This window comes from Micromonospora sp. 067-2 (assembly GCF_046549295.1).
GTDB lineage: Bacteria > Actinomycetota > Actinomycetes > Mycobacteriales > Micromonosporaceae > Micromonospora.
Genome location: NZ_JAJPWB010000002.1, coordinates 112,351 through 169,207, shown reverse-complemented (window position 1 = coordinate 169,207; position 56,857 = coordinate 112,351). Strand labels below are relative to the sequence as shown.

Genomic DNA, 56,857 nt, shown 5'->3' with positions numbered 1-56,857 from the left:
CAGCCTGGGGGCGATCTTCTCGTCGTGCGCGCCCGAGTTCGGCACCCGCAGTGTCACCGACCGTTGGCAACAGATCGCGCCGACCGTGCTGGTCGCCGTGGACGGCTACCGGTACGGCGACAAGCCGGTGGATCGACGCGCCGAGGTCACCGCCATCCGGGCGGCTCTGCCGTCGTTGCGCCATACCGTCGGCATCGGCTACCTGGACCCCGCGGGGGTCGCACCTGCGGGCACGCTGAGCTGGGACGAGTTGGCCGCACCCACCGACGAGCCGCTGGCGTTCACGCCGGTGCCGTTCGACCATCCGCTGTACGTGCTCTACTCCTCGGGCACCACCGGGCTGCCCAAGCCGATCGTGCACGGCCACGGTGGCATCCTGCTGGAGCACCTGAAGATGCTCGCCCTGCACCACGACCTGGGTCCGGCCGACCGGTTCTTCTGGTTCACCACCACCGGCTGGATGATGTGGAACTTCCTGGTCTCCGGGCCGGCGGTGGGCGCCACCATCGTGCTGTTCGACGGCAACCCGGCGGTCCGGGCGGAGCCGGGCCGGCCGGCCGAGCCCGACCTGGGCGAGCTGTGGCGGCTGGCGGCGCAGACCCGCAGCACGTACTTCGGCACCTCGGCTCCGTTCCTGCTGGCCTGCCGCAAGGCCGGTCTGGTGCCCAGCGAGGTCGCCGACCTGTCCGCGCTGCGCGGTGTCGGCTCCACCGGTGCGCCGCTGCCCGCCGAGGGCTTCACCTGGGTGTACGAGACCGTCGGCACGGACCTGCAGCTCCAGTCGCTCTCCGGTGGCACCGACGTGTGCACCGGCTTCGTCGGCGGGGTGCCGCTGCTGCCGGTGTACGCCGGTGAGATCGCCTGCCGGGCGTTGGGCGCCAAGGTGGAGGCCCGCTCGGCCGACGGCACTCCGGTGATCGGCGAGCTGGGTGAGCTGGTGATCACCGAACCGATGCCGAGCATGCCGGTGGGCTTCTGGAACGACCCGGACGGCGTCCGCTACCGAGAGGCGTACTTCGACGTCTACCCGGGTGTCTGGCGGCACGGCGACTGGATCACCATCAACGCCCGGGGCGGCTGTGTGATCACCGGACGCTCGGACGCGACCCTCAACCGCGGCGGGGTACGGCTGGGCACCGCCGAGTTCTACTCGGTGGTGGAGGGGCTGGACGAGGTGGCCGACTCGGTCGTCGTGCACCTGGAGGACGACGAGGGCGGCGCCGGTGAGCTGCTGCTCTTCGTGGTGCTCGCTCAGGGCCTGGAGCTGGACGACCCGCTGCGCGCGACGATCTGCCGGGAGCTGCGGACGGCGCTCTCACCCCGGCACGTGCCCGACGAGATCCACCAGGTACGCGCGGTGCCCCGCACCCTCTCGGCGAAGAAGCTCGAGGTGCCGGTGAAGAAGATCCTCACCGGCACTCCGGTGGACCAGGCCGCGGCCAAGGGCGCCCTGGCCAACCCCGAGTCCCTGACGGCCTTCGCCACCTTCGCCCAAAACCGCGCCCCCGCCTGAACCCCCCCACCCCCGTGATCGGGTGATTATGAAGTTATTTGCCCGGACACGCCGATGCGAGTGGCAATAACTTCATGATCGGCGGGGTGGGGGATGGGGGTTACGGGAGGGGGTTGGTGACCTTTTCCGTGGTTTGTCGGTGCGGGAGGCGGGCGGGGTCGAGGTTGGCGCAGAGGACCACTGTGGCGCTCTGGGTCAGTGGGGCCAGCAGCCAGTCGACCGGGTCGGGATAGCGGGCGGCGTCGACCAGGACGCGGGCACCGGGCGTGATGCCCAGCTCCGTGGCGCGGGCCCGTGCACGAGCCAGCAGGCGTCCGTCGGCGGTGCCGGGCCCCGGCTGCGGGGTGAAGTGGTCGCCGTGTCGGCGTACCTCGACGACATAGTCGGCGAACCCGGGTGGCACCTGCCGCAGCGGGGCGGCGAGCGGTAACAGTCCCAGGGCGTACCGCTCGTCGGCGGACCAGGACTGTGCCTCGTCGATCCGGTCGGCGGCGGCGAAGAGCACGTCCACCTCACCGGGCGTGTCGACCACCGTCAGTGTGGCCGACCAGCAACCCAGCAGGACCGCAGCGGTCTGCCAGTGCGCCGGCAGCAGCACACCGGCCGTGGCGCCCGGTGCGAGGCCGACCTCGTCGACGAGGAGGTTGGCGGTCTTCGCCACCCAGTTCGCCAGTGTGGCGCCGGAAAGCTCGGTGCGGTCGCCGCTGGCATCGTCGTACCAGGTCAGCAGGGGTCGGGTCGGGTCGGTCGCGATCGCGTCGGCGAACACCCGGGCAATGTTGTCGGCCATCGGCGCGAACGATACGCCCCGGTGGGCCGTACTCGAAGACGATGACAAGTCGGCGTACCGTCGGGTCGCAGTCAGCGTCGGCCCCGTGCTCCGGCGTAGGCTTGGACCCCGGAGTGTTGTTCCCCACAGACCCGCCAGTGCAAGGAGTCGCCCCGTGACCGCCGGTCGCCCGCCCCGCGTGCTCATCGACGCCACGAGTGTCCCCGCCGACCGTGGTGGAGTCGGTCGCTACGTCGACGGTCTGCTCGGCGCCCTCGGCAAGGTGTGCGGGTCGGGGGTGGAGCTGGCGGTGGTCAGCCTCCGCACCGACCTGGAGCGTTACAGCCGGATGCTGCCCGGGGCGGAGGTCATCCCCGCCCCGGCCGCCGTGGCGCACCGGCCCGCGCGGCTCGCCTGGGAGCAGACCGGGCTGCCGCTGCTCGCCCAGCAGGTGGGCGCGCACGTGCTGCACTCCCCCTTCTACACCTGCCCGCTGCGGGCCGGATGCCCGGTGACGGTGACCGTGCACGACGCGACGTTCTTCACCGAACCGGAGCACTACGACAAGTCCCGCCGGACGTTCTTCCGCAGCGCCATCAAGACCTCGCTGCGCCGCGCCGACCGGGTGATCGTGCCCAGCAAGGCCACGCGCGACGAGCTGATCCGGCTCCTCGACGCCGACCCGACCCGGATCGACGTGGCCTACCACGGCGTCGACCACGCCGCCTTCCACGCGCCGAGCGAGGAGGAGAAGGCCCGCGTGCGTGCCCGGCTGGGTCTGGGCAACAGCAGCTACGTGGCCTTCCTCGGTGCCAAGGAGCCCCGCAAGAACGTGCCCAACCTGATCCGTGGCTGGGCCCAGGCGGTTGCCGACCGGAGCGACCCACCCGCGCTGGTGATCGCCGGCGGGCAGGGGCACGACGAGGACATCGACCGCGCGGTGGCCGAGGTTCCCTCCCACCTGCGGCTGCTGCGCCCCGGCTACCTGCGCTACGCCGACCTGCCCGGCTTCCTCGGTGGCGCGCTGGTTGCGGCCTACCCCTCCTACGGCGAGGGGTTCGGGCTGCCGATCCTGGAGGCGATGGCCTGTGCCGCCCCGGTGCTGACCACGCCCCGGCTCTCGCTGCCCGAGGTGGGCGGCGACGCGGTGGCGTACACCTCGGAGGACCCGGAGCAGATCGGCACCGACCTGGCAGCCCTGCTGGACGACGAGCAGCGCCGGTTGACGTTGGCGAAGGCCGGTTTCGACCGGGCGAAGGAGTTCACCTGGGAGTCCAGCGCCGAGGTGCACATCGCGGCCTGGAGTCGCGCCCGCTCCTGATCGGCCGGCCGACCTGCCCACCGGGCCACGCTCCCGTCGGGCATGATGTGCGGATGCTCTATGCGGTCATCCCGGCAGGTGGTAGCGGCACGAGGTTGTGGCCGTTGTCGCGCGCCGGTCATCCCAAGTTCCTCCATCCACTGACCGGCTCCAACGCCTCGCTGCTCCAGGCGACCGTGGAGCGGCTCGCGCCGCTGGCCACACCGGATCGCACCCTTGTGGTCACCGGTGCGGCGCACGTCGCGGCGGTGGCCCGGCAGCTCACCGGGCTGCCGGAGGAGAACATCCTGGTCGAGCCATCGCCCCGGGACTCCTGCGCGGCCATCGCGCTGGCCGCTGCGGTGATCTCGTTGCGCGACCCGGAGGCGGTGATGGGCAGCTTCGCCGCCGACCACCTGATCGGCGACCCGGACAGCTGGGTGCGCACGGTCCAGGAGGCGGTCCGCGGGGCGGAGCACGGCCTGTTGATGACCGTCGGGATCACCCCGACGCGGCCGGAGACCGGCTACGGCTACCTGGAGACCGGCGACGAGACCGAGGACGCCCCGTGGCGTCCGGTGGCCGAGTTCAAGGAGAAGCCGGCCGCCGAGGTCGCCGAGGCGTACGTCCGGTCCGGTCGGCACCTGTGGAACGCGAGCATGTTCGTCTGGCGGGTGGACGTGTTTCTCGCCGAGTTGGCCCGCCAGCAGCCGGCCCTGCACGCCGGGGTCACCGCGATCGCCGCCGCCTGGGGCACCCCGGAGCAGGACGACGTGCTCGGCACGGTCTGGCCGACCCTGCCGAAGATCTCCGTCGACTACGCGGTGATGGAGGGCGCGGCCACCGCCGGTCGGGTGGCGACCGTACCGGGCGACTTCGGCTGGAACGACGTCGGCGACTTCCACACCCTCGGCGAGGTGCTGCCGGCCGACGACGCGGGAAACGTGGTGCTCGGCGTCGGCGGCAAGCCGGGTGTGCTGCTGCGGGACACGGCCAACCTGGTGGTGGTGCCGCAGTCCGGCCGGCTGGTGGCCGTCCTCGGGGTGCGTGACCTGATCGTGGTGGACACTCCGGACGCGGTGCTGGTCTGCCCGCGCGACCGGGCCCAGGACGTCAAGGCCCTCGTCGACGAGCTCAAGGAGCGGGGCGAAGAGGGCTACGTCTGAGGGCGGCGAGGGCCGGCGCGACCAGTTGCACGGTCCCGCCGGCGAGAGGCTCGGGCAGCCCGTCCGGTGGGAACCACCCCAGCGCCTCGGCCTCGTCGCTGACCTGCTCCAAGGCGCCGGGCGGGGCGAGCACGGCGAAGCGAACGTCGTAGTGCAGCGAGCCGCCCTGGCAGGCCACCGGGTGGATGTCCACGTCGATCGGCACCGGATCGATGCGCAGGCCGGCGATTCCGGACTCCTCGGTCGCCTCGCGCAGGGCGGCGCCGACCAGGGTTCGGTCGGTGGGCTCGCAGTGCCCGCCGAGTTGCACCCAGCGGCCCATCTTGCCGTGCAGGCAGAGCAGCACCCGCGACCCGGTGTCGTCCAGCACCAGCGCGCTGGCGGTGAGGTGACCGGGCCGGTGCGACCGGCCCATCACGACCGGCCCGTCCGCGAGGAGGGCGAGGGTCCGGTCCCGGGCCTCGGCGGCGGCCGGGCCGGTGGGACGCCAGCCGTCGAGCAGCGCGCTGGCGTCGGAGTGCAGTGCCGCGTAGGCGGCGGGGTCGGTGGGGTGGGCGGCGGGGCCGGTGAGCACGGTGTCGGGCACCCCGTCACTGTACGAGCGTCCGATCCGTACGCTGGCGCGGTGACCCTGGAACTCGTCGAATTCGTGGTGGGCGGCAACGAGGCCAGCGATCTGCTGCCGGTGCGGTCGGCGGCGCTGCTGCGCGTACACGGTGCCCGGCGGGGTTTCTGGACCGTGTTGGACGAGGGGCCGGTGGAGCAGTGCCTGGCCCTGCTCCTGGAGTTGGACGACGGCGGGTGGACGGCCCGGCACGTCGCGCCGGACGCGGGTGTGGAGAACGGCCGGACCGAGGATGGCGAGGCGCTGGCCCACCACGACGGCTGGGTGTACGTCTTCGGCTCCCACTTCGGTTCCAAGGCCGGCCCGCTGCGACCCCGGCGCGCCTTCGTGGCCCGGTTCCGGGAGGACGACGCGGCGACGGGGCCGTTGCCGGTGCACGTGGTGCGCAACCGGTTCCGGCTGCACCGGGTGATGAACGACGCGTTGGTCGGCTCTCCGCTGACGCCGTTGCCGCCGGGGCAGCGGGTGCGTGACCGGTTCATCGTGGAGACCGTGGCCCGGGGGACCGCCCGGGCGAAGAGTTGGGTGAGTCGGCTGGCCGCGGACGACCTGCCGTTGAATGTGGAGGCGGCGGCTTTCACGCCGGCCGGCACGGTGCTGCTCGGGCTGCGCTTCCCGGTCACCGCGGCCGGTGAGCCGATCCTGGTGGAGGTGGCTGACGTGCCGGGCATGTTCGCGGTCCAGCCGGTCTGGCCCCGTGCGCTGCGGGCGTACGCGGTGACCGGCGTGACGCCGCCGGGCGAGCTGACCGGGTTCCGGGCGATCACCCCGACGGCCGACGGCGGGTACGCCGCGGTGATCGGCTCGATCGACGCGTTGGGCAAGGGCTCGGTGCTGCTGGACGACCATCCGGGCGGGGGTGCGGTCACCTCGCGGCACGTCCGGTTCCGCCTGGCGGCGGGCGAGGCGGGCGTTGCGGCCCCGGACCGGCACCTGCTCGCCGGCGATCTGGTGGCGGACCTGGCGCCGTTCCACCATGTCGAGGGGTTGGCCGAGGTGGACGGGCGGGCCTTCTACGTCACCGACGAGGACCATCGCGTCGCGCTCTGGGTCGGCTGAGCGGGGGAGGCATCGGAATGCGACGACGGGATGACCGGACGGCACCTCTGCGGAGCAAGGGCCGCAGACCCTCGTGGTGCCGCCCGATCACCGGTGCTCCCCGGCCCCGGTGCCCCGGCACCGGGTGCGTACGCGACGCGTCGGTGCCGTGTTCGGGCAATGGAAGCATGCCGAACGGTCCCGGGAGACGTCGAGGTTTTTCAGCTCAGGCTTAAAGATGGAGATAAGTGCCGGCCGGGTAGAGTCGAACGGTCACCCGGCATCCCCCTGCCGGCGACTCGGGAGCGCTCCATGTTGAAGATCCACTTTTCGGACGAGGACATCCTCCGGACCCGGGTGGCGCCGGCGGCGGACCCGGTCTGGGAGTTGGTCCTCAGCCTGCACGTGTTGCAGGGCCGCAACCGCGACCCGTTGCTGTTGAACTGGCGGCGCACCGTGTCCCGGGAGCTGCGCCAGGACGCCGCGTCCGACGAGCTCCGGTTGCTCTTCGCGCTGAACCCCCCGCGCGGCTACTTCCCCGACTTCCTCACCCCGTACGCGAGCGTCGACGGTTTCCAGGCCGGGCTGGAGGCGGTCCGCAGCACCCCCACGCAGCTGCTGCACCGGGACCTCAGCCTGCTGGCCGCCGAGACCCCGCTGCCGCCCTCGGCCTCGGCGCTGGCCCGGGGTGACATGGCAACGCTGCGTCGCCTCGCCGAGTCGATGGAGCAGTACCGGTCGCTGGCGATCGGCCCGTACTGGGGTCGGATCCAGTCCGCGGTGGAGGCGGACCGGAACCGCCGAGCCCGGGCACTGCTCGACGGCGGCGTCGAGGGGCTGCTCACCAGCCTCCGACCGGCAATGCGCTGGGAGGGCGGGGTGCTCGAGGTCCGTCAGTACCCGCACAATCGGGAGCTGCGCCTGGACGGCCGAGGGCTGCTGCTGGTGCCGTCGTTCTTCTGCGCGAGCACCCCGGTCGCCCTGCTCGACCCGGCGTTGCCGCCGGTGCTGGTCTACCCGGTGGACCGGTTGGGCGGGCTGGTGCCGGCCAACGGCACCGGACCGGCCAGCTCGGGCGCCGTGCGCGACTCCCTCGCCGCGCTGCTCGGCCGCACCAGGGCGGCGGTGCTGCAGGCCAGCGACGACGGCTGCACCACCGGTGAGGTGGCACGCCGGCTCAACATCTCACCGGCGGCGGCCAGCCAGCACGCCACCGTGCTGCGAAACGCCGGCCTGCTCGTCAGTCACCGGGACCGCAACACCGTGCTGCACACGTTGACTCCGCTCGGCAGGGCGATGCTGGACGCCTGAGGGGGCAGGCGCCTACAGGGCGAGCGCGGCGCTGGCGGGGCTGCCGGCGGGCGGGGGCAGCAGTGCCGACCCGATGCCCTCGGCGGCCAGGGCGACCCGCAGCCGGTGCAGGTCGGCGCCGAGGCGGACCAGGTCCATCGGGTCGACCGGGGCCGGTGCCGAGCCGAGCACCAGGGCGGTGGCGTCGGCCGGCCAACCGGGCACCTCGGCGATCAGACCGGCGCGTACCTCGGTGTCCTCGACCAGGGTGAAGACCGTGCCGGGGGCGACCGCCCCGGCGACCGCGTCGATCGCCCTGCGGGCGGCCGCCAGGTCGGCCGGCGTCGGGCCGGGAGCGTCGGCCAGCGTGACGGCGTCGGCCAACCCGGCGGCCCGCGCCTCGGCCGTGCCGAGCGAGAAGAGGTCCTGGGCGGCATCGCGGACCAGCGCCCGCGCGCCGCCGGAATCGTCCGGGCGGGTTGTGGAGAGATAACCCCGCACCACCGCCACCGGTACCTGGTCGCACTTGCCCTTGATCAGCTCGCCGGCGCCGGCCAGCTCGTCCACCACGGCCATCTCGGTCAACTGCAGCTCGTTGCCGTACGGATCCACCTCGCCCCGGTGGTCGCGGATGGCCGGCATTCCGGCCACCCCGAGCGCCACGTCGGTGAGCCCGTTGCGCCACGGCCGACCCATGGTGTCGCTGACGATCACCGCGACGTCCAGCTCGAAGCGCTCCTTCAGCGCGGTGCGCAACGCCCGGGCCGAGGCGTCCGGGTCCACCGGCAGCAGCACCATCCTGGTCTTGTCCACGTTCGACGCGTCGATCCCGGCGGAGGCCATCACGAAACCGTGGTGGGTCTGCACGATCCGGGTCGCCCCCCGGCTGGCCACCACCCGAGCGGTCTCCGTGGCCAGCACCTCGTCCCGCGCGGTGAGTCGATCGGGCCCGTCCGCCGGGACGTCGACCAGCCGCCCCTCCGCCTTCGAGACGATCTTGCTGGTGACCACCAGCACGTCGCCGTCCCGCAGCCAGGGCGCGGCGTTGGCGATCAACGCCGCCAGGTCGTCGCCCTCGGTGACATGACCGATGCCCAGCACCGGCAGGATCTCCAACCTCACGTCAACTCCACCGCGGCGCGGACCATCGCCGCCGTCGCCGCCTCGTCGGTCATCCGTAACGGCACCGCGCGGACCGTCACCCCCGGCACCAGCGTGCCCGCGTCCTCCTCGTCCACGAGCCAGCCGTCCAACAGCCCGCCGTCCGCCCGGCCCCCGTAGAGCCGGCCCACGCCGGCCGCGCTGCACTCGACCCCGAGCACGGCCAGGCAGCGGTCGGCCATGCCGCGGACCGGGGCACCGCCGATGATCGGCGAGACGCCCACCACCGGCGCCGGCCCGTCCACCACCGCCTCCCGCAGGCCCGGCACGGCCAGCACCGGCGCGACGCTCACCACCGGGTTGCTCGGCGCGACCAGCACCAGGTCCGCCGCGCCGATCGCGTCCAGCACCCCCGGTGCCGGCTTCGCCGACTCCGCCCCGACGAAGACGAAACGGTGGGTGGGGATGTCCGCCCGGTACCGCACCCACCACTCCTGGAAGTGGATCGCCCGCTGACCCTGGTCGTCCTCGACAGAGCCAGCGCTGTTCCCGACTGCGGGGCTCGCAGGATCAGCGCTCACGACCGCGTGGGTCTCCAGGCGGTCGTCGGTCGCCGGCAGCAGGTGTACGCCGGGCTGCCAGCGGGTCGCCAGCGCCTCGGTGACCGCGTGCAGCGGGTAGCCGGCGTTGAGCATGGTGCTGCGCACCAGGTGCGTGGCGATGTCCTTGTCGCCGAGACCGAACCAGGTCGGTTCCGCCCCGTACGCGGCCAACTCGCCCTTGATCGTCCAGCTCTCGCCGGCCCGGCCCCAGCCCCGCTCGCTGTCGGCGCCGCCGCCGAGTGTGTACATCACGCTGTCCAGGTCGGGACAGATCTTCAACCCGTGCAGCCACAGGTCGTCGCCGACGTTGACCACGGCGGTCACCTCGGCGCCGACCTCACGGGCGTACGCCCGGACGCCGAGCAGGAACCGGGCACCACCGATGCCGCCGGCCAGAACCACGATGCGCATGTCGACCATCCTCGCGCACGTGACGCCTCCGGTCCGCCGGTGACCGGGGAGACTAGGCTCACGTGCGCCCTGTCCGTCCACGCCCCGAGGGGGAGCTCGTGACCAGCCCCGCCGAGCCCACGTCCACCGACGCGGCGCAGGCCCGCCAGCTGACCAAGCCTCTACGCGAACTGGTGGCGCTCGCGCTGCTCGGCGCCAACGCCGTGTTCCTCTTCGTAGGCCTGCTGCGGCTGCTCAGCCCGAGCGACTACGTCGACTTCACCAACCGTGCGGGCACTGCCTTCTCCACGTTCATCGGGGTGGAGGCGGTGGTTCTGCCGCTGCTGGCGGTGCTCCTGGCCACGCACATCTCGCCGGTGCTGCCGAAGGCGAAGCTGATCACGCAGGTGGCGCTCGGCGAGTACGCCGTGAGCGCGCTGCTCGGCACGCTGACCATGCTGATCTGGACGGTGGGTCGGCTGGCCAGGGCCGAGGTGCTCGACGCGCTGCTCGGCGTGCTCACCTCGTTCGCCTGGCTGATGATCTTCGCGGTTGCCGCCTGGGTCGTCTACACGATCTGGCGTGCCCACTACTACGTACCCAGACCCAAGCCCCAGCCCGGCGTCTACGGCCAGGCGCAGCCGGGTTGGCCGCAGCAGCAGGGTGGCTGGCCGGCTCCCGGTCAGCCCGGTGGTCAGCCGCAGGGCGGATGGCCGGCCCCCGGTCAGCCCGGTGGCTACCCGCCGGCGCAGTACCCGGGCCAGTACGCCCAGCCCTCCCCGCCGTTCCAACCGACCCCGCAGTCGGCCCCGCCGTTCTCGCAGCCAGCATCCCCGACCCCGCAGTCGGCCCCGCCGGCACCGCCGTTCGGCCAGCCGCCGTCGGCCGACCCGACCCAGGCCATCCCACGCCAGTCCGCCGACCCGGCCGAGGCGGTCTTCCGCCCCGGCGACGCGGACGACGACCGCACCCAACAGATCGACCCGAACCAACCCCGCTGATCTCCCTCACCACCTGACCCACGCTGTCGATCATGAAGTTGACGACGCCGGCATCGGCGTGTCGGGACAACAACTTCATGATCGACAGCGTGGGGCTGGGGACCGGACCGCCGGGGCCGGCAGGGGCAGCGCATAGGCTGGGTGGATGGTTGATCGCACTCACACCGGTCCGAGCGAGGCGAGTGTGCGGCGTGCCCTGGGCCGGGCCGCGACCGGGCGGGCGCTGGACGTCGACGAGGCGACCGCGCTGCTGTCCGCCCGCGGTGACGCCCTCGACGAGCTGCTCCGGGTCGCCGGCGGGATCCGAGACGCCGGGCTGCGCGACGCTGGCCGGCCGGGTGTGGTCACGTACTCGAAGAAGGTCTTCATTCCTTTGACCCGGCTCTGCCGGGACCGCTGTCACTACTGCACGTTCGCCACCGTGCCGCATCGGCTACCGGCGCCGTTCCTGGACCGCGACGAGGTGCTGGCCGTCGCGCGGGCGGGTGCGGAGCAGGGCTGCAAGGAGGCCCTGTTCACCCTCGGTGACCGGCCGGAGGAGCGGTGGCCGGCGGCCCGGAGCTGGCTGGACGAGCGCGGCTACGACTCCACCCTGGACTACCTGCGCGCCTGCGCGGTCGCCGTGCTGGAGGAGACCGGGCTGCTGCCGCACCTCAACCCCGGCGTGCTGTCCTGGTCGGAGCTGCAACGGCTCAAGCCGGTGGCGCCGAGCATGGGCATGATGCTGGAGACCACCGCGACACGGCTCTGGTCCGAGCCGGGCGGCCCGCACTACGGCTCGCCCGACAAGGAGCCGGCGGTGCGGCTCCGGGTGCTCGAGGACGCCGGCCGGGTCGGGGTGCCGTTCACCACCGGCATCCTGATCGGCATCGGGGAGACCCCCGCCGAGCGGGTGGACGCCCTCTTCGCGATCCGCCGCGCCAGCCGGGAGTACGGCCACCTCCAGGAGGTGATCGTGCAGAACTTCCGCGCCAAGCCGGACACGGCCATGCGCGGCATGCCCGACGCGGAGCTGCACGACCTGGCCGCCACGGTGGCCGTGGCCCGGCTGCTGCTCGGCCCGGGAGCCCGGATCCAGGCCCCGCCGAACCTGATCGCGGGGGAGTACGCCCTGCTGCTGCGCGCCGGCATCGACGACTGGGGAGGCGTCTCCCCGCTCACCCCGGACCACGTCAACCCGGAACGCCCCTGGCCGCAGATCGAGGAGCTGGCCCGGCACACCGAGCTGGCCGGGTTCACCCTGCGCGAGCGGCTGACCATCTACCCCGAGTACGTGCGCGCCGGTGACCCGTGGCTCGACCCGCGGCTGCTGCCGCACGTGAGCGCCCTCGCAGACCCTTCGACCGGGCTGGCGGACGAGTCGGCCCGCCCGCAGGGCCGCGGGTGGCAGGAGCCGGAGGAGGTGTTCGGCGGGCGGACCGACCTGCACGCCACCATCGACACCACCGGTCGGACCGACGACCGGCGGGGCGACTTCGACAGCGTCTACGGGAACTGGGCGGAGGTCGCCACGAAGGTGACCGCCGGGCCGACCGCCGTCGCCGGCGACCACGACCTGCGGGCCGGGCTGCGGCTGGCGGCCGACGACCCGGCGGCGCTGCTCGAACCCCGGCACACCGACGCCGCGCTGGCACTGTTCGGCGCGGACGGGCCGGCGCTGGACGAGTTGTGCCGGCTAGCCGACGACGTGCGCCGCGCCGCGGTCGGCGACGACGTCACCTACGTGGTCAACCGCAACATCAACTTCAGCAACGTCTGCTATGTGGGCTGCCGGTTCTGTGCCTTCGCGCAGCGTGAGCGGGACGCCGACGCGTACCGGCTCTCCGTCGACCAGGTGGCCGACCGTGCCGAGGAGGCATGGGCGGCCGGTGCCAGCGAGGTGTGCCTCCAGGGCGGCATCGACCCGAAGATGCCGGTCACCGGGTACGCCGACATCGTGCGCGCCATCAAGGCCCGGGTGCCGGACATGCACGTGCACGCGTTCTCCCCGATGGAGATCGTCACCGCGGCGGCCAAGGCGGGCGTGCCGGTGCGGGAGTGGCTGACCCAGCTCCGCGAGGCCGGGCTGGACACCATCCCGGGCACCGCCGCGGAGATCCTCGACGACGACGTGCGCTGGGTGCTGACCAAGGGCAAACTGCCGGCCGCCGCCTGGGTCGACGTGGTCAGCACGGCCCATCAGCTGGGCATCCGGTCCAGCTCCACCATGATGTACGGGCATGTCGACCATCCCGGGCAGTGGCTGGCGCACTTCCGGGTGCTGGGCGACGTGCAGGCCCGTACCGGCGGCTTCACCGAGTTCGTTGCGCTGCCGTTCGTGCACACCAACGCCCCGATCTACCTGGCCGGCATCGCCCGGCCCGGCCCGACCTGGCGGGAGAACCGGGTGGTGCACGCGATGTCCCGACTGCTGCTGCACGGCCGGATCGACAACATCCAGTGCTCCTGGGTGAAGCTGGGCGACGAGGGCAGCGTGGCGATGCTCCAGGGTGGCTGCAACGACCTGGGCGGCACGCTGATGGAGGAGACCATCTCCCGGATGGCCGGCTCCGGGAACGGGTCGGCGCGTACCGAGGAGCAGTTGCGGGCCATCGCCACGGCGGCCGGGCGTCCGGCGCGCAAGCGGACGACCTCGTACGGTCACGCCCGACCCTGACGTCGAACTTTTTCCCGCCGCCGGCCGTACCTGTCGATGCCGGCGGCGGTCGCGGCGAGGGCCGCCGCCGGTGCTCCCAGGGGCCCGGCGGCGTCGTGCGGCGGCGCCGGACCCGTCCGTCCCCACGGGCGCGCCCGCGCCGCCGAAAGGTTGCCCATGACCAGTGATCAGCGGAAGCGGCCCTGGCCGCGACTGACCCGCCGGCAGACGTTGACCGCCGCGGCCAGCGCCACCCTCGGCGCCGCCGCCCTCGCCGTGCCGGGCCTGTCGGCCGCGCAGAACGCCCCCGGCGCGGCCGCTCGGGCCGACGAACCGATCGTCGTGCACCTGCGGGACGCCGCCTCCGGAACGATGGACGTCTTCGTCGGCGAGTCCCGGATCGAGGTACGCGACCGCGGCCTGGCGGACCGGCTGCGGCGCGCCGCCCGGCGCTGACCCGACGCCCGCCCCGCTCGTCACCCCTGTCCCCGCCCAGTGAGGTTGGTCCGTCATGTCTTCCCACCGCGAGGCTCCGGAGATAGCCAAGGATCCGGTCGCCGACAGCTCCGACCTGTACGCGTTCGTCAGCCCCGACAAGCCCGACTCGATCACGCTCATCGCCAACTACGTGCCGTTGCAGCTCCCCTCCGGGGGGCCGAACTTCTTCGAGTTCGGCGACGACGTGCGCTACGAGATCCATATCGACAACGACGGCGACGGCCACCCGGATGTCACCTACCGGTTCGAATTCACCACCGAGATCACCAATCCGAACAGTTTTCTCTACAACACCGGCCCGATCGACTCGTTGGACAGCAGGAACTGGAACCGGCGGCAGTTCTACAGCCTGACCCGGGTGGCCGACGGCCGGGAGCACCGGCTGGCGCACAAGCTGCCCTGCCCGCCCTGCAACGTCGGCCCGCTCTCCACCCCGAAGTACGCCGACCTCGTTCGGCAGGCCACCTACTCGCTCTCCACGGGGGAGCGGGTCTTCGCCGGGCAACGCGCCGACGGCTTCTTCGTCGACCTGGGGGCGATCTTCGACCTCGGCACGCTGCGGCCGTTCCAGCAGCTGCACGTGGCCGGCAAGAAGATCTTCAAGGCCGAGGGGGAGCCGGTCAACGCGACCGACCGGATGAACGTGCACAGCATCGCGGTGCAGGTGCCGTTGAGCCGGGTTCGTCGGCGCGCCAACCGCTACGGCGCGGCCGACCGGGCGTCCGTGATCGGGGTCTGGACGACGGCGTCCCGCCGTCAGGTCCGGGTGCTCGGTGACCGGGCTGCCGCCGACACCGCCACCGGCCCGTTCATCCAGGTATCGCGGCTGGGCAATCCGCTGTTCAACGAGGTCATCGTGCCGATGTCCAAGAAGGACCTGTGGAACTCGCTGCCGCCCACCGAGGACAAGCGGTTCGCCCGGTTCGTCGAGCAGCCGGAGTTGGCGGCACTGCTGCCGGCGCTCTATCCGGACGTCTTTCCCAACCTGGACGCGCTCAACAAGTCCAAGAAGGCCCGCGCCGACCTGGTGGCGATCCTGCTCACCGGCGTCCCGGCCGGGCTGATCGACGGCTTCACCAACACCACCGGGGACGTGCAGGCCGACATGCTGCGGCTGAACACCGCGATCCCACCGACGAGGCGTCCCGACCGGTTCGGTGTGCTCGGTGGGGACCTGGCCGGCTTCCCTAACGGGCGGCGGGTCGCCGACGACGTGGTGAGCATCGCGCTGCGGGCGATCGCCGGGTTGACCGTGCCGCTGGTGGACAAGGCGTTCCGCCCGGACGCGGCGGCCGCCGCGCTCACGCCGGGGCTGAGCGCCGCCGATGTGACCGCCCCGTTCCTCGGGAACTTCCCCTACCTGGGTACGCCGTACGACGGGTTCAACAACCCGCCGGTGGCGGCCTGACCGGCGAGGGGGAGCAGCGGATGCACGAGCACGCGTACGGCCCGTCCGAGACCGGGAGTGTCGTTCTCGATCTGGGTGGCGAGACCGGAGCCCTCATCGTCTACACGGGTCGGGATCTGCACGGCAAGGAAATCGAGATCAGCCGGGGCGCTGACCGGCGGACCCACTCGGCGGTGCGGGAACGTCGGGTGCGGGACGGGTCGTTCCACACTGCGGTCTACCCCGATCTGCCCGCCGGCACGTATACCGTCTGGTGGGACGCGGAGACGTCGGTCGGAACGATTTCCGTCCATGGTGGAGCGATAGCCGAGTTCGCGTGGCCGAGCAGGGGTTGTTCGACTGTCGGCTGACCCGGTGAGGTGTTCCTGACCGCGCGCCCCGTCCACATTGTGGGCGGGGCGCGAGTGGTGCCGGCTACTCGGTGGGCGGTCCGGGCCGTACCGCGTTAACCTGTGCCCCACCAAGATCAGCTTTGTGGAGGGGGGCGACCGGCGGCTGTGGCAGCGCCGTGGCGAGGGGTTGCCGCGGGAGCGCCACGGCAGAAAAGTCGGGCAACTCGCCGGAGAGGGCGTTACTCGGCCGGGGTCTGAATCGATAGGGCAGGTTGCGAGGCTGGACGGCCCCAGTGGCCGCCCGGGGGTGTCGGGAGAGCGACTCCATTATCAAGTTTGGCTTGACGGCGCACGCATTACACGCGTGTAATTTGAATGGGGTTGTTCGCACGGAACGCAACAAAACGGGACCGGACGGACAAGCACGCCTTTCGCGTGGGGGGTTGCAGCGGCGATGACGCCGGTGCGCGACAAGGAGGCATTTGATGGACGGCCAGCTTGAGGTGGCCGACCTGCTCGGAAACGCGCCGGAGTGGCAGGAGCGGGCGCTGTGCTCGCAGACCGACCCCGAGGCGTTCTTTCCCGAGAAGGGCGGCTCGACCCGCGAGGCGAAGCGGATCTGCTCGCGGTGCGAGGTCAAGACCGAGTGTCTCGAATACGCTCTCGGTCACGACGAGCGGTTCGGCATCTGGGGTGGGCTCTCCGAGCGGGAGCGGCGCAAGTTGAAGCGGCGGGCCGCCTGAGCGGTGTCGGGTCGGGGCGGTGGGGGCCGCCCGGCTCGCCCGCACGGGCTCGGCTCAGGCCAGCTCGTCGGGGTCGACCCCGAGCAGGTTCGCCACCTGTTCGATGATCACGTCATGCACCAGGTCGGCGAGGTCCTCGCGATCCATCGCCCGGAATTCCAGGGGCCGTCGGTACAACACGATCCGCGGCGGCACCTCCTGTCGGCCGGGCCGGCCCGGCAGCAGCCGCGCCAACGGGACCTCGCCGTCCTCCAGCACGTCGGAGTCGTAGACGTTCAGATCTGGTGGGACGTCCTCGACCGCGAACTCGACGCCGGCCAACTCCTTGGCGAAGCGACGTTCCAGCGTCTCGACGGTGTCCAGGACAAGGTCGTCGAAGACCTCCGCCTTGGTCCGCGCCAACGGCACCGTGGCCGGCACCAACCGCCCGCGCAGGCCGCGTCCGTGCCGGTCGCGGTGCGCACGCCGGCCGGAGCCGGGGCGGCGGTGTTCCGGGCTCGTCATGAGGCAAAGGGTAGCGCCCGCGTCGGCCTGGCCAGCAGCAGCGCCGATCCAATGGCGCGGCGCGGCGGCACCGACGGAGTGTGATCACCACAACGGGCGTGTCGCAACGCGAAGCAGTGCGCCGGACCCGGTAATGGAGATACCCTGCCGCCGTGAGGTCACCACGGCGCTGCTCCCGTAACGCCTGCCCCCGGCAAGCGGTCGCCACATTGACCTATGTCTACAACGAGTCGACAGCGGTGGTGGGTCCGCTGGCGGCGTTCGCCGAGCCGCACACGTACGACCTCTGCGAGCAGCACGCCCGCAGCCTGACCGCGCCGCGGGGCTGGGACGTGGTGCGGCACGAGGGCGAGTTCGAGCCGCCGCCGCCCACCACCGACGACCTTGTCGCACTGGCCGAGGCGGTCCGCGAGGCCGCCCGCCCGGCGCCTCGCCCCCCGACGGACGACCAGCACCACGAGAACCCTCACCAGACCGGCCGTCGTGGTCACCTCCGCGTGATCCCCCCCAACCACTGAGCCGTCCCCGGGCACCCGTTCCGCCCTGTCGACCAAGAGCCTCAGGTGCGGCTCAGAGTCGAGCCCATGCCTCGGTGAGCACCGTGCGCAGGATCTGCTCGATCTCGTCGAAGTGCTGCTGCTCGGCGATCAGCGGCGGGGCGAGCTGCACGACGGGGTCGCCCCGGTCGTCGGCCCGGCAGTAGAGCCCGGCCTGGAACAGCGCCGTGGACAGGAAACCGCGCAGCAGGCGCTCCGACTCGGCCTCGTCGAACGTCTCCCGGGTCGTCTTGTCCTTGACCAGTTCGATGCCGTAGAAGTAGCCGTCGCCTCGCACGTCGCCGACGATCGGCAGGTCGTACAGCTTCTCCAGGGTCGCCCGGAAGGCGTCCTCGTTGGCCCGTACGTGCCCGACCAGGTCCTCGCGGGCGAAGACCTCCAGGTTGGCCAGCGCCACCGCGCAGGACACCGGGTGACCACCGAAGGTCACCCCGTGCGCGAACATGCCGGTCTCGGTGAGGAAGGGCTCCATCAACCGGTCGCTGGCGATCATCGCGCCGAGCGGGGCGTACCCGGAGGTGATGCCCTTGGCGGTGGTGATGATGTCCGGCTGGTAGCCGTAGCGCACGGCGCCGAAGTATTCGCCGAGCCGTCCCCACGAGCAGATGACCTCGTCGGAGACCAGCAGCACGTCGTACGCGTCGCAGATCTCCCGCACCCGCTCGAAGTAGCCGGGCGGGGGTGGGAAGCACCCGCCGGAGTTCTGCACCGGCTCCAGGAAGACCGCGGCGACCGTGTCCGGCCCCTCCCGCTCGATGGCCCGACCGATCTCGTCGGCTGCCCAGCGGCCGAACGCCTCGGCGTCGTCGCCGTGCTCCGGCGCTCGGTAGAAGTTGGTGTTCGGCACCTTGATCGCGCCGGGAACCAGCGGCTCGAAGTCGCTCTTGATGCCGGGCAGACCGGTGATCGACAGGGCGCCCATCGAGGTGCCGTGGTAGGCGATGTACCGGCTGATCACCTTGTACTTGTTGGGCTGGCCGGTGCGCTTGAAGAAGGCCCGGGCCAGCTTCCACGCCGCCTCGACGGCCTCCGAGCCGCCGGTGGTGAAGAAGACCCGGTTCAGGTCGCCGGGGGTGAGCGTGGCGATCTTCTCGGCCAGCTCGACAGCCTTCGGGTGGGCGTACGACCAGAGCGGGAAATATGCCAGCTCACCGGCCTGCTTGGCGGCAGCCTCGGCCAGCTCGGTGCGGCCGTGGCCGGCGTTGACGACGAACAGCCCAGCAAGCCCGTCCAGGTAGCGGCGACCCTGCGCATCCCACACGTACGCGCCTTCGCCGCGCACGATGGTCGGCACCTCCCCGGCGGAGTAGCTCGCCATCCGGGTGAAGTGCATCCAGAGGTGGTCGGTGGCGTTGGCCATGTGAGCCCCATCGGTCGTCGGGCCGGTCCAAGGGGTGAGGCCGGCCGCACTGCCCACGGTTATCGCACAGTGTTGGGCTCCGAGGCAAGTGGTATCAGTGGTGTGACGGGTTGCCTGCGACGGATTTAGCGCGTAGTTAACTGGTAAGCAACGGATTCCGCACTGCCGCCATTTGCCTCGAACGGACGCCGGTGGGAGTCGGCGGTGTGTGGTTGGTTGCCTTTGGAGCTGAGTCGTTTGCGACATCATGGGCTGCCCAGCCGGGGTCGCGGCCCGGACCGACGTCGGCGGCGTGGCCGGCGCTTGGTCAGGCGTGACGGGCGCTAGCCAGGCGGTGCCGGCGCACAGGTGTAACAGGCGCAGGTTTTGCGTGGCGGGCACACGCCCTGCGTGACCGGGCGAGCGCCTTCGTGGGGAGCGCGGCCTTGTGTGACCGGTGCGCGGACTTGTGTGGCGGCGCGCGACAGGGCTTGCTGTCGGCTGAATCGTTTGCGACATCAACTCCAAAGGGCCCGCACAAGTGGTGGCGCCTCCCTCGGTTGCCGCCCCGAGTCACCCCGAATCGTTGATGGTGCGCTGTCCATGGGTGGCTGATGCCGCGACATCGGGCGCATTCGAGTGGATCAACTGTGGAAAGCCGGGCTTCGGGACGCTGGCGGGACACCCTGGGGGCGGTTGTAGGGCGTCCTGGGACGGGTGGCAACACGTCCCACCGCAACACGCCGGTAGGCGGCAGACACCGACACTCAGCGTGGCTATCGTCCGCCGCAGCGTGCATCGAACGGAGTCGCAGTGCGCCTGGTGGGCGGAGGATCCGGCTCGTCTGCCTCGGCACCTGTCAACGGCGGGAGGATCCGGTGGCGAACGAGGCGTTGCGGGTGGCGATGGCCGAGGCGGGGGAGACGGTCGAGTCGCTGGCCGAGAAGGTCCGCGTCGACCCGAAGACGGCGGCGCGGTGGCTCGCCGCGGGGCGCATCCCGCATTCGCGTACCCGGGTCGCGGTGGCCGGCGTCCTGCACCGGAACGCGGCCGACCTCTGGCCCGAGCCGTTCCGCCGCCGCGACCTGCCGTGGTTCCGGCCCTGGGCGGAGCTCGAACAGGACGCCACCGGCATTCGGTGGTACGAGCCGCTGTTGGTGCCGGGTCTGCTCCAAACGGAGGGATACGCCCGTGCGGTGCTGGGCACCGGTGGGCTCGTCGCACCGTCCGAGGTGGACTCGATCGTCGCGGGCCGTCTCGAGCGGCAGGCGGTCCTCGGCCGCGATGCCCCACCGCAGCTGGTGGCGGTGATCGACGAGGTGGTGCTGCGCCGGCTGGTCGGCGACCCCGCCGTGATGGCCGGGCAGTTGGCCCACCTGGCAGCGGTCGCCGAGTGGGAACACGTGCAGGTCCGGGTGATCCCGTCGGAAAGCCCGTGGCACACCGGCCTGGCCGGGCCGTTCGTGCTGGGCCGCCTGCCGGACGGGACGGAATTGGCGTATCTCGACAACCAGCTCCGTGGTCAGGTCGTGACCGATCCCATCGACATCGCTAGCCTGGGACGCAGGTGGGAGAGCGTCACCGGTGAGGCGTTCCCCCGACGCCGATCGATCGAGCTGATCAGGGAAGTGGCCACGACATGGACATGACCGACGCCCGCTGGCGCACCGCGACCCGCAGCAGCAACAACGGCGGAGCCTGTGTCGAGGTGGCCGACAATCTGCCCGGCCGGGTGCTGGTGCGCGACAGCAAGGACCGCGACGGTGGCACCCTGACCTTCACGCCGACCGCCTGGACGTCCTTCGTCGGCCACCTGCGCGACGGTCAGGCCGTACCCCAGGTGTAGGTCTGCTTGCGCAGCTTGAGATAGACGAACGCCTCGGTGGAGAGCACCCCGGGCACCGCGCGCAGTCGTTGCAGGATCTCCAGCAGGTGGTCGTCGTTGCGGCAGACGACCTCGGTGAGCAGGTCGAACGACCCCGCGGTGATCACGACGTAGTCGACCTCGTCCAACTCTGCCAGCCGGTCCGCGACCACCTCCAGGTCTCCGTCGGTGCGTAGGCCGATCATGGCCTGGCGGGGAAAACCGAGCTGGAGCGGATCGGTCACCGCGACGATCTGCATCACGCCGGAGTCGAGGAGCCGCTGCACCCGTTGGCGGACCGCCGCCTCCGACAGCCCGACCGCCTTGCCGATGGTGGCGTACGGCCGGCGGCCGTCCTCCTGGAGCTGTTCGATGATCTGCTTGGCCACGTCGTCCAGCAGAGCGTGATTGGCACCGTCACGGACAGCGACACGTCGGCCGCCGTTGCCGTTATCGAGCTGCCGATTCGTCATTGTCCGCTCCCCATGTCCTGAATCGTGATGTCGCGCGTGTATCCCCGCGCAGTCTGGCGTATTTCGTCGTGAATCGCTATTCACGCAACGGAATCCCTTGTAAGGAAGGTCACCCCATGTCAGGATCAGTCGTCCATGGCCCTGCCCCTTCCGCCGGCGCGCCACCGGATTTCCGCCCGCCGACGATGACCCCACCCCCTAGGAGTCGTCATGCGTACTCCCCCTCGGCCCCTCACCCGGCGTGGACTGCTCACCGGCACCCTCGGTTCGGCCGCGTTGCTCGCCGCTGGTGGCAGCCTCGCCGGCTGCGGCACCAAGGGTGCGCAGCAGACCGAGGCCGGCTGCGTCAGCGAGGACCTCTCCGGCACCGAGAAGAAGCTTGCCTTCTCCAACTGGCCGCAGTACATGGACGTGGACGACAAGGACGCGTCCAAGCGGCCCAGCCTGGACGGGTTCATCAGCAGGAGCGGCATCCAGGTCACGTACACCGAGGACGTCAACGACAACAACGAGTTCTTCGGCAAGGTGCAGAACCAGCTCGCGGCCTGCCAGAGCACCGACCGGGACATCATCGTGCTGACCGACTGGATGGCGGCCCGGATGATCCGGCTCGGCTGGATCCAGAAGCTCGACCCGGCGAAGATCCCGAACGTCCAGGCCAACCTGCTCCCGTCCCTGCTCAAGCGCTCCTTCGACAGTGAGAACCGGATCTCGATCCCGTGGCAGTCCGGCCTCGCGGGGCTGGCGTTCAACGGCACCGTCACCAAGGAGGTGCGCACCGTCGACGAGCTGCTCACCCGTCCCGACCTCAAGGGCAAGGTGACCGCGCTCAGCGAGATGCGCGACACGATGGGCCTGCTGCTCGGAGCAGGCGGGCACGACCCGGCCAACTTCACGCCAGCCCAGTTCGACGACGCGCTCGCCAAGCTCAAGAAGGCCGTCGACTCCGGGCAGATCCGCAAGTTCACCGGCAACGACTACGCACCCGACCTGGCCAAGGGCGACATCGCCGCGTGCGTCGGCTGGTCCGGGGACGTCATCCAGCTCGCCAGTGAGAACTCCAAGGTGCGGTTCGTGGCGCCCGACTCCGGCGTGATGCTGTTCAGCGACAACATGATGGTCCCCAACAAGGCCAGTCACAAGGGCAACGCCGAGGCGCTGATCAACTACTACTACGAGCCGGCGGTGGCCGCGAAAGTCGCGGCGTTCGTCAACTACATCTGTCCGGTCAAGGGCGCCCAGGCCGAGATGGAGAAGATCGATCCGGAGTTGGCCGCCAACCCGCTGATCTTTCCGGACGACGCGCTGCTGGCGAAGTCCAAGGTGTTCATGGCTCTGGACGAGAAGCAGGAGAAGGAGTACGAGGGCAAGTTCCAGCAGGTTATCGGAGCGTGACGGCGATGGCGCGCGAGACACCCGCCGGCGATCTGCGCCTGGCCAACATCACCAAGCGGTTCGGCATCTTCACCGCCGTCGACGACCTCAGCCTGACCATTGCGCAGGGCTCGTTCTTCGCCCTGCTCGGCGCGTCCGGCTGCGGCAAGACCACCACACTGCGGATGATCGCGGGTCTGGAGGAGCCCACCAGCGGTCAGGTGCTGCTCGGCGACCGGGACATCACCCGGCTGCGGCCGTACAAGCGCCCGGTCAACACCGTCTTCCAGAGCTACGCGCTCTTCCCGCACCTGAACATCTTCGAGAACGTGGCCTTCGGGCTGCGTCGTCGTGGCATCCGGTCAGTCGAGGACCAGGTCCGGCGAATGCTGTCGCTGGTACAGCTCGCCGACTTCGGCAACCGCCGGCCAGCCCAGCTCTCCGGCGGCCAGCAGCAACGGGTCGCGCTGGCCCGCGCGCTGATCAACGAGCCGCAGGTGCTGCTGCTCGACGAGCCGCTGGGCGCACTCGACCTGAAGCTGCGCCGGCAGATGCAGATCGAGCTGAAGCGGATCCAGACCGAGGTCGGCATCACCTTCGTGCACGTCACGCACGACCAGGAGGAGGCCATGACCATGGCCGACACCGTGGCGGTGATGAACGCCGGCCGGATCGAGCAGCTCGGCGCGCCGGCCGAACTCTACGAGTTCCCGACCACCGCGTTCGTGGCGAACTTCCTCGGCCAGTCCAATCTGCTCGCTGGCGAGGCCGACGGCAGCGGCGGCGGCGAGGTCGCCGTGACGGCGCACGGCGCGCGCTTCTCGGTCCCCGTCGGCCGCTCCCGGGCCGACCGGGGTCCGGTCCACCTGGGGGTACGCCCGGAGAAACTCCATCTGGTCGGCTCGGCCGACCAGGTGCCCGCGGGGCACCAGCACGTCACCGGACTGGTCACCGACGCCTCCTACGTGGGAGTCAGCACGCAGTACCTGCTGCGTACCGGCTGGGGCACCGAACTGTCGGTCTTCGCGGCCAACAGCGGAGCGACGACGCAGATCCCGGTCGGCAGCGAGGCGGTGGCGTACTGGGATCCGCGGCACGCCTTCCTGCTCCACCGGGACGCCGCCGACACGGATCTGACCTCGCCGGTGCTCGACGAGCCGGTGGGAACCTCGTCGTGACCCTCCTGTCCCAGGTGCCCACCGGATCGGGGCAACCGCCACCCGCTCCGTCGGCAGCCCGGTCCGGGCGGTACCGGCTGCTGCCGTACCTGCTCCTGCTGCCCGGTGCGGCCTGGCTGCTGGTGTTCTTCGGCGTGCCGCTGCTGCAGCTCGCCTCGGCCAGCCTGTACGACCCCAGCGGCTCGCTCTCCACCGGATATGCGATGACCTGGGCGTTCGGCAACTACCCGGACGTGCTGCAGGCGTACTGGCCGCAGTTCCTGCGCTCGTTCGGCTACGCCGGTCTGGCCCTGGTGCTGGCGCTGCTGCTGGGCTACCCGCTGGCGTACGCGATCGCGCAGAAGGCCGGCCGCTGGAAGAACCTGCTGCTGGTCTGCGTGGTCGCGCCGATGTTCACCAGCTTCCTCGTCCGCACGTTGGCGTGGAAGACGATCCTGTCGGACAACGGCGCGCTGGTCGGCCTGCTGCGCGACGTGCACCTCCTCGCCCCGGACGGCCGTCTGCTGGCCACTCCGTTCGCGGTGGTGCTCGGACTGACGTACAACTTCCTGCCGTTTCTGGTGCTGCCGCTGTACGCGAGCCTGGAACGGTTGGACTACCGGCTGCTGGAGGCGGCCAGCGACCTCTACGCCAGCGGGGTGCAGGCGTTCCGCCGGGTGACCCTGCCGCTGTCGATGCCCGGCCTGATCGCCGGCACGCTGCTGTTCTTCATTCCGGCCAGCGGCGACTACATCAATGCGGAGCTGCTCGGCACCCCGAACGAATACATGATCGGCAACGTCATCGACTCGGCGTTCCTGGTCCGGTTGGACTACCCGCAGGGTGCCGCGCTGTCGTTCCTGCTGATGGCCGCGATCCTCGCCGTGGTCTTCGGTTACCTGCGCAGGGCCGGCACGGAGGAGGTGCTCTAGATGAGGGTTTCCCGTTGGCTGGCCGACCGCTGGGTGATGATCGTGGCGCTGCTGGTGCTCGGCTACCTGGCGCTGCCGATCCTGGTGGTGGCCGGGCTGTCGTTCAACCGCCCGTCGAGCCGACTGTCGTACGACTTCAACGAGTTCACCCTGGACAACTGGCGGCAGCCGTGCGCCACCTCCGACATGTGCGACGCGGTCGTCCGGAGCGTGCAGATCGGCTTTCTCGCCACCGTGGTCGCCACGGTGCTCGGTACCCTGATGGCGTTCGCCCTGGTCCGGCACCGGTTCCGCGGCCGGTCCGGCATCAACGTGCTGATCTTTCTGCCGATGGCCACCCCGGAGCTGGTGATGGGCACCTCGCTGCTGGCGCTCTTCGTCTCGGCCGGGGTGCCGCAGGGCTTCTGGACCATCGTCATCGCGCACGTGATGTTCTGCGTGTCGTTCGTGGTGGTCACCGTGAAGGCACGGCTGGCCGGAATGGACCGGCGGCTGGAGGAGGCCGCCATGGACCTGTACGCCAGCGAGTGGCAGACCTTCCGGCGGATCACCCTGCCGCTGGTGCTACCCGGCATCGTGGCCGCCGCGTTGTTGGCCTTCTCGTTGAGCTTCGACGACTTCATCATCACGAACTTCAACGCCGGCACCACCGTCACGTTCCCGATGTACGTCTGGGGCGCTGCCCAGCGGGGCATCCCACCGCAGGTCAACGTCATCGGCACCGCGATGTTCGCCATCGCGCTGCTGCTCGTCGGGCTCAGCTCGCTGCGCGGCCGGCGGTCCCGCCGTGCCAACTTCGGTGTGGGGATGGATTCCTGATGCGTGTCCTGCTCGTCGGCGCCGGTGGCGTCGGCTCCGCCGCCGTCGCCATCGCCGCCCGGCGTTCCTTCTTCGAGACCATGGTGGTCGCCGACCACGACCCGGCACGGTCCGAGCGCGCGGTCGCCGGCCACGGTGACCGCTTCGTCGCCGCCCGGGTGGACGCCTCGACGGCCGACGCGGTCGCCGCGCTGTGCCGGGAACACCGGATCACCCACGTGCTCAACGCCGTCGATCCCCGCTTCGTTCTGCCGATCTTCGAGGGCGCGTTAGCCGCCGGTGCGGACTACCTCGACATGGCGATGTCGCTGTCCCACCCGCATCCGTCCCGTCCGTACGCCGAGACCGGGGTGAAGCTCGGCGACCACCAGTTCGCCCGGTCCGACGCGTGGTCGTCGGCCGGTCGGTTGGCGCTGTGCGGCATCGGCGTCGAACCGGGCCTGTCCGACGTGTTCGCCCGGTACGCCGCCGACGAGCTGTTCGGCGAGATAAACGAGATCGGCGTGCGGGACGGCGCGAACCTCACCGTCGACGGCTACGACTTCGCGCCCTCGTTCTCCATCTGGACCACGATCGAGGAGTGCCTCAACCCGCCGGTGGTCTGGGAGGCCGACCGTGGTTGGTACACCACCGAGCCGTTCAGTGAGCCGGAGGTCTTCCACTTTCCGGAGGGCATCGGGCCGGTCGAGTGCGTGAACGTCGAGCACGAGGAGGTGCTGCTCATCCCGCGTTGGGTCCGTGCCCGGCGGGTCACCTTCAAGTACGGCCTCGGCGACGAGTTCATCGAGGTGCTCAAGACGCTGCACAAGCTCGGCCTGGACGCCGTCACGCCGGTCCGGGTGCGCGGCGTCGAGGTGTCGCCCCGCGATGTTGTCGCGGCCTGTCTGCCCGACCCGGCGACCCTCGGTGACCGGATGCGCGGCAAGACCTGCGCCGGCACGTACGTGACCGGCCTCGACAAGGGCGGTGGATCCCGCCGCGTGTACCTGTACCACGTGGTCGACAACGAGTGGTCGATGCGGGAGTACGGCCACCAGGCGGTGGTCTGGCAGACCGCGGTCAACCCGGTGGTGGCGCTGGAACTGCTCGCCACCGGCGCCTGGTCCGGCGTCGGGGTGCTCGGCCCGGAGGCGCTGCCCCCGGTACCCTTCCTCGACCTGCTCGGCGACTACGGATCACCGTGGGGTATGGAGGAGCGATGAGCCGCTACGGCACCATGTACGGCCCGGACATCACCTTCCTCGGGGTGGACCGGTGCACGCTCGACGACCCGGGGTCGTACGCCGACGCCGACATCGTGATCATCGGGGCGCCGTTCGACGGCGGCACCTCGCACCGGCCCGGCACCCGGTTCGGGCCGTCGGCGATCCGCCAGGCCTGCTACCTGGCCCAGGACGGCTCCCGCCCGTCGCTCGCGCTGCGCGTCGACGCACTCCGCGACCTGCGGGTGTACGACGCCGGCGACGTCGAGATGTTCTCCGGCGACATCGAGAAGTCGCTGGCCGCCCTGGAAGCAGCGGTCTACGCCGCGTCGTCCGCCGGCGCCATCCCCGTGGTGCTCGGCGGCGACCACTCCATAGCGCTGCCCGACGCCACCGGCGTGGCACGACAGCACGGGCACGGCCGGGTGTCGCTTGTGCACTTCGACGCGCACGCCGACACCGGCGAGGTCGAGTTCGGCTCGTTGCAGGGGCACGGCCAGCCGATGCGGCGCCTCATCGAGTCCGGCGCGGTACGCGGGGACAGGTTCCTCCAGATCGGGCTGCGTGGCTACTGGCCGGGCCCGGACATCCTGTCGTGGATGGCCGAGCAGCGGATGCGGTCGTACGAGATGACAGAGCTGGTGTCCCGTGGTCTGGACGAGTGCCTCACCGAGGCGTTCACGATCGCCGTCGACGAGTGCGAGGGGGTGTTCCTCTCGGTCGACGTGGACGTCGTCGACCCCGGAATGGCGCCCGGCACCGGCACCCCCGAGCCGGGTGGCCTGACCTCCCGGCAACTGCTCGACGCCGTACGCCGCGTCTGTTACGAGCTGCCCGTGGTCGGGGTGGACGTGGTCGAGGTCGCCCCGCCGTACGACCACGCCGACATCACCGCGTACCTGGGAAACCGCGTTGTCCTGGAGGCGCTGTCCGCGATCGCCCGACGTCGCCGCGACGCCGACGGCGGTCCGTCATGGGACCCCCGCCAACCCCTCCTCGACGCCCGCTGACCTGCGCGGTGACGCGAACCCGACAGCGTGTCGAGTCGTTCTCGCACACTGCGGTCCGTTCGCGGATGCAAGGCCGTTTGGTGACGTTCTGCGGCTTTGATGCGCTGGCCGGCCCCACGATCAGCCCCACCCGATCGGACCGTGTAGTTGCTGGCCGCCCGACCAAAGATCACGAGTGTGCGGCGAACGGCGCAGGTCACGAGCGCGACGGTTGATATTGCACGGAGTGTTTGCGACGACACTCATCGACGTGACGATGCATCCACCACCCGCGCCCCCACCGCCCGCCGCGCCCAACTGGTTCCGCCGAGCCAGCCCGGCCCGCCGGGTCGCGATGATTCTCGGCTCGGTGACCCTGTCGGTCCTGCTGCTCTGCTGCGCCGGCAGTGCGATCATCGGTGCCCTGGTCGGCGAGCCGGAGCCGGCCCGGACCGGCACCGCGGCCGAGCAGGCGCAGCAGCCCATCGCGGCGGCGCCCATCCAACCGTCCGAGGAGGTTCCGCCGCAGGCCGCGTCGCCGGTCGCCGAAGAACCCTCCTCCACGCCATCGCCGACCTCCTCGCTGTCGCCGACGCCGTCAAGGGCGGCGCCGTCGCCCGTGGTGCGGGTGACCACCGAGACGGAGCGGGCCGTTGTCCGCTACGGCGAGCGGACCGTCAAGGACTCGTCCCTGGCCGAGGGCAAGCGGGTCGTCCGGAAAAGGGGCGTCAACGGTGTGCAGACGCTGACGTACGAGGTGACCACCACCGACGGGGTGCGGACGGCCAGGAAGCTCGTCAAGTCCTCCGTGACGAAACAGCCGGTGACCCAGGTCGTCGCCGTCGGCACCAGGAAGCAGTCGTCGTGCGACCCGAACTACAGCGGCTGCGTCCCGATCGCCAGCGACGTCGACTGCGCGGGCGGCAGCGGTAACGGCCCCGCCTACGTCAGTGGACCCATCAGGGTGATCGGCAGCGACATCTACGACCTGGACCGCGACGGCGACGGGACGGCCTGCGACTGACATCGCGTCTTGCATCGGGAACGCCGAGTCGCCACCGTTCGGGAGCGGATCCACTTTTGAGCGTGATGCCTCTGAGGCATAAAAATGCCTCAGAGGCATCACGCTCTCCGGCGCGGGTGGCGCGTGGCGTCTGGCGCGGGTGGCGCGTGGCGTCTGGCGTGGGTGGCGTCTGGCGTGGGTGCCGTCCGTCGCCGTCGCGCCGCATGCCGTCGCGCCGCCGCACATGCGGTCGGTGTCAGGCGGCGAGGCGGGAGCGGATGAGGAAGCGCAGGCCGTCGGGGGCTTCCAGGGAGAAGCCGCTACCTCGACCCGGCACCACGTCGACGGTCAACCGGGTGTGCTTCCACAGCTCCCACTGGGATTTCGACATCCAGAACTCGACCGGCTCGGGCACCTCGTCGATCGCGAGCGAGGCGAGCAGGATGTCCGACGAGCCGGTGCGGAACTCGCCCGCCGGGTAGCACATCGGGGCGCTGCCGTCGCAGCAGCCGCCGGACTGGTGGAACATCAACGGCCCGTGCCGCCCCCGCAGCGACCGGAGCAACTCTGCCGCTGCGGGGGTGACGGAGACGACGGTCATCAGAAGAAGCCGAGCTTCTTGGTGGAGTAGCTGACCAGCAGGTTCTTGGTCTGCTGGTAGTGCTCCAGCATCATCTTGTGGTTCTCCCGGCCGATGCCGGACTGCTTGTACCCGCCGAACGCGGCGTGCGCCGGGTACGCGTGGTAGCAGTTGGTCCACACCCGCCCGGCCTGGATTGCCCGGCCGGCCCGGTACGCGGTGTTCATGTCCCGGGTCCACACGCCCGCGCCCAACCCGTACAGGGTGTCGTTGGCGGTCTTGACGGCGTCGTCGAGGTCGGCGAAGGACGTCACCGAGACCACCGGCCCGAAGATCTCCTCCTGGAAGATCCGCATCGAGTTGTCGCCCTCGAAGATGGTCGGCTCAACGTAGTACCCGCCGGACAGGTCACCACCCAGGTCTGCTCGGGAGCCACCGGTCAGCACCTTCGCGCCCTCCTGCCGACCGATGTCCAGGTAGGACAGGATCTTCTCCAACTGGTCGTTGGAGGCCTGCGCCCCGATCATCGTGTCGGTGTCCAACGGGTGTCCCTGCACGATCTGCTGCGTGCGGGAGACCGCCGCGGCGAGGAAGTCGCTGTAGTGGCCCTGCTGGATCAACGCCCGCGACGGGCAGGTGCAGACCTCGCCCTGGTTGAGGGCGAACATGGTGAAGCCTTCCAGCGCCTTGTCGAGGAAGTCGTCGGATGCGGCGCTGACGTCGTCGAAGAAGATGTTCGGGCTCTTGCCGCCCAGCTCCAGCGTGACTGGTTTGATGTTCTCGCTGGCGTACTGCATGATCAGCCGCCCGGTGGTGGTCTCGCCGGTGAACGCGACCTTGGCCACCCGGGACGAGGACGCCAGTGGCTTGCCGGCCTCCACGCCGAAGCCGTTGACGATGTTGAGCACACCCGGCGGGAGCAGGTCCGCCACCAGCGACAGCCAGTAGTGGATGGACGCCGGGGTCTGCTCGGCGGGCTTGAGCACGACCGTGTTGCCGGCGGCCAGGGCGGGCGCCAGCTTCCAGGTGGCCATCAGGATCGGGAAGTTCCACGGAATGATCTGCCCGACCACGCCGAGCGGCTCGTGGAAGTGGTACGCCACGGTGTCGTCGTCGATCTCGCCGAGCGAGCCTTCCTGGGCGCGGATCGCTCCGGCGAAGTACCGGAAGTGGTCGATCGCGAGCGGAATGTCGGCCGCCAGGGTTTCCCGGATCGGCTTGCCGTTCTCCCAGCTCTCGGCGATCGCGAGGGACTCCAGGCTGTCCTGCATGCGGTCGGCGATCCGGTTGAGGATCAGCGCCCGCTCCGCCACCGAGGTGCGCCCCCAGGCGTCCGCGGCGCCGTGCGCGGCGTCCAGGGCCTTCTCCACGTCGGGTGCGGTGCCGCGGGCGACCTCGGTGAAGGTCTGCCCGGTGACCGGGGTGGGGTTCTCGAAGTAGGCGCCGCCGTGCGGCTTGACGTACTCGCCGCCGATGTAGTGGTCGTAACGGGACTGCCAGTGGGTGGGCGCGTCGTAGCGCGTCATGGTGACCTCCGCCGTCGATGGGGGATGACGGCGGAAAGGCTAGTTACGCGGACGTTGCAGAAAGGTTGCGTGCTCCAACGCGTACTCCCCGGCGAGCTGGTCGATGCGGTCGAGGGCGAGTGGCCGACGTGGCGCGCCCGCCGGTAGTGCCCGCGCCAGGGTCTGCCACGCGGTCAGGTCGTCGGTGCCGGCGGGCGTCGCGGTCCAGGCCGCGAGCAGCGCCGGGTCCCCGGCGGCCAGCACGGCCGCGCGGACCTGCCCGTCGATCAGCCGGCGCAGTCGCGTCACTCCTGGCGCGTCGGAGCCGGGCAGCAACGGCCCGGGGTACGCGTCGAGCGCGCCCGCCGGATCGCCCTGGTCCAGCCGTTCGGCGACGGTGGTGAAGTCGGCGCGGACGGTGCCGCGCAGACGGTACGGGCGGGAGTCGAGCAACTCGGGGCCGAGCACCCGGCGCAGCCGGGACAGCTCGGCGCGCAGGGTAACCGGGTGCAGTCGGTCGTCGCCGTACAGGTCGAGGCCGAGCTGCTCACCGGTGCGGCCCTCGGGGTGGTGCAGCAGCAGCACCAACAGCTCGCTGTGCCGTCGGCCGAGCCGGATGCGCCGCCCGTCGAGTCGCAGCTCCGCCTCGTCCCGGCCGAGCGCCGTCACGACGGCGACGCCCGGCTCGACCGACCGGCCGGCGGCGAGTTGCGCCTCGGCGGCCCGGGCGGTGGCCCGGACCAACGCCAGGCTGTGCGGGTTGGCGAGGTGGTCGCCGCCGGTGATGTCGACCGCTCCGAGCAGCCGCCCGGTGACCGGGTCGTGGATCGGGGCGGCCGCGCAGGTCCAGCGTTGCACCGGCCGGCTGAAGTGTTCGGTGGCGAAGATCTGCACGCAGTGGTCGACGGCCAGCGCGGTGCCGGGGGCGTTGGTGCCGGCGTGCGTCTCGTCCCAGCGGGCGCCGGGCACGAAGTTCATCCGCTCGGCGTGCCGGAGCACCCCCGGGTGTCCCTCCACCCAGAGCAGCCGCCCGTACGCGTCGCAGACCGCCATCAGGTGCGCGCCGTCCTGGGCGATGCCGCCGAGCAGGTCTCGGAACAGCGGCAGCACCCGGGCCAGTGGATGGGCGGCCCGATAGGTTGCCAGCGCGTCGTCGACCAGATCGACCGGCGGGGTGGCCTCCGGGTCGAGCCGCGCGGAGCGTTCCCACGAGCGGCGTACCACCTCCCGCACCCGGTGGGGCGCGCTGCCGGCGGTGAGGAAGGCCTCGTGGGCGGCGCCGACCTGCGCGATCCGCTCCGCCGGATCGACGCCGAATTCCAGGGCGAGCCACGGGTCAGCCATCGGGCGACCTCCTCGGCCCCCATCGTGACGCAGCTCACCCTCGATCGCCAACCATGGGGTCTCGCGGCTTTCGGGGCTGAACGGTACGACGCTGGCGTCCGTACCAGGCGGTGAAGGACACCACCGAGGACGGGAGTGACGGCGATGAGGGTGCAGCGCAGGCACGTGCTGGCGGCGACCGTGGCGGTGCTCGCCGCGGCGGGCGTGGCGGTGGGGACCGGTTTCGGCTTCGCCGGCACCGCTCCGGCGGGCCGGTCCGCCTGCTCGGGCTCGGTCACCTTCTCGGCGGAGGGCGGTGCGCCGGCGGCGACCAGCGACCGTTTCCCGGTGGGCACCCGGCTGCGGGTCACCAACCTGGACAACAACCGGGCGGCCACGGTGACCGTGACCGGCCCGTCGGGTAGCTGTGTGCTGCTCAACGCCGCGGCCATGGAACTGGTCCGGGAACCGGGAAAGAACGTGGTCCGCCGCAACGTGGTGGAACGGCTGGACGGCACCGTCGCGCCACCGGCCGCGCCGCCGGAGGCGGGCACGGTGCGTCCCGGCGTGGCGTCACCCGGCGCACCCGGCCCGGCACCCCGCTCGGCCTGCCAGGGTGCCATCACCTTCTTCGCCGAGGCCGGAGCGCCTGCGGCGACCAGCGGGCAGTTCCCGGTGGGCACCCGGCTGCGGGTCACCAACCTGGACAACAACCGGGTGACCACGGTGACGGTGACCGGCCCGTCGGGCAGTTGCGTGCTGCTCAACGCCGCCGCGATGGACCAGATCCGTGAGCCGGGCAAGAACCTGGTACGCCGCAACACCGTCGAGGTGCTGCGCTGACGCCGGGAGGGGCCCTCGCGGGCCCCTCCACCGCTCAGCCGAAGGCGGCGTCGAGGATGTCGGCGCCCCGGGTGAGGTGCGCGTCGGAGATCACCAGCGGTGGCAGGAAGCGCACCACGTTGCCGTACGTGCCGCAGGTCAGGGTGAGCAGGCCGGCGGCGTGACAGGCCGCCGAGACCGCCGCGGTGCCGACCGGATCGGGAACGAGCGTGCCGGGCTGCACCAGCTCGACGGCCAGCATCGCGCCCCGCCCGCGTACCTCGGCGATCCGGGGATCGCGCTCGGCGATGGCCCGCAACCGGGGGGCCAGCACGGCTTCGATCCGGCGGGCCGCGCCGGCCAGGTCCAGCTCGTGCATGGTCTCGATGGTGGCCAGCGCGGCCGCGCAGGCGATCGGGTTGCCGCCGTAGGTGCCGCCCAACCCGCCGACGTGCACCGCGTCCATCAGCTCGGCCCGCCCGGTCACCGCCGCCAGCGGCAGACCGCCGGCGATGCCCTTGGCCAGGGTGATCAGGTCGGGCTCGACGCCCTCGTGCTGGCAGGCGAACCAGTCCCCGGTGCGGCAGAAGCCGGTCTGGATCTCGTCGGCCACGAGGACCACCCCAGCCGCCGTCGCCCAGGCGCGCAACGCGGGCAGGAAACCCGGCGCGGGTACCACGAATCCGCCCTCGCCCTGGATCGGCTCGATCAGCAGCGCGGCGACGTTCTCCCCGCCGACCTGCTTGTCGATCATCTCGACCGCCCGGGCCGCCGCCTCCGCGCCGGGAAGCCCGCCGTCGCGCAGCGGGTACGACATCGGCACCCGGTAGATCTCCCCGGCGAACGGCCCGAACCGGTGCTTGTACGGCATGTTCTTCGCGGTCAACGCCATGGTCAGGTTGGTCCGGCCGTGGTACGCGTGGTCGAAGACCACCACCGCCGGGCGCCCGGTCGCGTGCCGGGCGATCTTCACGGCGTTCTCCACCGCCTCGGCACCGGAGTTGAACAGCGCCGAGCGCTTACCGAACCCGCCCGGTGTCAGCGTGTTGAGCTGCTCGCACACCGCCACGTACGACTCGTACGGCGCGACCATGAAGCAGGTGTGGGTGAACCGTTGCACCTGCGCGCGTACCGCCTCGACCACCTTCGGTGCGGAGTTGCCGACGCTGGTCACCGCGATGCCGGCGGCGAAGTCGAGCCACTCCCGGCCGTCGACGTCGGTGATCGTGCCGCCACCGGCGCTGTCCACGTAGGAGCTGACGACACTTCCGACGCCCCGGGCGACCGCGGTGCCGCGCCGCTTGTGCAGTTCCTCCGACGACGACACGGGTCAGGCCCCGATGTTGTGCATGACGTGCTTGATCCGGGTGTAGTCCTCCAGGCTGTAGACCGACAGGTCCTTGCCGTGCCCGGAGTGCTTGAAGCCGCCGTGCGGCATCTCGGAGACGAACGGGATGTGCGTGTTCACCCAGACGCAGCCGAAGTCCAGCCGTCGGGTCATCCGCATCGCCCGCCCGTGGTCGGAGGTCCAGACCGACGCCGACAGGCCGTAGTCGACGCCGTTGGCCCAGCGCACCGCCTCGTCCTCGTCAGAGAAGCGCTGCACGGTGATGACCGGCCCGAACACCTCGTCCTGGACGATCTCGTCGGCCTGGCGAAGCCCGGAGACCACGGTCGGCGCGTAGAAGTAGCCGCGCTCGCCCTGCCGGGACCCGCCGCTCTGGATCGCCGCGTGGTCGGGCAGCCGGTCGACGAAGCCGCTGACCCGGGCCAACTGGTTGGCGTTGTTGAGCGGGCCGTAGAGCACGTCGGCGTCGTCCGGAGCGCCGGTCTTCGTGCTGCGGGCCTGCTCGGCGAGCGCCGCCACGAAGTCGTCGTGGATGCCCGGGCCGGCCAGCACGCGGGTCGCCGCCGTGCAGTCCTGCCCCGCGTTGAAGTAGCCGCCCACCGCGATCGCCTCGGCCGCCGCCGCCACGTCCGCGTCATCGAAGATCACCACCGGGGCCTTGCCGCCCAGCTCCAGGTGGGTCCGCTTCAGGCCGGGAGCCGCCGCGGCGGCGACCTCCATGCCCGCCCGGGTCGAGCCGGTTATCGACACCAGCTGCGGGGTCGGGTGCGAGACGAGCGCACGACCGGTGTCCCGGTCGCCGCAGACCACGTTGAACACACCCGGCGGAAAGAACTCGGCGGCGATCTCGGCGAGCAGCAGCGTCGACACCGGCGTGGTGTCCGACGGCTTGAGCACCACCGTGTTGCCGGCGGCGAGCGCCGGGGCGATCTTCCAGACGGCCATCATGAGCGGGTAGTTCCACGGCGTGACCTGGGCGCAGACCCCGATCGGCTCACGCCGCACGTACGAGGTGTGCCCGGCCAGGTACTCCCCGGCGGACCGCCCCTCCAGCAGCCGGGCGGCACCGGCGAAGAAGCGGAACTGGTCCACCGCTGGCGGCAGCTCCTCATCGGCGGTGAGCTGACGCGGCTTGCCGGTGTTGCGGACCTCGGCGTCGACCAGCTCGGCCGCCCGGGCCTCCACCGCGTCGGCGAGCTTGAGCATCGCGCGCTGCCGCTCGGCCGGCGTGACCTCCCGCCAGCTCTCGAACGCGGTCGCGGCGGCCGTCATCGCCGCGTCCACGTCGGCGGCGCCGGAGACCGGGGCCTGGGCGAACACCTCGCCCGTGCAGGGGTCGATGAGGTCGGCGTAACCGCCGTCGGCCGGGTCGACGTAGGAGCCGTTGACGAAGTTGCGCAGCTGCTGCTGGTCACTCATGGCGGGATCTCTCCGAGGGGGGCCGGGGGGTGCGTTCTGCGGCGGTTATCGCAATCTTCCTGCCATCTTGGCTACTGAATTCGCGGCAGACAAGGGCTATGGCGACTGTTTCCGTGGGGTCCATCCTCGTCTACGCTGCTCGGCGTGGATCCCACCGCCTTCTTCGTCGCCTCCCGCCCCGCCACCGGTGAGGGGGAGCTGACCGTCCACCACCCGTACGACGGTCGCCCGGTGGGGCGTACCACGCTCGCCACGGCCGACCAGGTCGAAGCCGCTGTCGCCGCCGCGGCCGGGGTGGCCGCGCAGGCCGCGGCTCTGCCCGCGCACGCCCGCGCGGCGGCCCTGGACCACGTGTCCCGGCGGCTCGCCGAACGCGCCGAGGAGATCGCGGCACTGATCACCGCCGAGAACGGCAAGCCCGTGAAGTGGGCGCGGGCGGAGGTCGGGCGGGCAGTGTCCACCTTCCGGTGGGCCGCCGAGGAGGCCCGACGCTTCTCCGGGGAACTGCAACGACTCGACACCGACCCGGCAGCCGACGGCCGGATCGCGCTGGTCCGGCGGGTGCCGAAGGGACCGGTGCTGGGCATCTCCCCGTTCAATTTTCCGCTCAACCTGGTCGCGCACAAGGTGGCACCGGCCGTCGCCGTCGGCGCGCCCATCATCGTCAAGCCGGCCCCGGCGACCCCGCTGTCGGCGCTGCTGCTCGGCGAGTTGCTGGCCGAGACCGAACTGCCGGCCGGGATGTTCTCGATCCTGCCGCTGCCCAACTCCCGCGCCGCCGAGCTTGTCACCGACCCCCGACTGCCGGTGGTGTCGTTCACCGGGTCCGGGCCGGTGGGCGCGGCCATCCGCCGGCAGGTGCCGGAGAAACACGTGACGCTGGAGCTGGGTGGCAACGCGGCGGCGGTGATCTGCGCCGACTGGACTTCCGACGAGGACCTGGGCTTCGCCGCGCAGCGCATCGCCACCTTCGCCAACTACCAGGCCGGCCAGTCGTGCATCGCCGTCCAGCGGGTGTACGTGCACCACACGCTCAAGTCCGACTTCCTGCCCCGCCTGGTGGCGGCGGTGCGCGCGCTGCGCACCGGGGACCCCGCCTCCGAGCTGACGGACGTGGGGCCGATGGTCTCCGAGGACGCGGCCCGCCGGGTCGAGACGTGGGTGGCCGAAGCGGTCGCGGCCGGCGCCACCGTCGAGGTGGGCGGCGCCCGCGACGGCGCCACCCACCCCCCGACCGTGCTGACCGGCGTGCCGACGGACGCCAAGGTCGTGGCCGAAGAGGTGTTCGGGCCGGTGCTGGTGGTCGCCCCGGTCACCGACGACCAGGCCGCGTTCACCGCGGTCAACGTTTCGGCGTACGGATTGCAGGCGGGCGTGTTCACCCGACGCCTCGACGTGGCCTTCGCCGCCGCGCGGTCCCTACAGGTGGGCGGGGTGATCGTCGGCGACGTGCCGTCCTACCGGGCCGACCAGATGCCGTACGGCGGGGTCAAGGGCAGCGGCGTCGGCCGGGAGGGGCTGCGCAGCGCCATGGACGACTACACCGAGCCTCGGGTCATGGTGCTGACCGGGCTCGCGCTGTAGGGGGTCTCGCGCTGCGCTTCAGACGGTTGCGCGCTGCGCTCCAGTCGGTCTCGCGCTGTGCCCTAGGTGGTCTGCCAGGTGCCGTCGTCGCCGACCCGGGCGGGTGCACGGCCGAGCAGCAGCGTGGTCAGCGCGGCGTCGATGGTGTCGCCGAGGAACCATTCGCCGGCCTGATCGAGCGCGAAGATCCGGCCGCGTTCGTCCACGGCCAGGATGCTGTGCTGCTGCTCGCTGCCGATCGGAAAGAGCCGCACGCCCAGCACCGCGCCGAAATCCGCGAGAGTGTCGGCGGTGTGCGCCATCGTGTGCGGGCGGATGTCGAAACGGGAGATCCACACCTGCTCACCCGGGCCGCGCCGCGCGCCGACCAGGCTGGGGAACGCGGTAAGCGTCTCCATGACGGCGGGAAAGACCGCGTGCCGGTGAACCCTCCCGGGCACGGCGGTCACGTCCCGGACGGCCGCGGCGGCCATGATCTGGTCCCCGATGTGCGGTCGCCACCCGGCGGCGACCAGCGCGTTGGCGACGTCCGGTGGGAAACGGCCAGGATCGGGATCGGGCTCCGAGTCTGGTTGCCAGGGTTGCGAGAACGCCCGGGCCGACAACTCCAACACGTTGGCGTGCACCAGGAAGTTGATGCACGAATCGCAAGGGCGGTCGGCCGGACCCCCAGCCGGGTCACCGGGCTCACGAACCCGGAAGGTCTCGAACCGGGCGTCCTCCAGCAGCGTCGCGGCCTCGGCCGGACCAATCGGGGCGATGCCCTCGGCGGCCCGCCGGTGGTCGTACTCGTGCAGCACGTCGGAGACGACGATCAGCTCCGCGTGCCCTTCACCGCCGCGGACCAGCGAGCCCGCCGGCAACCTGTCGAGGTACGCCTGGACCAGCCGGTGATGGCGAAGCGGAACCTCCCCCTTCGTGCCCTGGGCGGTCCAGATCCGCCCCTGAACGGTCAGGTGGGCGACGGTGTCCGGGGTGGGCAGCCGGTGGATCTCCCGCAACAGCAGACTCTCCGGCTCGACTGTTCGGGGCGCCGCGGGCCCTTCCGGCCGGCTCCGCCGGTACAGCTCCGCCACCACCTCCGTCGGCACTCGCGGCCAGGTGGTCACTGCGCCGGTCGCCTTGTCGACCACGGTGCTTGGCAGGTCACCGGGCAGCGCCCGCTCCCGAACGGGCACAGCGGACACGATGACGTACCCGAGGTCGAATTCGTCGATCACCGGAGTGCACTCATAGCCGAGTCGCTGTGAGTCTCGGCGTGCCCAGGTGGCCGCGAGCTGCTCGGCCTGTTGACGGTCGATCACGCACCGAAACTACCGGACTACGCGGATCGGTGGCGGCCGGTATGGTCTGCCCTACCGACGGTGACGGGAGGAGCGGCGGTGAGCGAACGCCTGGACCGGGACGCCAATCGCGAGTTACGGGCCCGATTCGACGACGTGTACGGGCAGTACCAGCAGCTCAGGTCCGGTTTGGACAGTCTGCGGGGTCGGCTCACCGAGCTGCGGGTGACCCGACGGTCGGCCGACGGGCAGGTCAGCGCCACGGTGGGTGCACGGGGCGAGCTGATAGCCGTCGAGCTGGACCCGGCCGTCTACCGCGACCGAAACGCCGAGACGCTCAGCAGCAAGATCACCGAGACGGTTCGCGCCGCCACGGCCGCCGCCACCGAGGCCACGCGTGAGCTGGTCGCCGAAACCATGCCGGCCGGTTCCGGGTCGGTGGAGTTCCTGCGCACCGGCGACTACGGCGCGCTGCTCGGCCGGGCCGACGCCGTGCTCGGTCGGGGCGAGGGGCCGACATGATCGGTGGTCAGCTCTGGCTCGACCCGCTCCGGGCCCGCCGAGGAGGCGTCGACCTGGCGTTGGCCGGCGAGGCGGTGACGGCCCGCCGTGCGACCGAGGGCGGTGAGATCGAGGCCGCCAGCGGTGCCCGACCGTGGGGCCGCGACGACATCGGTGCCGCGTTCGAGGGGAGCTACCGAGGGTTCGAGCAGACCGTGTTGCGGGCCTGGGCGGGTGTCGGGCAGCGGCTCACCGAGCTTGGCAGCGACGTGGTCCGCGCGGTCGACGCGAGCGTGCAGACCGACGGGGCCAGCGCCGCCCGGTTCGACCGGCCCGCAGACCGGCGCTGACGGACGACCGATCCGATGAGCGTGCTGCCGAGCCCGATTCCGCACCCGCTGGACTACGCACCCTGGGACGTACCCGGCTGGATCTACGAGGCCCTCGACTGGGTGGTCGGTGTCCAGTGGCCGGAGGGGAACGAACGGGCCGTCTGGGACGTCGCCGACCGGTGGTACGGGGTCGCCGCGGTGCTCGCCGGCCCGCAGACCGACGCCGCGGCAGCTGCCGCCGAGATACACAGCGGATACGGCGGCGTCGGGGCGGTCGACGCCGCCTTCGCGGCTGCCTGGCGGGGGATCGCCGAGGGCGACGACGCCCCGCTGCCGGTGCTGCTCGCGATAACCACCGACCTCGGCCGGCTGGTCGAGGAGTGTGGCTGCGACATCGAGGGCGCCAAACTGGAAGTCTGGATCGAGCTGGGCATCCTGGTCGTCGAGCTGCTCGCGCTCGCGGTCGCGGCGCTGCTCACCGCCGGTGCCGCAGCTCCGGCGGCCGGCCCGGCGATCACCGTGACCCGGCTGCTCATCCAGCAGATCATCAAGCGGTTGATGGGCCAGTTGGCCAGCAAGTCCCTCAAGCACGGGCTCAAGGAGGCCGGCGAGCGGGCGGCCAAGGAGGTCGCGCAGGGCGGCGTCCGGGGTCTCGCCAAGCGAGGTGTCCGTGAAGGGCTGGAGGAGGCGGCCGAGGAGGCCGGCATCAGTTTGGCCACCCAGGCGTACCAGAACTCCACCGGGCGTGCGCACGGCGTGGACCTGACCGACCTCGGCGCGTCGGCGGCCGGCGGGCTCGCCGGCGGTGCGGTCGCACCGCTGGCCGGCCTGGGTCGGCACGCGACCGGGCGTGCGGCGCGGGCGGGGGAGCACCTGGGCCGGGAGATGACCGGCGAGATGCTCGCCGAGGGCGCTGCCAGCCTGGCCACCGGCCAGGGCCTGGCCTCGATGGAGGATGCGGTACGGGCCGCCGCGTCAGGTGCCACCGGATCGGCGACCGGCCAGACCGACCACGCCCTGCAGGCCCGGCTCGACACACAGGCAAACGCCCTCGCCGGAGCCTCGCTCGTCGGCCCCTCCATCCCACCGGTTGGCTCGTCGGCGGTGACCTCCTCCGCAACGACCTTTCCGGCAGCGGCCACGGCCGCGGTGATAACAGGGCTTCCGGCGCAGACGGCAGCGGTCGCCGGGGCGGACGTCGTCGCGTCGCCGGCGCTGCCACTCGTCGACGATCCGACATCCCCGGCCCCCGGCGTGCCACACGGAACCGAACTGTCACCACCAACATCGTGGGCCACAAATGAATCGTCGCCGCACCCCCTCATTGCAATGTCCGAGGTGGACGACGCCCCGAGCCGTCTGGGGTCCCCACCCGAGACCGTCGCGTCGTCTGACGGGCCGGGCAATGAGCCCGGTCCGCCTCCGGCGGATCGGCCGGCTGCGTCGCAAACTGCCGCGGCCGATCCCGCGCTCTCCTCAAATCCGGCTGATCTCAGGCTCTCCTCGACTGCCGCCGACCCTGACTTGCTGTCGGTCGCAGCTGATCCCACCCTCTCCTCGGTCACCGCGCCTGTCGTCGGCACCACCGATCCGACCGCCGGGTCGTCGGCCGGTACCGCCACAGGTAATCCCGTCGGCGCGCCGCACGCCGCTACCCCGAGCGCGGGCACCCACGCCGTCACCGCACCCATGCCCCCCGTCGCGTACACCGGTTCCGCGGCCGGCCCAGCGACCAGTGTTCCGATCACGCCCGGTGCTGCTGCTGGCGGGTGGAACGGCACCCCCTCACTTTCGTCCGGCGGACCGGCGGTGGGTCGACCCGCCGTGCCGTTCCGCTCCCCGATCCGCGAGGGGTCCGTGCCGCTGCGCGGGACCGACCACCCGGCTCGCGGGCGCGCGTCGATCCCCGCCGAGGTGGCGGCGCTCGACGACGCTTCGCTCCCCGACTTCGAGAGCAGCGACTGGTACGCCGCCCGCTGGGCCGCCGAAGCGGACGCCGTCGAGCGGCGGCGCTACCAGGGCTACTACGAGTCCCAGCGGACCTGGTTCGAGCACAATCGTCGGGAGGCAGAGGCCGCTCGACTGCGCGGCCAGGCCGCAGAGCACGACCGTCGAGCCGCCGAGTACGCCAGCTACTCCCGGCAGCTGCGCCGAGCCGATCACCCGCGCTGGGCCGACGGCTGGCAGCAGGCCGCCAACGACGAGACACGCGCGTACACCCATTGCCATAACCTGGCTGACGCGGTGCTGGCCGGCACCAGGGCGCCGCGAGTCGTGGACCTCGACGACGCTGCCTTCCGGCAGGCCAACGAGGACGTCGGTGCGCTCGCGCTCGGCGCGGTGGAGACCACCGGTCCGTCCCGGCTCACCGGCGACGACGTTCCCCCAACAATCGACGACTCCCGGCCGTACGGGCAACCCGGCGGGCTGCGTCCACCGCTGGCCCTGCATCAGGTCGACGTCGAACGGCGGATGCCCCGCGAGTCGGACGGCACAATCGTCCGCACCGCGGACCCCCGGCGAGGCGGCTGGTTCCGGCTCCTGAACGACGGTGGCCCCGACGCCGACGCCACCCGGGGCATCAACTGCCTGGACTGCACCCTGTCTCTGTTCGAGACGTGGGTGCACGGGCGGCCACGGGTGTCCGCCCCGCGCACCTTCGACGGCTACCTGGACGGTGACATCCGGCGCCCGATCCGTGGCGAGGCGGGCGGCCCGGGCCGGGTGGAAGATGCGACGGGTGGCCGCTTTCAGCAGCTTCTCGCGCCGCCCACCGGCCAGCGATCGCACCCCGCGCGGACACGGCAGGCCGTCGACCGGGGCTACACCAACTTGCACGACCAGCTGCTGCTGGGAGGCCACGGCAGCTACGCGTTTCTGGTCACCGAGTGGCCCAAGGGAGGCTCGCACGCCTGGGTCGCGCTCAACCAGAACGGCACGGTGCTCTACGTCGATCCGCAGACCGGCCTTGTGGGCGACCGGCCGCTGTACCCCCAGGTGGTCGGCATCGACGCGCTGGTGTTGGACGGCGCCGGCCGGCCGATGCCGCTCGGAGGGCTACCACGGGGGCGGTTCAGCGAGCGTCCCGACCTGCCGGATCACCCGCCGGCGCACGACGGCGGCGGCCACGGCGACCCGTACATCAACCGTATGCACCTGCTCCTGGACGGGCCGGGGTCTGCCTCCGATGCGGGCGGCCCAACCAATACGGGCGGCGCGCAGATCGAAGCGCTGGGCGACGTCGGCTGGCAGACCGCCGGCACATTCCTACCCGAGGACGAATCTGGCCGCCGGCTGGAGCCAAAGCACTGTGAGTTTCTGGGGATCACCCCTGATGCGGTCCTGGCCTGGGCCGATAGGTCTGCGCCCCTCGGGGCTACCCGGGAGGAGTTCGCGGCGATGAAGACCGACCTTTTCGAGGCATTGCGGCAGGAAGGCCTTGACCTGTCGACCGTCGATATTCGCCTGCAAGGTTCGTCGGCCCACTTCTTCTCGGGCCCACACAAGCACATCCCGACGGAGTTCGAGTTGCGTGACGACCCGGAGGCGCTGGCGCGTCTGCGTGGCTGGGCTCAGGGGTCGCCGCTTCCCCGGCGTCGGCCCTTCGACGCCATGCGTCGCCTCGGGCTGGAAGAACCGAGTGACTACGACTTCCAGATCTCCTCGGACGAAATGGTTGAGCGGGCTCGACAACATGCGGCTGAGAAATACCCTGGCCTGCGTGTGGTTAATGCCAGCTACGGGTTCGTGACCAGGAAGGTGGCGAGGGAATGCTTTCCTCACGTTTTCGAGTGGGCCGATCGGTACAGGGGTGATTTGCGCCGTGACGTCGTACCGGCAATTTTCCCTGGCGGCGGGCCACCGACCCGTTCTGAAACCGGAGTTTCATCTCATTTTCGAGACTCGGACTGGATTGTGAGGGAAGGGTGAATGTCAGGTAGCTGGGTGATCATTCTGACGGGAAGCCTGAGTCATTTCACCCTGGATCAGCTGCGGTCGGCGCTCGGTCTGGGCGCGGTCGGGCGGCTTGGTGACGACTGGGATGAGCTGTTCGGTGAGGCTAAGCGGACAGTCTCCGGAGCATCGGCGAACGTCGAGTTGTGGCGAGACGTGGACAGCCATGTTTGGCGCATCGACGTCGAGGTGGCAGGGGACCCTCCCGACTCCGACGTCCAGAGCCTGTTGACCGCAGTCAGGGCAGAGGTCGAAGCGGCAGGTGTGCAGATTGCCTCGGTATTCCGTCGTTAGTAGGCGGCGAATCGCATGCCGTGCGGCCGGCGATCCGACGCGAACCCCGATGCAGCGAAGCCGGAGCACGCAACTGTTGCGCGCATGACTCGAGGGGAGGGGGTCGGTGTTGACCGAAGGGTTGGACGCTCGGTTGGTGCGGGCGCAGGCGCGTTACGAAATGGCGGTCCTCGGCGGCGACGCGAAGCCTCTGGACGAGGCGGACCGGGATCTCGCGGCGCTGGACGCGGATCGAGTGCCTCATGGCTTGAGGCAGCGGAGGTGGGGGTGGGGGTGGGGGTGGGGGTGCCGGACGGTGTTGCGGAGGCGGTGGCCGTACAGGAGCAGTTGCGGCCGCTGGTCGACCTGGTCGGGCCGGGGCCGGTCGCGCCGGCGACGGTGGCCGGCCTCGACGTCGCGTACGCGCAGAGTGATGACCTCCTCGCGGCGGCCGTGACCGTGCTGGACGCCCGGACGCTGGCCGTGGTGGATTCCGCGGTCAGCGTGGGTCGGCCGGCGTTCGGGTACGTGCCGGGGCTTTTCGCCTTCCGGGAGATGCCCGCGCTGCTCGCGGCGCTGGGCCGGCTGACCACCCGCCCGGATCTGCTGGTCTGTGACGGGCACGGGTTGGCCCATCCGCGCCGGTTCGGGCTGGCCTGCCACCTGGGGGTGGTCACCGGGCTGCCGGCGATCGGGGTGGGCAAGACGCCGCTGGTCGGGACGTGGGATCCGCCGCCCGGCGAGCGGGGTGCCTGGTCACCGCTGCGCGACGGCGGCGAGGTCGTCGGCCGGGTGCTGCGGACCCGGGACGGGGTGAAGCCGGTCTTCGTCAGCATCGGGCACCGGATGAGCCTGGGAAACGCCACCGCGCAGGTGCTCGCCCTGACGCCGCGGTACCGCCTGCCGGAGACCACCCGTACCGCCGACCGGCTCTGCCGGGACGCGCTCGCCGCTGCGCGCTAGCCCGGGGTGGCCGGCGCCGCGGAGATGGTCGCAGCAGGTCCGCTGGCTGGGCCGCAAACCGTAACGACGCACACATCCGGGGCGCTCTATGACCGGGGGTGGGGGTGGGCCGGTAGTAGCCTGACCCGCGAACCCCACCCGGGGAGGAACGGCGAGGTGATCATGACAGTACGTCGGCGCGCAGCACGGCTCGCGGCGGTCTGCGCTCTGGTGGGCGGCGTGGTGATGCTCGGTGCGTCGCCGGCGCTGGCCGACGACGACTCGGTCCGGGTGGGTGCGGCCAGTAGCTTCGCCGCCGGCGGCTCGGCGCAGGGGGTGAACGTCGCGGTGCGTAAGCGCTCCGACGGGTGCGTCCTGCTGCGTACCGCCCTGGGTCTGCGCCTTGAAGGTCTCCAGCCGGACCAGGTGACGGTGCAGGTGAATGCTGGTGGGGCATGGTTCCCAGTGACCGTTTCCGGCGGTGACGGCGGCGTGGCGACGGGCCAGACCTCGCCGGCGAAGCCGACCCTCTGTAGGGGCAAGGGCATCACCGTGCGCTACCGGGTGGCGTTCGCCGCCGGTGCTCCGGCTGGTCGGCTCGTGGTGACCGGCGGTGCCGCCAGTGCGGCCGGCCAGGAGTTGGGTCGGGGGTCTGACACGTCGAGGGTGACCGGCGCACGAGTCTCCGCGTCGCCCACCCCGACCCCTTCGAAGAAGCCGTCGCCCACCCCGAGCGTGGTCACGACCGAGGCCGCGCCGGCCGCTGCCCCGGTGAACCCGGCCGCTCTGGAGGGCGCGCCCGGCACCACGGCGGCCGCCGCCGGATCGGCCGGCGGTGGTGGTGTCGGCTCACCGGTGATGTTCTTCGGCATCGCCATGGTGGTGGTCGGGTTGCTGCTCATCGTCCTGCTGTTGCGTCGTTCGCGGCAGGACCGGACGCCGACCGACGCCGCGTCGGGGCCGCTCCCGGGCAACCCCGGTGGCACCACGTACCGCTCCGGGGGTGGGTCGCCGGCCGCGCCCAGTCCCGCCGGCCAGGTGTACGGCCAGCAGTCGTCACCCGACGGCTTCGGCGTGCCCCTGCCCCGGCCCGCGACGGGCGGGGTCTACGGGGCGCGCCCGGCCGGTCCCTCGTCGGCGCCGGACGCGACGCAGCCGATGCCGGGCAGTCCACCCGCTCGGCCGCTGCCCGGCGACCCGCCCGCCGACGGCGGCGAGCACACCGTGTTCATGCCCCGACTGCCCGGCTGAGCGGGGACCGACCTCGTCCCTCCGATACGCTCAGGTTCGGTGGAACCTGCGGCCAAGGAGCGGAAATAGTGTCTGATCTGTCCCAGATCGTGAAGGCGTACGACGTCCGAGGGACGGTGCCGGACCAGTGGGACGAGCGGGTCGCCGAGGCGCTCGGAGCCGCATTCACTCAACTGCTCAACGCCACCGACGAGCCGGGCGACGCGGTCGTCGTCGGGTACGACATGCGGGCCACGTCGCCCGGGTTGGCCGCCGCCTTCGCGGCCGGCGTCCGGGCCGAGGGGCGCTCGGTGATCGAGATCGGGCTCGCCTCCACCGATCTGCTCTACTTCGCCTCCGGTTCGCTCGACCTGCCCGGTGCGATGTTCACCGCGAGTCACAACCCTGCTCAGTACAACGGCATCAAGATGTGTCGCTCCGGTGCCCGGCCGATCGGCCAGGACAGCGGATTGGCGGAGATCCGGGAGCGGGCTCAGGCGCTGGTGGACTCGGGCGCTTCCCGTCCGGCCGGCGAGCCGACCCGCCCGGCCGAGCAGCGGGACCTGCTCCCCGACTACGCCGCCTACCTGCGCAAACTGGTCGACCTCTCCGGCATCCGGCCGCTGAAGGTGGTGGTCGACGCCGGCAACGGGATGGGTGGCTTCACCGTCCCCACCGTGCTGGGCGACGCCGCCCTGTCGGCCCTGCCGCTGGAGATCGTGCCGCTCTACTTCGAACTGGACGGGACCTTCCCCAACCACGAGGCCAATCCACTGGACCCGGCGAACCTGGTCGACCTCCAGCGTGCCGTGGTCGAGCACGGTGCCGACATCGGGTTGGCCTTCGACGGGGACGCCGACCGGTGCTTCGTGGTGGACGAGCGCGGTGAGCCGGTGTCGCCGTCGGCGATCACCGCACTGGTCGCCGCACGTGAGCTGGCCAAGCACCCGGGTTCCACGGTGATCCACGGTGTGATCACCTCCAGCGCGGTTGCGGAGATCATCCGTGAGCACGGTGGGAAGCCGGTGGTCGCCCGGGTCGGGCACTCCTTCATCAAGGCGGAGATGGCCCGGACCAACGCCGTCTTCGGCGGCGAGCACTCCGCGCACTACTACTTCCGGGACTTCTGGTTCGCCGACACCGGGATGCTCGCCGCGATGCACACCCTGGCCGCGCTCGGTGAGCAGTCACTGCCGCTCTCCGTGCTGGCCGGCGAGTACGAGCGCTACATCGCCTCCGGTGAGATCAACTCGACGGTCGGCGACCAGGCGGCGGCGGTGGCCGAGGTGCGGGCCGCGTACCCCGATGCGACCGTCGACGAGATGGACGGGCTCACGCTGCGTTTCCCCGACGGCGCCTGGTTCAACCTGCGCGCCTCCAACACGGAGCCGCTGCTGCGGCTCAACGTCGAGGCACCCACCCGCGAGCGGATGGTCTCGCTCCGGGACGAGGTGCTCGGCCGCGTTCGCCGATAAGATCGCCTGCGCCGGTCGGCACCGCCGCCGGTAAAGCCGCACACGTGGAAGGAGCCGTGCCATGGCCCTGGATCCGCAGTTGCTCGAGATTCTCGCCTGTCCGGACACGCACCACGCCCCGCTCACCTACGACGCCGAGGCGCAGACGCTGACTTGCACGGAGTGCGGCCGGATCTTCGAGATCCGTGACGACGTGCCGGTGCTGCTGCTCGACGAGGCGCGCGGCGGCCCCGGGCAGTCGTCATGATCGACGGTTCGGCCGGGGTCAGCGGACGTCGTGACGCCGACGAGGCCCTCCTCGACAACCCGGAGGCCCTGGCCGAGCAGGACCCGGGCGGCATGCTCCGGCACACCGCCTCGGCGGGAGCGCAGGTCCGCGAGACGGCCGCCCTGGCCGCCGAGGCGAACCTCGCGGTGCTCGCCGATGACGGGCGGCCCCGTGCCGTGGTGATCGCCGGCATCGGCACCGCCGGGCGTACCGGCGACGTGCTGGCCACGGTGGCCGGGCCGCGCTGCCCGGTTCCGGTCATCGCGCACCGCAGCGCTGGCGTACCCGGTTGGGTGGGCGCGGCCGACGTGGTGATCGCGGTGAGTGCCTCCGGTCGTAGCCCGGAAGCACTCGGCGCCGCCGAGGCGGCGCACCGGCGTGGCGCCCGGCTGGTCGCGGTGGGTGCCCCCGACTCGCAGTTGCAGTCGGTCGCCGAGCGGGCCCGGGCACCCTTCATCCCGGTGCCCCGGCGCGCGCCGGCGCGGGCCAGCCTCTGGGCGCTCACCGTGCCGGTCCTGCTCGCCGCCCGTTCCCTCGGGCTGGTGAAGGTCAACGAGGCGGATCTCGCCGAGACCGCGGCCCGGCTCGACGCGGACGCCGACCGCTGCCGCTCCGCCGCGGAGTCCTTCGTCAACCCGGCGAAGTCGCTGGCCCTGGGTCTGGCCGGCTCGATCCCGATCGTCTGGGGCTCGTCCCCGTTGGCGACCGTGGCGGCCCGCCGGTTTGGCGACACCCTGTCGGCCAACGCCCGCTACCCGGTGGTCACCGGGGCGCTCGGTGAGGCCGGCCGGGGCCGTGTCGGCCTGCTGGACGGCGTCTTCGGTGGGCTGGCCGAGGGGGAACGCGACATCTTCGCCGACCGGGCGGAGGACGACGGCGACGGCACCCGGCTGCGGCTCGTGCTGCTGCGCGACGGCGGGCTCAACGCCGAGGACGACACCGACGAACCGCTCGCCGTCGAGGAGCGCCGCGCGGACGCGGTGCAGACCCTGGCCGAGCGCCGCGGTGTCCGGTGCGACGTCGTGACCGCCGAGGGTGGCTCAGCGCTGGAGCGGTTGGCGTCGCTGATCGCCGTGCCGGACTTCGCCTCGATCTACCTTGCCCTGGCCCACGGGCTGGACCCGATGGCCGTCCCGGCCATCACCGAAATGAAGGAGCTGTCGAACCAGTGAACGGACGCAATGGGCGGCGCGGCACGCGCGAAGTTGTGCGGCGGCGCGGAGTGATGGCGTGAGCGCCAACGGCGGGACCAAGGCGATCGTCGCCGCCCTGCTGGCCAACGTCGGCATCGCCGTCACCAAGTTCGTCGCGTTCCTGCTGACCGGCTCGTCGTCGATGCTGGCCGAGTCGATCCACTCGGTCGCCGACTCCGGCAATCAGGGCCTGCTGCTGCTGGGCGGCAAGCGGGCGAAGCGGGCGGCCACCCCGGAGCACCCGTTCGGGTACGGCCGGGAGCGCTACATCTACGCGTTCATCGTGTCGATCGTGCTGTTCAGCCTCGGTGGGCTGTTCGCCCTCTACGAGGCGTACCACAAGTGGCACGACCCGCACGGGATCGACAACTGGCAATGGGTGCCGGTCGTGGTGCTGGTGGCCGCGATCGCCATGGAGTCGTTCTCCTTCCGGACGGCGATCAAGGAGTCCAACCACATCCGGGGCAACGAGTCCTGGGTTCGCTTCATCCGTCGGGCCAAGGCACCGGAGCTGCCGGTGGTGCTGCTGGAGGACTTCGGCGCGCTGGTCGGTCTGGTCTTCGCACTCTTCGGTGTCGGGATGACGCTGGCGACCGGCAACGGAAAGTGGGACGCCGCCGGCACCGCGATGATCGGCATCCTGCTGGTGGTCATCGCCATCGTGCTGGCCATCGAGACCAAGAGCCTCCTGCTGGGTGAGGGTGCCGAGCCGAAGGACCTGGCGGCCATCGAGCGGGCCGTCACCGAGGGTCCCGAGGTGGAGCGGATCATCCACATGAAGACGCTCTATCTGGGGCCGGAGGAGCTGATGGTGGCCGCGAAGATCGCGGTGCCGACCTGCGAGAACGCCCATGACGTGGCCCGGGGCATCAACGCCGTGGAAGCGCGGATCCGTTCGGCGGTGCCGATCGCCCGGGTGATCTACCTGGAGCCCGACATCTACAGTGCCGCCGCCGCCGAGGCCGGCACCGGTGCCGCCGCCGACACCGCCGTGCCGCAGTCGCAGGACGTGTCGGACGAGACGGCCGGACGGCCCGGGCGCTGACGGTGGACCTGCTGTACGGACCGATCCGGGACTACGCCTGGGGGTCGCGCTCCGCGATCGCCCTGCTGCAGGGCCGGCCGGTACCCAGCGCCGGCCCGGAGGCGGAGCTGTGGCTCGGTGCCCATCCGGGCGCACCGGCCAGCATCGAGCGGGCCGGTTCCCGGGTCAGCCTCTGCGACCTGGTGCGAGACGAGCCGGGGCAGTGGCTCGGCCGGCGGGTCTCGGATCGGTTCGGCAACCGGCTGCCGTTCCTGCTGAAGGTGCTCGCCGCCGACGCTCCGCTGAGCCTGCAGGCCCACCCGGACGCCGAACAGGCCCGGGCGGGCTACGCGGCCGAGGCGGGTCGACCGCCGCAGGAGCGCAACTACTCCGACCCGTACCACAAGCCGGAGCTGCTGGTGGCGCTCACGCCGTTCGAGGCGTTGTGCGGTTTCCGGGACCCGGCGGAGTCGGCCGAGTCGCTCGACAGGTTCGGCGTACCGGCGTTGGCGCCGGTGGTCGCCGCGTTGCGGACCGGGCCGGCGGGGCTGCGTACGGCGGTCCGGACACTGCTCGGCTGGCCGGTCGCGGAGCGCGCCGGGTTGCTGGGTGCCGTGCTGGCGGCGTCGACGGCCGGCCCGGACGCGGAGCTGGCCCACCGGCTGGCTCTCGCCTACCCGGAGGACCCGGGCGTGCTGGTGGCGCTGCTGCTGCACCACCTGCGGCTGGCGCCGGGGGAGGCGATCTGGATGCCTGCGGGCAACCTGCACGCCTACCTGAGCGGCTGCGGCGTGGAGATCATGGCGGCCAGCGACAACGTGCTGCGCGGTGGTTTGACCCCGAAGCACGTGGACGTCGACGAGTTGCTGCGGGTGCTGCGTTTCGAGGTGCTCGACGATCCGGTGCGGGTCGCCGAGTCGGTCGGGCCGGGTGTGGACTGCTGGCCGGTGCCGGTGGACGACTTCGCGCTGCACCGGGTGCGGGTCTCCGCGGGGGTGCCGTCGGTCACGTTGTCGCTGCCCGGTCCCCGGGTGGTGCTCTGCGGCGCCGGCACGATCACGGCGGACGACGGGGCTGGCGCGCTGACGCTGGCCTCCGGCCAGGCGGGAATCGGGACCGCGGCCGGGCAGCCGCTGCGGATCAGCGGCAGCGGTGAGGCGTACGTGGCCACCGCTGGACTGCGGTGACGTCGACCCAGAGCCGCGACACAAGTCCGACTTTCCCGGAATAGCTTGACGTGGTCTTCGCTGAGTGTGACTATATGAGTACGCAGCGTTATCGCGACGACGGTCCGACAACGTGCGGGGAACCAAACCGGGGGGATGCACGGGGCGGGCGGGACGTGGGCGGGTTTTTCCGTCCATCACCGACCGCCCCGTGCGCTGTCCGCCGACCGTCTCCCGGTGCGCGTCGCCGGCGCGCGTAAGGTGGAAGGTCGGCGCAGACATCGTTCGACAGGAGCTTTCCATGACCAGCACCCTCCCGGCATCCCCCAGCGGCGTGCCGTCCGAGGCCCGGCCGAGCACCCTCGCCGAGGGCGACTTCAAGGTGGCGGATCTGTCGCTCGCCGAGTTCGGGCGCAAGGAGATCCAGCTCGCCGAACACGAGATGCCCGGTCTGATGTCGATCCGCCGGGAGTTCGCCCAGGCGCAGCCGCTCGCCGGCGCGCGGATCACCGGCTCGCTGCACATGACGATCCAGACCGCCGTGCTGATCGAGACGCTGGCCGCCCTCGGCGCGCAGGTGCGCTGGGCGTCCTGCAACATCTTCTCCACCCAGGACCACGCCGCCGCGGCGATCGTCGTCGGCCCGGACGGCACCCCCGAGGCCCCCGCCGGCATCCCGGTCTACGCCTGGAAGGGCGAGACCCTGCCGGAGTACTGGTGGTGCACCGAGAAGGCTCTGACCTGGCCCGACGCTGCTGGTCCCAACATGATCCTGGACGACGGCGGCGACGCCACCCTGCTGGTGCACAAGGGCGCCGAGTTCGAGCAGGCCGGAGCCGTCCCGCCGGTCGAGTCCGCCGACTCCGAGGAGTATGCGGTCATCCTCGAACTGCTGCACCGCTCGCTCGGCGAGGATGGTCAGCGTTGGACCCGGGCCGCCGCCGAGATCAAGGGCGTCACCGAGGAGACCACCACCGGCGTGCACCGGCTCTACGAGATGCACCGCGCCGGCGGCCTGCTCTTCCCGGCCATCAACGTCAACGACTCGGTCACCAAGAGCAAGTTCGACAACAAGTACGGCACCCGGCACTCGCTGATCGACGGCATCAACCGGGCCACCGACGTGCTGATCGGCGGCAAGATGGCGGTCGTGCTCGGCTACGGCGACGTGGGCAAGGGCTGCGCCGAGTCGTTGCGCGGCCAGGGCGCACGGGTCGTGGTGACCGAGGTGGACCCGATCTGCGCGTTGCAGGCCGCGATGGACGGCTACCAGGTCGCCACCCTGGACGACGTGGTCGGGCAGGCGGACATCTTCATCACCGCCACCGGCTGCTTCGACGTCATCACCAACGAGCACATGGCCCGGATGAAGCACCAGGCCATCGTCGGCAACATCGGCCACTTCGACAACGAGATCGACATGGCCGGCCTGGCCAAGCGCTCGGACGTCGAGCGGGTCAACATCAAGCCGCAGGTCGACCTGTGGCGTTTCGCCGACGGGCACGCCGTCATCGTCCTGTCCGAGGGTCGCCTGCTCAACCTGGGCAATGCCACCGGGCACCCGAGCTTCGTCATGTCGAACTCGTTCGCCAACCAGACGATCGCGCAGATCGAGCTGTTCACCAAGACCGAGGAATACCCGATCGGCGTCTACGTGCTGCCCAAGCACCTGGACGAGAAGGTGGCGCGGCTGCACCTGGGCGCGCTCGGCGCCAAGCTGAGCACGCTGACCAAGGAGCAGGCCGCCTACCTGGGTGTCTCCACCGAGGGTCCGTTCAAGCCAGACCACTACCGCTACTGAGCCCCGCTCCTCGTTCCGCGCAGAGCCCGTCGCCGTCGGCGACGGGCTCTGTCCACGTCGATCTAGGGCATATCGTCGTGACTTGATCTCCCCCCACAGTGATACGCCCTGGATCGACGATCAGTGGGGCGCAGGGGAGGGGGCGGGGGTGGGGGTTAGGGGCGGGTGGGGCGGAACCACGTCCATGCGCACCAGGCCAGCCAGCCGAGCGACACGAGGGTGGCCAGTGGCCGTAGGTGCAGTGCGCTGAGCAGCAGCACCACGGCCAGCACCGTCAGCCACGGCAGGAATCCCTTCACGGCGGGGATCCTTCCACAGCGGGACGGCACCCGGCTGATCGTCGTTCGGCCGCGGACCCTCGCGGACCAGTGACCTTGTCATGAACGACTTGACGAGTGCTCTGAACTGGAGGAAGGTATGGCTGCCCTAAGTTAGCTGAGGCATTCCTCATGATCTCGGAGCTCCGATGTTCGCCACCTATCTGATCGGTCTGCGGGAGGGCCTGGAAGCGACCCTGGTGGTCAGCATCCTCGTTGCCTTCCTGGTGAAGTCGCAACGCCGGGACCGGTTGCCCCAGGTCTGGGCGGGCGTCGGCCTCGCGGTGGCGCTCTCGGTCCTCTTCGGTTGGTTGATCGAGTACACGTCGACCACGCTGCTCGCCGACTACAAGGACCGCGAGCTGTTCGAGGCGATCACCTCCGTCGCCGCCGTGGTCTTCGTCACCTGGATGATCTTCTGGATGCGTCGGGCCGCTCGGACCATCGCCGGTGAGCTGCGCGGCAAGCTCACCGAGGCCCTGGCCGTCGGGTCCCTCGCGGTCGCCGGGATGGCCTTCCTCGCTGTGGTCCGGGAAGGCCTGGAGACCGCCCTGATCTTCTACTCGGCGGCCCAGGGCGCGTCCGGCGACAGCGGGCCGTTGCTCGCGCTCATCGGCGGCATCGTGACCGCCGTGGTGATCGGCGTGCTGCTCTACGCCAGCGCCCTGCGGATCAACCTCAGCAAGTTCTTCACCTGGACCGGCGCGCTGTTGATCCTGGTCGCCGCCGGCATCCTCAAGTACGGCGTGCACGACTTCCAGGAGGCCGGCGTCCTGCCCGGCCTGAACGACCTGGCCTTCGACATCACCAGCACGCTGGACCCGAGCACCTGGTACGCCGCACTGCTCGCCGGCATGTTCAACGTGACCCCCGCACCCACCGTGCTGGAGACGATCGCCTGGATCGCGTACGCCGTGCCGGTCCTCGCGCTCTTCCTGCGTCCCGCCACCACCGCGCGCGGGGCCGACACCACCACCGACACCGGCACCGAGGCCGAGGCGGCGACCACGCCGCAGCGTGCCTGACCCCACGAGGAGAGACAGCTCAGATGCGTACCACCCGATTCTTCGCGCTGGCTGCCGCCGGCGTGCTGGCGACTGCCGGTGTTGCCGCGTGTTCCGATTCCGAGAAGGGTGACCCGACCGCGGCCGGCGGCCCGATCGCGGTCAAGGCCACCGACACCGCCTGTGAGGTCGGTAGCACCGACCTGGGTGCCGGAACCGCCAACTTCAAGATCACCAACTCCGGTGCCAAGGTGACGGAGTTCTACGTGTACGCCTCCGGCGACCGGGTGATGGGCGAGGTCGAGAACATCGCTCCCGGTCTGAGCCGCGAGCTGCACGTGGAGCTTCCGGCCGGCACCTACGAGACGGCCTGCAAGCCGGGGATGAGCGGCAAGGGCATCCGGGGTGCGCTCAAGGTCAGCGGGTCGGCCGAGCCGCTGACCGCCGACGCCGCGCTGGCCGACGCCACCGACAACTACCAGCGGTACGTCAAGAGCCAGACCAGCGCGCTGCTGGAGAAGACCGAGGAGTTCGTGGTCGCGGTCAAGGCTGGCGACGTGGCGAAGTCCAAGGCGCTCTTCCCGGTCGCCCGCACCTACTGGGAGCGGATCGAGCCGGTGGCCGAGATCTTCGGCGACCTCGACCCCAAGATCGACGGCCGCGAGGAGGTCATCGAGGAGGGGATGGAGTTCACCGGCTTCCACCGGATCGAGAAGGACCTCTGGCAGTCCGGCGACATCAGCAAGGACGGCCCGATCGCCGACCGGTTGCTGGTCGATGTCAAGGAGATCGTGGCCAAGGCCAACGCCGAGAAACTCTCCCCGCTCCAGCTCGCCAACGGTGCCAAGGAGTTGCTCGACGAGGTGGCCAGCGGCAAGATCACCGGCGAGGAGGACCGCTACTCGCACACCGACCTGTGGGACTTCGCCGCCAACCTGGAAGGGTCCAAGGCCGCCGTTTCCGCCCTCCGGCCCGCACTCGAGCAGCGCTCGCCGGAGCTGGTCAAGCAACTGGACACCGAGTTCACGAACGTCGAAGGGCTGCTCGGCAAGCACCGCGCCGGCGACGGGTGGAAGCTGCACACCGCGCTGAGCAAGGCCGAGCTCAAGGAGCTGTCCGACGGCATCAACGCGCTCGCCGAGCCGATCAGTAAGGTCGCCGCGGTCGTCGCCAGGTGACCGGACGTCAGGAAGGGTCGAGTCGATGAGTGGGAGCAGGTTGACCCGGCGGCGAGCGATCACGCTCGCCGGTGCCGGGGTGGCGGGAGTCGCCGGGGTGGCGGCCGGTGCGGGCGCGTTGATCAGCGGTTCCCGCGACCCGGCAGCGGCCAGCGGTCATCCGGCCGGGGCGGTGCCGTTCCACGGCGAGCACCAGGCCGGCATCGTGACCCCGGCCCAGGATCGGTTGCATTTCGTCGCCTTCGACGTGATCACCAAGGACCGGGCCAGGCTCGTCGAGCTGCTCCAGGAGTGGACGGCCGCCGCCGCGCGGATGACCGCCGGGCGCGACGCCGGGGTCCTCGGCGCTGTCGGCGGCGTGCCCGAGGCCCCGCCGGACGACACCGGTGAGGCCCTCGGCCTGCCCCCCTCGCAGCTCACCCTGACGATCGGCTTCGGGCCGACGCTGTTCCGTGACGCCGACGGCCGGGACCGGTTCGGCATCGCCGACCGGCGCCCGGCGGCCCTGGCCGAGTTGCCGAAGTTCCCCGGCGACGCGTTGCAGCCGCAGCTCTCCGGCGGTGACCTCTGCGTGCAGGCCTGCGCCAACGACCCGCAGGTCGCGGTGCACGCGATCCGCAACCTGGCCCGGATGGGCATGGGTGTGGTGAGTGTCCGCTGGTCGCAGCTCGGGTTCGGCCGTACCTCGTCGACCTCCCGCGACCAGGCCACGGCGCGCAACCTGTTCGGCTTCAAGGACGGCACCGCCAACCTCAAGGCCGAGGATTCCGCCCTGCTGCGCGACCAGTTGTGGGTGGCTCAGGGCGACGGACCGGACTGGATGGCCGGCGGGTCGTACCTGGTCAGCCGCAAGATCCGGATGCTCGTGGAGACCTGGGACCGGACCTCGCTGGCCGAGCAGGAGGAGATCGTCGGTCGGACCAAGGGCAGCGGTGCGCCGCTGGGCAGGGCCGACGAGTTCGACGAGCCGGATTTCGCCGCACGGGGGGCCGACGGGCAGCCGGTGATCGCCGAGCACGCCCACGTCACGCTGGCGCACCCCAGTCGGAACGACGGCGCCCGCCTGCTGCGCCGGGGCTACAACTTCGTCGACGGCTCGGACGGCCTCGGCCGGCTCGACGCGGGCCTGTTCTTTCTCGCCTACCAGCGGGATCCGCGGCGGCAGTTCGTGCCGATCCAGACCCAACTGGCCCGGCACGACGTCATGAACGAATACCTTCGGCACGTCTCCAGTGGCGTCTTCGCCTGCCCGCCCGGGGTGCGCGACGGCGGGGACCACTGGGGGCGGGCACTCTTCGGCTGACCCCCGTTCCCGATGACGACAGCGCGACCTGCCGGAGGTAGCGGTGGCGCCGAGCCGCGCCGAGGGGGGATCATGGTGGCAGCCCGCCTGCCGGCGGCGCTGTCCGTGCCGATTGACGCCGGTCCCACCGAACTGAACGAGGATGCAATATTAATCCCATGAGAGCCCGGGTACTCGTGGTCGACGACGACCCCGCACTCGCCGAGATGCTCGGCATCGTGCTGCGCAGCGAAGGCTTCCTGCCCTCGTTCGTGGCCGACGGCGAACGGGCGTTGGCGGCGTTCCGCGACAGCCGCCCCGACATCGTCCTCCTCGATCTGATGCTGCCCGGGATGAGCGGCATCGATGTGGCCCGGTCGATCCGGGCCGAGTCCGGCGTGCCGATCGTCATGCTGACGGCCAAGAGCG

53 protein-coding genes (2 of these 53 running past the window's edge) are annotated in these 56,857 nt (G+C 71.3%); 39 read left to right on the top strand and 14 right to left on the bottom strand.

Going from position 1 to position 56,857, the window contains the following annotated elements; translation table 11 throughout:
* Window positions 1-1,513, top strand: the 3' portion of a protein-coding gene (locus tag ACLJN9_RS04360) for an acetoacetate--CoA ligase (protein WP_410809705.1). 485 nt of this gene lie to the left of the window's left edge; only the last 1,513 of its 1,998 coding nucleotides appear in the window; its start codon lies beyond the left edge, outside the window; its stop codon occupies window positions 1,511-1,513.
* A gap of 100 nt (window positions 1,514-1,613) precedes the next feature.
* Here ACLJN9_RS04360 and ACLJN9_RS04355 read toward each other — a convergent pair whose 3' ends face one another.
* Window positions 1,614-2,303 (bottom strand): TIGR03089 family protein, encoded by a 690-nt coding sequence (locus tag ACLJN9_RS04355; protein WP_410809704.1) that lies wholly within the window; start codon window positions 2,301-2,303, stop codon window positions 1,614-1,616.
* A gap of 154 nt (window positions 2,304-2,457) precedes the next feature.
* On the opposite strand from ACLJN9_RS04355, the gene ACLJN9_RS04350 reads away from it, so the two are divergent.
* Window positions 2,458-3,603, top strand: a complete 1,146-nt coding sequence (locus tag ACLJN9_RS04350; protein ID WP_410809703.1) for a glycosyltransferase family 4 protein — start codon at window positions 2,458-2,460, stop codon at window positions 3,601-3,603.
* Between the two features lie 53 nt (window positions 3,604-3,656).
* Entirely contained in the window at window positions 3,657-4,748 is a 1,092-nt protein-coding gene (locus ACLJN9_RS04345; RefSeq protein ID WP_410809702.1) for a mannose-1-phosphate guanylyltransferase, read from the top strand.
* Here ACLJN9_RS04345 and ACLJN9_RS04340 read toward each other — a convergent pair.
* Window positions 4,717-5,334, bottom strand: a complete 618-nt coding sequence (locus tag ACLJN9_RS04340) for an NUDIX hydrolase (RefSeq protein ID WP_410809701.1) — start codon at window positions 5,332-5,334, stop codon at window positions 4,717-4,719. The two genes, ACLJN9_RS04345 and ACLJN9_RS04340, sit on opposite strands and share 32 nt — an antisense overlap.
* A gap of 39 nt (window positions 5,335-5,373) precedes the next feature.
* Here ACLJN9_RS04340 and ACLJN9_RS04335 point away from each other — a divergent pair, with 39 nt between their 5' ends.
* On the top strand, window positions 5,374-6,432 hold the full coding sequence (locus tag ACLJN9_RS04335; protein ID WP_410809700.1) for a hypothetical protein: 1,059 nt from the start codon (window positions 5,374-5,376) through the stop codon (window positions 6,430-6,432).
* A 291-nt stretch (window positions 6,433-6,723) separates the two neighbouring features.
* Window positions 6,724-7,722: a winged helix-turn-helix domain-containing protein gene (locus ACLJN9_RS04330; RefSeq protein WP_410809699.1), complete on the top strand. Its 999-nt coding sequence runs from the start codon at window positions 6,724-6,726 to the stop codon at window positions 7,720-7,722.
* Window positions 7,723-7,734: 12 nt separating this feature from the next.
* On the opposite strand, the gene ACLJN9_RS04325 is transcribed toward ACLJN9_RS04330, so the two are convergent.
* Window positions 7,735-8,823: a coenzyme F420-0:L-glutamate ligase gene (locus ACLJN9_RS04325; protein ID WP_410809698.1), complete on the bottom strand. Its 1,089-nt coding sequence runs from the start codon at window positions 8,821-8,823 to the stop codon at window positions 7,735-7,737.
* Window positions 8,820-9,815 carry a 2-phospho-L-lactate transferase gene (cofD, locus tag ACLJN9_RS04320; RefSeq protein ID WP_410809697.1) on the bottom strand — a complete coding sequence of 332 codons (996 nt, stop codon included), beginning with the start codon at window positions 9,813-9,815 and terminating at the stop codon, window positions 8,820-8,822. Before cofD ends, ACLJN9_RS04325 begins: the two co-directional genes overlap by 4 nt.
* A gap of 98 nt (window positions 9,816-9,913) precedes the next feature.
* On the opposite strand from cofD, the gene ACLJN9_RS04315 reads away from it, so the two are divergent.
* From ACLJN9_RS04315 to ACLJN9_RS04290, 6 genes are all read left to right on the top strand, one after another.
* Window positions 9,914-10,795, top strand: coding sequence for a hypothetical protein (locus ACLJN9_RS04315; protein ID WP_410809696.1), 882 nt, complete (start codon window positions 9,914-9,916; stop codon window positions 10,793-10,795).
* A 145-nt stretch (window positions 10,796-10,940) separates the two neighbouring features.
* Entirely contained in the window at window positions 10,941-13,451 is a 2,511-nt protein-coding gene (locus ACLJN9_RS04310; protein ID WP_410809695.1) for a bifunctional FO biosynthesis protein CofGH, read from the top strand.
* Between the two features lie 156 nt (window positions 13,452-13,607).
* Window positions 13,608-13,886, top strand: coding sequence for a hypothetical protein (locus ACLJN9_RS04305; RefSeq protein WP_410809694.1), 279 nt, complete (start codon window positions 13,608-13,610; stop codon window positions 13,884-13,886).
* A 55-nt stretch (window positions 13,887-13,941) separates the two neighbouring features.
* A complete protein-coding gene (locus ACLJN9_RS04300; protein WP_410809693.1) occupies window positions 13,942-15,336 on the top strand; it encodes a DUF4331 domain-containing protein in 1,395 nt (464 codons plus the stop codon).
* A gap of 20 nt (window positions 15,337-15,356) precedes the next feature.
* Window positions 15,357-15,686 carry a phospholipase gene (locus tag ACLJN9_RS04295; protein ID WP_410809692.1) on the top strand — a complete coding sequence of 110 codons (330 nt, stop codon included), beginning with the start codon at window positions 15,357-15,359 and terminating at the stop codon, window positions 15,684-15,686.
* Between the two features lie 467 nt (window positions 15,687-16,153).
* Complete coding sequence (locus ACLJN9_RS04290; RefSeq protein WP_007455784.1) at window positions 16,154-16,411, top strand: WhiB family transcriptional regulator; 258 nt, start codon at window positions 16,154-16,156, stop codon at window positions 16,409-16,411.
* 54 nt (window positions 16,412-16,465) lie between these two features.
* Here ACLJN9_RS04290 and ACLJN9_RS04285 read toward each other — a convergent pair whose 3' ends face one another.
* Entirely contained in the window at window positions 16,466-16,915 is a 450-nt protein-coding gene (locus ACLJN9_RS04285) for a metallopeptidase family protein (protein WP_074316962.1), read from the bottom strand.
* Window positions 16,916-17,067: 152 nt separating this feature from the next.
* Between ACLJN9_RS04285 and ACLJN9_RS04280 the strand changes: the two genes are divergently transcribed.
* The gene (locus tag ACLJN9_RS04280; RefSeq protein WP_410809691.1) at window positions 17,068-17,433 is read left to right on the top strand and encodes a DUF3499 domain-containing protein; all 366 of its coding nucleotides are present in this window, start codon (window positions 17,068-17,070) and stop codon (window positions 17,431-17,433) included.
* 52 nt (window positions 17,434-17,485) lie between these two features.
* On the opposite strand, the gene ACLJN9_RS04275 is transcribed toward ACLJN9_RS04280, so the two are convergent.
* Window positions 17,486-18,832, bottom strand: a complete 1,347-nt coding sequence (locus tag ACLJN9_RS04275; protein ID WP_410809690.1) for an aspartate aminotransferase family protein — start codon at window positions 18,830-18,832, stop codon at window positions 17,486-17,488.
* Between the two features lie 884 nt (window positions 18,833-19,716).
* On the opposite strand from ACLJN9_RS04275, the gene ACLJN9_RS04270 reads away from it, so the two are divergent.
* Window positions 19,717-20,460 (top strand): Scr1 family TA system antitoxin-like transcriptional regulator, encoded by a 744-nt coding sequence (locus ACLJN9_RS04270; RefSeq protein WP_410810189.1) that lies wholly within the window; start codon window positions 19,717-19,719, stop codon window positions 20,458-20,460.
* The gene (locus ACLJN9_RS04265; protein WP_410809689.1) at window positions 20,451-20,657 is read left to right on the top strand and encodes a DUF397 domain-containing protein; all 207 of its coding nucleotides are present in this window, start codon (window positions 20,451-20,453) and stop codon (window positions 20,655-20,657) included. The genes ACLJN9_RS04270 and ACLJN9_RS04265 overlap by 10 nt, the downstream gene beginning before the upstream one ends.
* Here ACLJN9_RS04265 and ACLJN9_RS04260 read toward each other — a convergent pair.
* Window positions 20,636-21,148 (bottom strand): Lrp/AsnC family transcriptional regulator, encoded by a 513-nt coding sequence (locus ACLJN9_RS04260; RefSeq protein WP_410809688.1) that lies wholly within the window; start codon window positions 21,146-21,148, stop codon window positions 20,636-20,638. The genes ACLJN9_RS04265 and ACLJN9_RS04260 overlap by 22 nt on opposite strands.
* 210 nt (window positions 21,149-21,358) lie before the next feature.
* Here ACLJN9_RS04260 and ACLJN9_RS04255 point away from each other — a divergent pair, with 210 nt between their 5' ends.
* The 7 genes from ACLJN9_RS04255 (at window position 21,359) to ACLJN9_RS04225 (ending at window position 28,645) form a co-directional block, all read left to right on the top strand.
* Window positions 21,359-22,543, top strand: a complete 1,185-nt coding sequence (locus ACLJN9_RS04255) for an extracellular solute-binding protein (protein ID WP_410809687.1) — start codon at window positions 21,359-21,361, stop codon at window positions 22,541-22,543.
* Window positions 22,544-22,548: 5 nt separating this feature from the next.
* Complete coding sequence (locus tag ACLJN9_RS04250; RefSeq protein ID WP_410809686.1) at window positions 22,549-23,700, top strand: ABC transporter ATP-binding protein; 1,152 nt, start codon at window positions 22,549-22,551, stop codon at window positions 23,698-23,700.
* On the top strand, window positions 23,697-24,611 hold the full coding sequence (locus tag ACLJN9_RS04245) for an ABC transporter permease (protein ID WP_410809685.1): 915 nt from the start codon (window positions 23,697-23,699) through the stop codon (window positions 24,609-24,611). Before ACLJN9_RS04250 ends, ACLJN9_RS04245 begins: the two co-directional genes overlap by 4 nt.
* On the top strand, window positions 24,612-25,430 hold the full coding sequence (locus ACLJN9_RS04240) for an ABC transporter permease (protein WP_410809684.1): 819 nt from the start codon (window positions 24,612-24,614) through the stop codon (window positions 25,428-25,430). It begins immediately after the preceding gene.
* On the top strand, window positions 25,430-26,632 hold the full coding sequence (locus ACLJN9_RS04235) for a saccharopine dehydrogenase family protein (protein ID WP_410809682.1): 1,203 nt from the start codon (window positions 25,430-25,432) through the stop codon (window positions 26,630-26,632). Before ACLJN9_RS04240 ends, ACLJN9_RS04235 begins: the two co-directional genes overlap by 1 nt.
* A complete protein-coding gene (gene speB, locus ACLJN9_RS04230; RefSeq protein ID WP_410809681.1) occupies window positions 26,629-27,642 on the top strand; it encodes an agmatinase in 1,014 nt (337 codons plus the stop codon). The genes ACLJN9_RS04235 and speB overlap by 4 nt, the downstream gene beginning before the upstream one ends.
* A 256-nt stretch (window positions 27,643-27,898) precedes the next feature.
* Window positions 27,899-28,645: a G5 domain-containing protein gene (locus ACLJN9_RS04225; RefSeq protein WP_410810188.1), complete on the top strand. Its 747-nt coding sequence runs from the start codon at window positions 27,899-27,901 to the stop codon at window positions 28,643-28,645.
* Between the two features lie 235 nt (window positions 28,646-28,880).
* Here ACLJN9_RS04225 and ACLJN9_RS04220 read toward each other — a convergent pair whose 3' ends face one another.
* The 3 genes from ACLJN9_RS04220 to ACLJN9_RS04210 are packed head-to-tail and all read right to left on the bottom strand — an operon-like array spanning window position 28,881 to window position 32,053.
* Entirely contained in the window at window positions 28,881-29,225 is a 345-nt protein-coding gene (locus ACLJN9_RS04220) for a DUF779 domain-containing protein (RefSeq protein WP_410809680.1), read from the bottom strand.
* The gene (adh, locus tag ACLJN9_RS04215) at window positions 29,225-30,730 is read right to left on the bottom strand and encodes an aldehyde dehydrogenase (protein ID WP_410809679.1); all 1,506 of its coding nucleotides are present in this window, start codon (window positions 30,728-30,730) and stop codon (window positions 29,225-29,227) included. Before adh ends, ACLJN9_RS04220 begins: the two co-directional genes overlap by 1 nt.
* 39 nt (window positions 30,731-30,769) lie before the next feature.
* The gene (locus ACLJN9_RS04210) at window positions 30,770-32,053 is read right to left on the bottom strand and encodes a GAF domain-containing protein (RefSeq protein WP_410809678.1); all 1,284 of its coding nucleotides are present in this window, start codon (window positions 32,051-32,053) and stop codon (window positions 30,770-30,772) included.
* A 144-nt stretch (window positions 32,054-32,197) separates the two neighbouring features.
* Between ACLJN9_RS04210 and ACLJN9_RS04205 the strand changes: the two genes are divergently transcribed.
* Window positions 32,198-32,875, top strand: a complete 678-nt coding sequence (locus ACLJN9_RS04205; RefSeq protein WP_410809677.1) for a hypothetical protein — start codon at window positions 32,198-32,200, stop codon at window positions 32,873-32,875.
* 34 nt (window positions 32,876-32,909) lie between these two features.
* Here the strand turns inward: ACLJN9_RS04205 and gabT are convergent, their stop codons facing one another.
* Together gabT and ACLJN9_RS04195 are read right to left on the bottom strand one after the other, a co-directional pair.
* Window positions 32,910-34,181 (bottom strand): 4-aminobutyrate--2-oxoglutarate transaminase, encoded by a 1,272-nt coding sequence (gabT, locus tag ACLJN9_RS04200; RefSeq protein ID WP_410809676.1) that lies wholly within the window; start codon window positions 34,179-34,181, stop codon window positions 32,910-32,912.
* A 3-nt stretch (window positions 34,182-34,184) separates the two neighbouring features.
* Window positions 34,185-35,621, bottom strand: a complete 1,437-nt coding sequence (locus tag ACLJN9_RS04195; RefSeq protein WP_410809675.1) for a gamma-aminobutyraldehyde dehydrogenase — start codon at window positions 35,619-35,621, stop codon at window positions 34,185-34,187.
* Window positions 35,622-35,765: 144 nt separating this feature from the next.
* Here ACLJN9_RS04195 and ACLJN9_RS04190 point away from each other — a divergent pair, with 144 nt between their 5' ends.
* Entirely contained in the window at window positions 35,766-37,205 is a 1,440-nt protein-coding gene (locus ACLJN9_RS04190) for an aldehyde dehydrogenase family protein (RefSeq protein ID WP_410809674.1), read from the top strand.
* Window positions 37,206-37,267: 62 nt separating this feature from the next.
* Here ACLJN9_RS04190 and ACLJN9_RS04185 read toward each other — a convergent pair whose 3' ends face one another.
* Window positions 37,268-38,509: an SUKH-3 domain-containing protein gene (locus tag ACLJN9_RS04185; protein ID WP_410809673.1), complete on the bottom strand. Its 1,242-nt coding sequence runs from the start codon at window positions 38,507-38,509 to the stop codon at window positions 37,268-37,270.
* 78 nt (window positions 38,510-38,587) lie between these two features.
* Here ACLJN9_RS04185 and ACLJN9_RS04180 point away from each other — a divergent pair, with 78 nt between their 5' ends.
* The 12 genes from ACLJN9_RS04180 to ahcY all read left to right on the top strand — a co-directional run bounded on the left by ACLJN9_RS04180 (window position 38,588) and on the right by ahcY (window position 52,647).
* A complete protein-coding gene (locus ACLJN9_RS04180; RefSeq protein ID WP_410809672.1) occupies window positions 38,588-39,010 on the top strand; it encodes a YbaB/EbfC family nucleoid-associated protein in 423 nt (140 codons plus the stop codon).
* Window positions 39,007-39,339 carry a hypothetical protein gene (locus ACLJN9_RS04175; protein WP_410809671.1) on the top strand — a complete coding sequence of 111 codons (333 nt, stop codon included), beginning with the start codon at window positions 39,007-39,009 and terminating at the stop codon, window positions 39,337-39,339. The genes ACLJN9_RS04180 and ACLJN9_RS04175 overlap by 4 nt, the downstream gene beginning before the upstream one ends.
* 15 nt (window positions 39,340-39,354) lie before the next feature.
* Window positions 39,355-43,251 (top strand): toxin glutamine deamidase domain-containing protein, encoded by a 3,897-nt coding sequence (locus tag ACLJN9_RS04170; RefSeq protein ID WP_410809670.1) that lies wholly within the window; start codon window positions 39,355-39,357, stop codon window positions 43,249-43,251.
* Between the two features lie 15 nt (window positions 43,252-43,266).
* Window positions 43,267-43,569, top strand: coding sequence for a hypothetical protein (locus tag ACLJN9_RS04165; RefSeq protein WP_410809669.1), 303 nt, complete (start codon window positions 43,267-43,269; stop codon window positions 43,567-43,569).
* Between the two features lie 285 nt (window positions 43,570-43,854).
* The gene (gene nfi / locus ACLJN9_RS04160) at window positions 43,855-44,511 is read left to right on the top strand and encodes a deoxyribonuclease V (protein ID WP_410810187.1); all 657 of its coding nucleotides are present in this window, start codon (window positions 43,855-43,857) and stop codon (window positions 44,509-44,511) included.
* Between the two features lie 162 nt (window positions 44,512-44,673).
* Complete coding sequence (locus ACLJN9_RS04155; protein ID WP_410809668.1) at window positions 44,674-45,741, top strand: hypothetical protein; 1,068 nt, start codon at window positions 44,674-44,676, stop codon at window positions 45,739-45,741.
* A 68-nt stretch (window positions 45,742-45,809) separates the two neighbouring features.
* Entirely contained in the window at window positions 45,810-47,195 is a 1,386-nt protein-coding gene (locus ACLJN9_RS04150) for a phosphomannomutase/phosphoglucomutase (RefSeq protein WP_410809667.1), read from the top strand.
* A 61-nt stretch (window positions 47,196-47,256) separates the two neighbouring features.
* Window positions 47,257-47,442 carry a Trm112 family protein gene (locus ACLJN9_RS04145; protein WP_357008769.1) on the top strand — a complete coding sequence of 62 codons (186 nt, stop codon included), beginning with the start codon at window positions 47,257-47,259 and terminating at the stop codon, window positions 47,440-47,442.
* Window positions 47,439-48,635 (top strand): SIS domain-containing protein, encoded by a 1,197-nt coding sequence (locus tag ACLJN9_RS04140; protein ID WP_410809666.1) that lies wholly within the window; start codon window positions 47,439-47,441, stop codon window positions 48,633-48,635. The genes ACLJN9_RS04145 and ACLJN9_RS04140 overlap by 4 nt, the downstream gene beginning before the upstream one ends.
* A 58-nt stretch (window positions 48,636-48,693) precedes the next feature.
* Window positions 48,694-49,701, top strand: coding sequence for a cation diffusion facilitator family transporter (locus ACLJN9_RS04135; protein ID WP_410809665.1), 1,008 nt, complete (start codon window positions 48,694-48,696; stop codon window positions 49,699-49,701).
* 2 nt (window positions 49,702-49,703) lie between these two features.
* Entirely contained in the window at window positions 49,704-50,867 is a 1,164-nt protein-coding gene (gene manA, locus ACLJN9_RS04130; RefSeq protein WP_410809664.1) for a mannose-6-phosphate isomerase, class I, read from the top strand.
* Window positions 50,868-51,147: 280 nt separating this feature from the next.
* Window positions 51,148-52,647, top strand: coding sequence for an adenosylhomocysteinase (gene ahcY / locus ACLJN9_RS04125; RefSeq protein WP_410809663.1), 1,500 nt, complete (start codon window positions 51,148-51,150; stop codon window positions 52,645-52,647).
* A 155-nt stretch (window positions 52,648-52,802) separates the two neighbouring features.
* Here the strand turns inward: ahcY and ACLJN9_RS04120 are convergent, their stop codons facing one another.
* Entirely contained in the window at window positions 52,803-52,946 is a 144-nt protein-coding gene (locus ACLJN9_RS04120; RefSeq protein ID WP_410809662.1) for a hypothetical protein, read from the bottom strand.
* A gap of 167 nt (window positions 52,947-53,113) precedes the next feature.
* Here ACLJN9_RS04120 and efeU point away from each other — a divergent pair, with 167 nt between their 5' ends.
* From efeU to mtrA, 4 genes are all read left to right on the top strand, one after another.
* Complete coding sequence (gene efeU / locus ACLJN9_RS04115) at window positions 53,114-53,989, top strand: iron uptake transporter permease EfeU (protein WP_410809660.1); 876 nt, start codon at window positions 53,114-53,116, stop codon at window positions 53,987-53,989.
* Window positions 53,990-54,012: 23 nt separating this feature from the next.
* Window positions 54,013-55,146: an iron uptake system protein EfeO gene (gene efeO / locus ACLJN9_RS04110; protein WP_410809659.1), complete on the top strand. Its 1,134-nt coding sequence runs from the start codon at window positions 54,013-54,015 to the stop codon at window positions 55,144-55,146.
* A gap of 25 nt (window positions 55,147-55,171) precedes the next feature.
* Window positions 55,172-56,449 (top strand): iron uptake transporter deferrochelatase/peroxidase subunit, encoded by a 1,278-nt coding sequence (gene efeB, locus ACLJN9_RS04105; RefSeq protein ID WP_410809658.1) that lies wholly within the window; start codon window positions 55,172-55,174, stop codon window positions 56,447-56,449.
* Window positions 56,450-56,607: 158 nt separating this feature from the next.
* Window positions 56,608-56,857: the 5' end (the start) of an MtrAB system response regulator MtrA gene (gene mtrA / locus ACLJN9_RS04100; protein ID WP_030331519.1), read on the top strand. It continues 440 nt past the right edge of the window; only the first 250 of its 690 coding nucleotides appear in the window; its start codon is at window positions 56,608-56,610; its stop codon lies beyond the right edge, outside the window.

Coding starts and splice junctions, on each gene's coding strand:
- ACLJN9_RS04355 (WP_410809704.1), bottom strand. CDS start 2,303: ATGGCCGACAACATTGCCCGGGTGTTCGCCGACGCGATCGCGACCGAC.
- ACLJN9_RS04345 (WP_410809702.1), top strand. CDS start 3,657: ATGCTCTATGCGGTCATCCCGGCAGGTGGTAGCGGCACGAGGTTGTGG.
- ACLJN9_RS04330 (WP_410809699.1), top strand. CDS start 6,724: ATGTTGAAGATCCACTTTTCGGACGAGGACATCCTCCGGACCCGGGTG.
- cofD (WP_410809697.1), bottom strand. CDS start 9,815: ATGCGCATCGTGGTTCTGGCCGGCGGCATCGGTGGTGCCCGGTTCCTG.
- ACLJN9_RS04310 (WP_410809695.1), top strand. CDS start 10,941: ATGGTTGATCGCACTCACACCGGTCCGAGCGAGGCGAGTGTGCGGCGT.
- ACLJN9_RS04305 (WP_410809694.1), top strand. CDS start 13,608: ATGACCAGTGATCAGCGGAAGCGGCCCTGGCCGCGACTGACCCGCCGG.
- ACLJN9_RS04300 (WP_410809693.1), top strand. CDS start 13,942: ATGTCTTCCCACCGCGAGGCTCCGGAGATAGCCAAGGATCCGGTCGCC.
- ACLJN9_RS04295 (WP_410809692.1), top strand. CDS start 15,357: ATGCACGAGCACGCGTACGGCCCGTCCGAGACCGGGAGTGTCGTTCTC.
- ACLJN9_RS04290 (WP_007455784.1), top strand. CDS start 16,154: ATGGACGGCCAGCTTGAGGTGGCCGACCTGCTCGGAAACGCGCCGGAG.
- ACLJN9_RS04285 (WP_074316962.1), bottom strand. CDS start 16,915: ATGACGAGCCCGGAACACCGCCGCCCCGGCTCCGGCCGGCGTGCGCAC.
- ACLJN9_RS04275 (WP_410809690.1), bottom strand. CDS start 18,832: ATGGCCAACGCCACCGACCACCTCTGGATGCACTTCACCCGGATGGCG.
- ACLJN9_RS04270 (WP_410810189.1), top strand. CDS start 19,717: ATGGCCGAGGCGGGGGAGACGGTCGAGTCGCTGGCCGAGAAGGTCCGC.
- ACLJN9_RS04265 (WP_410809689.1), top strand. CDS start 20,451: ATGGACATGACCGACGCCCGCTGGCGCACCGCGACCCGCAGCAGCAAC.
- ACLJN9_RS04260 (WP_410809688.1), bottom strand. CDS start 21,148: ATGACGAATCGGCAGCTCGATAACGGCAACGGCGGCCGACGTGTCGCT.
- ACLJN9_RS04255 (WP_410809687.1), top strand. CDS start 21,359: ATGCGTACTCCCCCTCGGCCCCTCACCCGGCGTGGACTGCTCACCGGC.
- ACLJN9_RS04250 (WP_410809686.1), top strand. CDS start 22,549: ATGGCGCGCGAGACACCCGCCGGCGATCTGCGCCTGGCCAACATCACC.
- ACLJN9_RS04240 (WP_410809684.1), top strand. CDS start 24,612: ATGAGGGTTTCCCGTTGGCTGGCCGACCGCTGGGTGATGATCGTGGCG.
- ACLJN9_RS04235 (WP_410809682.1), top strand. CDS start 25,430: ATGCGTGTCCTGCTCGTCGGCGCCGGTGGCGTCGGCTCCGCCGCCGTC.
- speB (WP_410809681.1), top strand. CDS start 26,629: ATGAGCCGCTACGGCACCATGTACGGCCCGGACATCACCTTCCTCGGG.
- ACLJN9_RS04225 (WP_410810188.1), top strand. CDS start 27,899: ATGCATCCACCACCCGCGCCCCCACCGCCCGCCGCGCCCAACTGGTTC.
- ACLJN9_RS04220 (WP_410809680.1), bottom strand. CDS start 29,225: ATGACCGTCGTCTCCGTCACCCCCGCAGCGGCAGAGTTGCTCCGGTCG.
- adh (WP_410809679.1), bottom strand. CDS start 30,730: ATGACGCGCTACGACGCGCCCACCCACTGGCAGTCCCGTTACGACCAC.
- ACLJN9_RS04210 (WP_410809678.1), bottom strand. CDS start 32,053: ATGGCTGACCCGTGGCTCGCCCTGGAATTCGGCGTCGATCCGGCGGAG.
- ACLJN9_RS04205 (WP_410809677.1), top strand. CDS start 32,198: ATGAGGGTGCAGCGCAGGCACGTGCTGGCGGCGACCGTGGCGGTGCTC.
- ACLJN9_RS04195 (WP_410809675.1), bottom strand. CDS start 35,621: ATGAGTGACCAGCAGCAGCTGCGCAACTTCGTCAACGGCTCCTACGTC.
- ACLJN9_RS04175 (WP_410809671.1), top strand. CDS start 39,007: ATGATCGGTGGTCAGCTCTGGCTCGACCCGCTCCGGGCCCGCCGAGGA.
- ACLJN9_RS04170 (WP_410809670.1), top strand. CDS start 39,355: ATGAGCGTGCTGCCGAGCCCGATTCCGCACCCGCTGGACTACGCACCC.
- ACLJN9_RS04155 (WP_410809668.1), top strand. CDS start 44,674: ATGACAGTACGTCGGCGCGCAGCACGGCTCGCGGCGGTCTGCGCTCTG.
- ACLJN9_RS04145 (WP_357008769.1), top strand. CDS start 47,257: ATGGCCCTGGATCCGCAGTTGCTCGAGATTCTCGCCTGTCCGGACACG.
- ACLJN9_RS04140 (WP_410809666.1), top strand. CDS start 47,439: ATGATCGACGGTTCGGCCGGGGTCAGCGGACGTCGTGACGCCGACGAG.
- ahcY (WP_410809663.1), top strand. CDS start 51,148: ATGACCAGCACCCTCCCGGCATCCCCCAGCGGCGTGCCGTCCGAGGCC.
- efeU (WP_410809660.1), top strand. CDS start 53,114: ATGTTCGCCACCTATCTGATCGGTCTGCGGGAGGGCCTGGAAGCGACC.
- efeO (WP_410809659.1), top strand. CDS start 54,013: ATGCGTACCACCCGATTCTTCGCGCTGGCTGCCGCCGGCGTGCTGGCG.
- efeB (WP_410809658.1), top strand. CDS start 55,172: ATGAGTGGGAGCAGGTTGACCCGGCGGCGAGCGATCACGCTCGCCGGT.